46 protein-coding genes and 5 pseudogenes (2 of these 51 cut by a window edge) are annotated in these 57,671 nt (G+C 38.1%); 31 read left to right on the top strand and 20 right to left on the bottom strand.

Features of this window, described 5'->3' with window-relative positions; all coding sequences use genetic code 11:
• The 3 genes and pseudogenes from MA_RS14530 to MA_RS14520 all read right to left on the bottom strand — a co-directional run.
• A pseudogene (locus tag MA_RS14530) lies at positions 1 to 720 on the bottom strand (FecCD family ABC transporter permease) (it extends 363 nt beyond the left edge of the window).
• Positions 721 to 735: 15 nt separating this feature from the next.
• Entirely contained in the window at positions 736 to 1,776 is a 1,041-nt protein-coding gene (locus MA_RS14525; RefSeq protein WP_048065518.1) for a methyltransferase, read from the bottom strand.
• A gap of 32 nt (positions 1,777 to 1,808) precedes the next feature.
• The gene (locus MA_RS14520; RefSeq protein ID WP_226990611.1) at positions 1,809 to 2,918 is read right to left on the bottom strand and encodes an ABC transporter substrate-binding protein; all 1,110 of its coding nucleotides are present in this window, start codon (positions 2,916 to 2,918) and stop codon (positions 1,809 to 1,811) included.
• Positions 2,919 to 3,946: 1,028 nt separating this feature from the next.
• On the opposite strand from MA_RS14520, the gene MA_RS14515 reads away from it, so the two are divergent.
• Positions 3,947 to 4,294: a MarR family winged helix-turn-helix transcriptional regulator gene (locus MA_RS14515; protein ID WP_226990610.1), complete on the top strand. Its 348-nt coding sequence runs from the start codon at positions 3,947 to 3,949 to the stop codon at positions 4,292 to 4,294.
• 424 nt (positions 4,295 to 4,718) lie between these two features.
• Here the strand turns inward: MA_RS14515 and MA_RS25670 are convergent, their stop codons facing one another.
• The gene (locus MA_RS25670; RefSeq protein ID WP_011022724.1) at positions 4,719 to 4,928 is read right to left on the bottom strand and encodes a transposase; all 210 of its coding nucleotides are present in this window, start codon (positions 4,926 to 4,928) and stop codon (positions 4,719 to 4,721) included.
• A 125-nt stretch (positions 4,929 to 5,053) separates the two neighbouring features.
• Positions 5,054 to 6,649, bottom strand: coding sequence for an IS1182-like element ISMac20 family transposase (locus MA_RS25665; protein ID WP_083755940.1), 1,596 nt, complete (start codon positions 6,647 to 6,649; stop codon positions 5,054 to 5,056).
• Between the two features lie 943 nt (positions 6,650 to 7,592).
• On the opposite strand from MA_RS25665, the gene MA_RS28785 reads away from it, so the two are divergent.
• The 4 genes from MA_RS28785 to MA_RS24655 all read left to right on the top strand — a co-directional run bounded on the left by MA_RS28785 (position 7,593) and on the right by MA_RS24655 (position 11,181).
• Positions 7,593 to 7,787: a TetR/AcrR family transcriptional regulator gene (locus MA_RS28785; protein ID WP_052279178.1), complete on the top strand. Its 195-nt coding sequence runs from the start codon at positions 7,593 to 7,595 to the stop codon at positions 7,785 to 7,787.
• 591 nt (positions 7,788 to 8,378) lie between these two features.
• The gene (locus MA_RS14500) at positions 8,379 to 8,825 is read left to right on the top strand and encodes a DUF3795 domain-containing protein (protein WP_052279177.1); all 447 of its coding nucleotides are present in this window, start codon (positions 8,379 to 8,381) and stop codon (positions 8,823 to 8,825) included.
• A 621-nt stretch (positions 8,826 to 9,446) separates the two neighbouring features.
• A complete protein-coding gene (locus MA_RS14490) occupies positions 9,447 to 10,169 on the top strand; it encodes a TetR/AcrR family transcriptional regulator (protein WP_011022720.1) in 723 nt (240 codons plus the stop codon).
• Complete coding sequence (locus tag MA_RS24655) at positions 10,144 to 11,181, top strand: class I SAM-dependent methyltransferase (protein ID WP_052279176.1); 1,038 nt, start codon at positions 10,144 to 10,146, stop codon at positions 11,179 to 11,181. The genes MA_RS14490 and MA_RS24655 overlap by 26 nt, the downstream gene beginning before the upstream one ends.
• A gap of 358 nt (positions 11,182 to 11,539) precedes the next feature.
• On the opposite strand, the pseudogene MA_RS28780 reads toward MA_RS24655, so the two are convergent.
• Positions 11,540 to 11,777: pseudogene (locus tag MA_RS28780) on the bottom strand (hypothetical protein); the annotation flags it as partial.
• 143 nt (positions 11,778 to 11,920) lie between these two features.
• Between MA_RS28780 and MA_RS14480 the strand changes: the two are divergent.
• Positions 11,921 to 12,589 carry a TetR/AcrR family transcriptional regulator gene (locus MA_RS14480; protein ID WP_226990882.1) on the top strand — a complete coding sequence of 223 codons (669 nt, stop codon included), beginning with the start codon at positions 11,921 to 11,923 and terminating at the stop codon, positions 12,587 to 12,589.
• Between the two features lie 99 nt (positions 12,590 to 12,688).
• A complete protein-coding gene (locus MA_RS14475) occupies positions 12,689 to 13,588 on the top strand; it encodes a class I SAM-dependent methyltransferase (protein ID WP_011022717.1) in 900 nt (299 codons plus the stop codon).
• A gap of 55 nt (positions 13,589 to 13,643) precedes the next feature.
• Here MA_RS14475 and MA_RS27170 read toward each other — a convergent pair whose 3' ends face one another.
• Positions 13,644 to 13,802, bottom strand: a complete 159-nt coding sequence (locus MA_RS27170; RefSeq protein WP_157860253.1) for a hypothetical protein — start codon at positions 13,800 to 13,802, stop codon at positions 13,644 to 13,646.
• 231 nt (positions 13,803 to 14,033) lie between these two features.
• Positions 14,034 to 15,278: an IS110-like element ISMac14 family transposase gene (locus MA_RS14470; protein ID WP_011022716.1), complete on the bottom strand. Its 1,245-nt coding sequence runs from the start codon at positions 15,276 to 15,278 to the stop codon at positions 14,034 to 14,036.
• A 378-nt stretch (positions 15,279 to 15,656) separates the two neighbouring features.
• On the opposite strand from MA_RS14470, the gene MA_RS14465 reads away from it, so the two are divergent.
• The 10 genes from MA_RS14465 (at position 15,657) to MA_RS14415 (ending at position 25,697) form a co-directional block, all read left to right on the top strand.
• Entirely contained in the window at positions 15,657 to 16,379 is a 723-nt protein-coding gene (locus MA_RS14465) for a TetR/AcrR family transcriptional regulator (protein WP_011022715.1), read from the top strand.
• Positions 16,345 to 17,394: a class I SAM-dependent methyltransferase gene (locus MA_RS24650; RefSeq protein WP_052279175.1), complete on the top strand. Its 1,050-nt coding sequence runs from the start codon at positions 16,345 to 16,347 to the stop codon at positions 17,392 to 17,394. The genes MA_RS14465 and MA_RS24650 overlap by 35 nt, the downstream gene beginning before the upstream one ends.
• A 574-nt stretch (positions 17,395 to 17,968) precedes the next feature.
• Positions 17,969 to 18,229, top strand: a complete 261-nt coding sequence (locus MA_RS14455; protein ID WP_048065516.1) for a hypothetical protein — start codon at positions 17,969 to 17,971, stop codon at positions 18,227 to 18,229.
• A gap of 33 nt (positions 18,230 to 18,262) precedes the next feature.
• A complete protein-coding gene (locus MA_RS25655; RefSeq protein WP_011022463.1) occupies positions 18,263 to 19,453 on the top strand; it encodes a transposase in 1,191 nt (396 codons plus the stop codon).
• Positions 19,454 to 19,834: 381 nt separating this feature from the next.
• Complete coding sequence (locus MA_RS29665; protein ID WP_011022712.1) at positions 19,835 to 21,550, top strand: sensor histidine kinase; 1,716 nt, start codon at positions 19,835 to 19,837, stop codon at positions 21,548 to 21,550.
• A 193-nt stretch (positions 21,551 to 21,743) separates the two neighbouring features.
• Entirely contained in the window at positions 21,744 to 22,946 is a 1,203-nt protein-coding gene (locus MA_RS14435) for an aldo/keto reductase (protein WP_011022711.1), read from the top strand.
• Between the two features lie 664 nt (positions 22,947 to 23,610).
• Positions 23,611 to 23,778: a hypothetical protein gene (locus MA_RS28765; RefSeq protein ID WP_226990609.1), complete on the top strand. Its 168-nt coding sequence runs from the start codon at positions 23,611 to 23,613 to the stop codon at positions 23,776 to 23,778.
• A 460-nt stretch (positions 23,779 to 24,238) separates the two neighbouring features.
• A complete protein-coding gene (locus tag MA_RS14425) occupies positions 24,239 to 24,691 on the top strand; it encodes a hypothetical protein (protein ID WP_011022709.1) in 453 nt (150 codons plus the stop codon).
• 136 nt (positions 24,692 to 24,827) lie between these two features.
• Positions 24,828 to 25,265: a DUF3795 domain-containing protein gene (locus MA_RS14420; protein ID WP_011022708.1), complete on the top strand. Its 438-nt coding sequence runs from the start codon at positions 24,828 to 24,830 to the stop codon at positions 25,263 to 25,265.
• A gap of 198 nt (positions 25,266 to 25,463) precedes the next feature.
• Positions 25,464 to 25,697, top strand: a complete 234-nt coding sequence (locus tag MA_RS14415; protein ID WP_011022707.1) for a MoaD/ThiS family protein — start codon at positions 25,464 to 25,466, stop codon at positions 25,695 to 25,697.
• A 1,387-nt stretch (positions 25,698 to 27,084) separates the two neighbouring features.
• On the opposite strand, the gene MA_RS14410 is transcribed toward MA_RS14415, so the two are convergent.
• Together MA_RS14410 and MA_RS29660 are read right to left on the bottom strand one after the other, a co-directional pair.
• Complete coding sequence (locus MA_RS14410; protein ID WP_011022706.1) at positions 27,085 to 27,858, bottom strand: NAD(P)/FAD-dependent oxidoreductase; 774 nt, start codon at positions 27,856 to 27,858, stop codon at positions 27,085 to 27,087.
• 134 nt (positions 27,859 to 27,992) lie between these two features.
• Positions 27,993 to 28,213 (bottom strand): annotated as a pseudogene (locus MA_RS29660) (transposase); the annotation flags it as partial.
• Between the two features lie 268 nt (positions 28,214 to 28,481).
• On the opposite strand from MA_RS29660, the gene MA_RS28215 reads away from it, so the two are divergent.
• On the top strand, positions 28,482 to 28,907 hold the full coding sequence (locus tag MA_RS28215) for a hypothetical protein (RefSeq protein ID WP_226990608.1): 426 nt from the start codon (positions 28,482 to 28,484) through the stop codon (positions 28,905 to 28,907).
• A 26-nt stretch (positions 28,908 to 28,933) separates the two neighbouring features.
• Here the strand turns inward: MA_RS28215 and MA_RS14400 are convergent, their stop codons facing one another.
• Positions 28,934 to 29,740: a transposase gene (locus MA_RS14400; protein ID WP_011022704.1), complete on the bottom strand. Its 807-nt coding sequence runs from the start codon at positions 29,738 to 29,740 to the stop codon at positions 28,934 to 28,936.
• A 251-nt stretch (positions 29,741 to 29,991) separates the two neighbouring features.
• On the opposite strand from MA_RS14400, the pseudogene MA_RS14390 reads away from it, so the two are divergent.
• Positions 29,992 to 31,449: pseudogene (locus MA_RS14390) on the top strand (IS66-like element ISMac8 family transposase).
• Here MA_RS14390 and MA_RS27165 read toward each other — a convergent pair.
• Positions 31,424 to 31,831 (bottom strand): hypothetical protein, encoded by a 408-nt coding sequence (locus MA_RS27165; RefSeq protein ID WP_011022702.1) that lies wholly within the window; start codon positions 31,829 to 31,831, stop codon positions 31,424 to 31,426. The pseudogene MA_RS14390 and the gene MA_RS27165 overlap by 26 nt on opposite strands.
• Before the next feature lie 884 nt (positions 31,832 to 32,715).
• On the opposite strand from MA_RS27165, the gene MA_RS14385 reads away from it, so the two are divergent.
• Both MA_RS14385 and MA_RS14380 read left to right on the top strand, forming a co-directional pair.
• Positions 32,716 to 33,387, top strand: a complete 672-nt coding sequence (locus tag MA_RS14385) for a TetR/AcrR family transcriptional regulator (protein WP_048065512.1) — start codon at positions 32,716 to 32,718, stop codon at positions 33,385 to 33,387.
• Between the two features lie 247 nt (positions 33,388 to 33,634).
• Positions 33,635 to 34,552 carry an SAM-dependent methyltransferase gene (locus MA_RS14380; protein WP_011022700.1) on the top strand — a complete coding sequence of 306 codons (918 nt, stop codon included), beginning with the start codon at positions 33,635 to 33,637 and terminating at the stop codon, positions 34,550 to 34,552.
• A gap of 273 nt (positions 34,553 to 34,825) precedes the next feature.
• On the opposite strand, the pseudogene MA_RS27155 reads toward MA_RS14380, so the two are convergent.
• A pseudogene (locus MA_RS27155) lies at positions 34,826 to 35,122 on the bottom strand (IS1634 family transposase); the annotation flags it as partial.
• A gap of 216 nt (positions 35,123 to 35,338) precedes the next feature.
• Between MA_RS27155 and MA_RS14375 the strand changes: the two are divergent.
• Together MA_RS14375 and MA_RS14370 are read left to right on the top strand one after the other, a co-directional pair.
• Complete coding sequence (locus MA_RS14375) at positions 35,339 to 35,806, top strand: alpha/beta fold hydrolase (protein WP_011022698.1); 468 nt, start codon at positions 35,339 to 35,341, stop codon at positions 35,804 to 35,806.
• A 310-nt stretch (positions 35,807 to 36,116) separates the two neighbouring features.
• A complete protein-coding gene (locus MA_RS14370; protein ID WP_048065510.1) occupies positions 36,117 to 36,935 on the top strand; it encodes a nitroreductase family protein in 819 nt (272 codons plus the stop codon).
• A 26-nt stretch (positions 36,936 to 36,961) separates the two neighbouring features.
• Here MA_RS14370 and MA_RS14365 read toward each other — a convergent pair whose 3' ends face one another.
• From MA_RS14365 to istA, 5 genes are all read right to left on the bottom strand, one after another.
• Positions 36,962 to 37,192: a hypothetical protein gene (locus tag MA_RS14365; protein WP_226990607.1), complete on the bottom strand. Its 231-nt coding sequence runs from the start codon at positions 37,190 to 37,192 to the stop codon at positions 36,962 to 36,964.
• Between the two features lie 336 nt (positions 37,193 to 37,528).
• Entirely contained in the window at positions 37,529 to 39,157 is a 1,629-nt protein-coding gene (locus tag MA_RS14360; RefSeq protein ID WP_011021085.1) for an IS1634 family transposase, read from the bottom strand.
• A gap of 532 nt (positions 39,158 to 39,689) precedes the next feature.
• Positions 39,690 to 39,926 (bottom strand): hypothetical protein, encoded by a 237-nt coding sequence (locus tag MA_RS14355; protein ID WP_157860252.1) that lies wholly within the window; start codon positions 39,924 to 39,926, stop codon positions 39,690 to 39,692.
• A gap of 493 nt (positions 39,927 to 40,419) precedes the next feature.
• Positions 40,420 to 41,193 carry an IS21-like element ISMac9 family helper ATPase IstB gene (gene istB / locus MA_RS14350; protein WP_011022070.1) on the bottom strand — a complete coding sequence of 258 codons (774 nt, stop codon included), beginning with the start codon at positions 41,191 to 41,193 and terminating at the stop codon, positions 40,420 to 40,422.
• The gene (gene istA / locus MA_RS14345) at positions 41,190 to 42,434 is read right to left on the bottom strand and encodes an IS21-like element ISMac9 family transposase (protein ID WP_011022071.1); all 1,245 of its coding nucleotides are present in this window, start codon (positions 42,432 to 42,434) and stop codon (positions 41,190 to 41,192) included. Before istA ends, istB begins: the two co-directional genes overlap by 4 nt.
• Positions 42,435 to 44,073: 1,639 nt before the next feature.
• Here istA and MA_RS25650 point away from each other — a divergent pair.
• Complete coding sequence (locus tag MA_RS25650; RefSeq protein WP_083755939.1) at positions 44,074 to 44,553, top strand: CRISPR-associated endonuclease Cas1; 480 nt, start codon at positions 44,074 to 44,076, stop codon at positions 44,551 to 44,553.
• Here MA_RS25650 and MA_RS14330 read toward each other — a convergent pair.
• A complete protein-coding gene (locus tag MA_RS14330) occupies positions 44,507 to 44,929 on the bottom strand; it encodes a serine O-acetyltransferase (protein ID WP_011022695.1) in 423 nt (140 codons plus the stop codon). The two genes, MA_RS25650 and MA_RS14330, sit on opposite strands and share 47 nt — an antisense overlap.
• Before the next feature lie 407 nt (positions 44,930 to 45,336).
• On the opposite strand from MA_RS14330, the gene MA_RS25645 reads away from it, so the two are divergent.
• The 7 genes from MA_RS25645 (at position 45,337) to MA_RS14280 (ending at position 56,265) form a co-directional block, all read left to right on the top strand.
• Positions 45,337 to 46,468 (top strand): IS630-like element ISMac18 family transposase gene (locus tag MA_RS25645; RefSeq protein ID WP_226990606.1). Its coding sequence is split into 2 segments (ribosomal slippage): positions 45,337 to 45,770 and positions 45,769 to 46,468, totalling 1,134 coding nucleotides; the frame shifts between segments, so codons are not numbered across the junction.
• 962 nt (positions 46,469 to 47,430) lie between these two features.
• Positions 47,431 to 48,717: a transposase gene (locus MA_RS14310; protein WP_011022694.1), complete on the top strand. Its 1,287-nt coding sequence runs from the start codon at positions 47,431 to 47,433 to the stop codon at positions 48,715 to 48,717.
• Between the two features lie 1,144 nt (positions 48,718 to 49,861).
• Positions 49,862 to 50,544 (top strand): IS1-like element ISMac16 family transposase gene (locus tag MA_RS25640; RefSeq protein WP_085984849.1). Its coding sequence is split into 2 segments (ribosomal slippage): positions 49,862 to 50,182 and positions 50,185 to 50,544, totalling 681 coding nucleotides; the frame shifts between segments, so codons are not numbered across the junction.
• 119 nt (positions 50,545 to 50,663) lie between these two features.
• Positions 50,664 to 52,151 carry a sensor histidine kinase gene (locus MA_RS14295; RefSeq protein ID WP_048065504.1) on the top strand — a complete coding sequence of 496 codons (1,488 nt, stop codon included), beginning with the start codon at positions 50,664 to 50,666 and terminating at the stop codon, positions 52,149 to 52,151.
• A gap of 260 nt (positions 52,152 to 52,411) precedes the next feature.
• On the top strand, positions 52,412 to 53,362 hold the full coding sequence (locus MA_RS14290) for a hypothetical protein (protein WP_048065503.1): 951 nt from the start codon (positions 52,412 to 52,414) through the stop codon (positions 53,360 to 53,362).
• A 537-nt stretch (positions 53,363 to 53,899) separates the two neighbouring features.
• Entirely contained in the window at positions 53,900 to 54,697 is a 798-nt protein-coding gene (locus tag MA_RS14285; RefSeq protein WP_048065502.1) for a class I SAM-dependent methyltransferase, read from the top strand.
• Positions 54,698 to 55,020: 323 nt separating this feature from the next.
• On the top strand, positions 55,021 to 56,265 hold the full coding sequence (locus MA_RS14280; protein ID WP_011022688.1) for an IS110-like element ISMac14 family transposase: 1,245 nt from the start codon (positions 55,021 to 55,023) through the stop codon (positions 56,263 to 56,265).
• 1,330 nt (positions 56,266 to 57,595) lie between these two features.
• On the opposite strand, the gene MA_RS14275 is transcribed toward MA_RS14280, so the two are convergent.
• On the bottom strand, positions 57,596 to 57,671 hold the end of the coding sequence (locus MA_RS14275; protein WP_011022687.1) for a type III PLP-dependent enzyme. Its footprint extends 1,097 nt past the window's final position; only the last 76 of its 1,173 coding nucleotides appear in the window; the start codon falls outside the window, past its right edge — the gene reads right to left on this strand; it ends in the stop codon at positions 57,596 to 57,598.

The following is a 57,671-nucleotide window of genomic DNA, read 5'->3' as shown; positions in this document are numbered from 1 at the left end:
CTTCCAGATGAGTACGGGAACAAGTATCCCCGTGATGGGGATAACAAACCAGAAGTCTTCCCATCTGGCTTTCCCGAGGTCTCCGACCATCCAGAACATTGCACCCTTTACTGCTTCTGCTTCTGCAAAATATTCTACAAAGGTGGTGAGGGCCTGGAAAAAAAACATCACAGCGATCCCGGTAAGGACCATCGCCTCTGCTGAACCGCCTTTTTTCTCTGCAATGGCGATGATGATTGCGGCAGCGATTAGTGAGAAGAAGAAGGCATTTCCGACAACGAGATACTTGCCGGCAAAAATCCCGGTCCCGAATATGATCGCAATCGCTGCACCAAACCCTGCAGCTGACGCAATTCCGAGCATATACGGATCGGCAAGTGGATTTTTCAAAGTCCCCTGCGTTGCAGTTCCGGCTGTCCCAAGTGCAATCCCGGCAAAGAGCCCCATAAAAATACGGGGAAACCGGAGTTTCCAGAGGCAGGTATCTACTACCCAGGAACTCTCTGCTTCATTGGGGAATATTTTGCTGAGAATTGAAACATAAACATCTCCGAAAGAAACATCAGCAGAGCCGGTCGATGCGGCGATCCCTATGCTGATGACGATAAGCAGGCATAAGGCAACAATAAAGAGGATTTTTTTAGAGGTAAAGTGATAATACCTCTCCGTGATACGACTTATTTCTGTTTGACATAGGTTTTTTTGAGGGTCATAATCCATAAACCGTCAACCCGTTTAAGTTTTTGTTTCTTCGGGAGTTTTCCGGGCGATGTCCATATCGAAAGGTCCTACGTCGAGGTTAATTGTCTGTGACCAGACAGACTGAAACCCTGCATTGAGTATCGAATTTGCAATAAAACCCTTGCTAAGGCTACAATTGTATCCAGATAGGGCGCTGGGCATCATATTCAAGACATGAATAGCCGGCTTTGTACCTTCTTCATGCATTCCATCATGAAGACTTACAAAAACTCCACCCGGATTGAGTGCGTCATAAATCTTTTTTACTATTTTATCCATGCAATCCCTGGCAAAGTTGAGCGTGCAGCTTGCAAGGATCAGGTCGTAGCCACTGCCAATAGAATCTTTCAGGTAATCACCGCCCATTGTTGTCAGCCTTTCAGAAAGTTCATACTCTTCGATGAACTCCTCAGTGACATTGACCACAGCCGGCTGGTCAAACACTACACCTTTCATTGATGGATGACGGGCCAAAACCGTGATACTCATCAGACCTGGACCTCCTCCAAGGTCAAGCATTTTCCTCATCGAAGAGAATTCCGACAATGATGCGATAGTATCCGCAATCTTCTGGGCGGTTCCGGAACGTTCCCAGTTTGCCATTGATCGCGCATATCGTATCCAGAACTCTTCCGAATTCATGTTTTCTTTTTCTTTTTGAAAGGCCGGCCCGTTTCTAACTCGCTCAGCTATCTCTTTAGGACTCATGGCCATGCGCTCATACTCAAGTAAAATTAGATCTCCATAGTAGGTCGGGCTACCAGTTACCAGGTATTGCTCAGCTCCCTGGCTGTTTTGATAAAATCCGTTCTTTTTGATCACAAGACCGCAGGCAGTCAGGACATTGAGGTATTCTGCCGTAATTCTGGGATCAAATCCACATGTTTTAGCAAGTTCTCCTGCCTGGATAGGTATACTGAGCTGATCGAAGATGGTAAGCTCAACTCCCGCAACCATTGCATTTGTCTGCACGGATGCAAGAGACATTTCATATATTCGAGTTAATGGAACTCTATTTTCAGGGAATTCTTTCATAGTTGTCACTCTCCTGTCTGTTAAAAATTCAGTTAAGCCGGATAGGCAAACAGTCCGACATTAGAAAGGTTATAATCGGCCCCAATGAATCTATCCAGATATTCCTGGTGGAGTGCCTCCGGATCGAGGTCAGGAAACATGTCTGGATAGAACCACTTCGCCATGTAAGCTATGGCAATGATATTTCTCGGGGTGGAAAGCAATTCGTTATGAAGCAGGTACACTTTTTTGTTTTTTACAGCTTCAGTATGCGCAAAGATATCCTGCCCCATTATTTCTTCCTGTATCTCCTTACCACTCTTCGTAGCCAGTTCTGAATCGTTTACAGCATATCCAAATGTCTCAGGATAATGCTGATCCCAGCACATAACTACAACGGCATCGATGTCCTGTTCAAGAATCCATTCACGATCGACATCTCCATAAGCAAAAGAAAGAGTTTCTGCAATGTTTTTCCCTCCGGCCGCGTTAAATAACTCGTTTCCGCCGGGCATTTCTTTACCATAGGTTTTTATTTGCTCTGGAGTGTCGGAAAAAGCCTTATAAAATACATTCAGGCTGTCTTCTTGAGCGATCTGCGAAGTCTTAGCTACTATAGGATCATAAATTCCACTGTAAAACTCGATATATTCCTGAGCTTCGTCTTCATTTCCGACAATCGTTCCTATTATCTGAACAGTATCACAAAAGGAATCAGGATTTAGCGTATCAACGAAAACAACTGGAATATCAGGTTCAAGCCTGTTGATTATTTCGTCAGTGTCATCATACCATTCAAATTTTGGCAGGATGAGAACATCAGGCTGTACTTCTACGGTTTTTTCGTAGTTTATGTCCATGGGGTTTCTGGCCGGACATATCGCAGGGATCTCATCCAGATTCGGGTAAAAATTTTCATCAGAGATATACCCGTCCCGTGCTACAACCCGATCCCAGGCTCCGATAGCTTTCAGGACTTCAGCGACCGAGTAATGCGTATATGCAATTCTTTCGGCGGGTTTATCAAGGATTACTTCTCTGCCGAGGGCATCAATAATTATTATCTTACTGTCTGCAGCTGTTGTGTTTGTTTCCTGATCCGTTTCGGTTGGAAAGATTACAATAAGTAATACTACAAGCAAGGCCCCAATTCCAATACTCAACTTCTTTATGTGTATTATATTTCCCACCTTTAATTTTTATATTTATTTCAGCGTCCATAAGGTGACTTTGTCTCAGGTGATGTGATAATTTGGATTATTATCTCAGGTTGGGAGAATACAATATTACTTGTATTCAACTTCATTTTATCAAAAATCAAATTTAATTTTCTTAAAATAATGATCAAATAGCTATAAAAATGTTTGTATTCTAACTATTAGAATTAAGAGGAAATAAAATAAAACAAATTATATTGAGTTAATGTTCCTATGTCGTAATCAGAATATTGAATTTTAACTGGTAAAAAACAGAATTATGTTAATAATTATTTGAACAGTAGTAAATCTTGACTTTTTCAGAGCGTGCTTTAAAATTAAATTTGATTCTACAATTGGGACCGGACTTATGCATTTGAACTAAAAACGATAGCATTAAACCGTTAGATGTCTAAAATTCAAATTTTACCATGATGCCCAATATATTTGATTTTAAACATCAAGCAAGTGATTATTTTCGACCCATAGAAAACAGCGAAGAGTCCAATTTCTCTTTCCTTTCCAGCAATTTTTTCAGTACCATATTAAGGGTCCTATTTTTCTGAACCTTCTTTAAATTTTTTAAGACAGCATAAATTTGAAAATAAACGCTTCAAAAGAGAAATAAATGAATTTTCTGTTTTTCTGGAGTTTAGGTCTCAGATTCTATTTCAAATTAGATCGTGGTAAGGTTTGAATTTTTAGTTTGAAATCATATTGATTAAATATAAACAATATAATCTATAATAATTTGGATTCAAACGATAAATTGTAAACAATTTGAATTCAAAAAGTTCATCCTAATGACTTCTGATCAACAGCTATGAAATAGTTTATCTTACCTTTCAAATATATACAATAACAAATTAATGGTATGAAACCACATGAAATCGAAAAAGTTAAAAGAAGCATCTGAGTTCCAGTTCGACCTCCTTAATCTCTTTCACAAAAATTTCGCAAAAATCTTTCACGAGATTACATATGGCCCCTATAACTTGAACAAAAACCAGAAAAGAGCTATTATAGCCATAGGAAGAAACGAGGAAATCATCCCTTCTGTCCTTGGAGCATACCTGGATCTGCAGAGAGGAAGCCTGACATCAATAATTGATTCCCTAGAAAAAGAAGGACTTATTTTCAGGAAAGGGGACCCTGAAGACCGCAGAAAAACTATCCTATCCCTTACCGAAGCCGGTCAAGAATACAGAAATTGGTTAAACGCAGCAATCCAGGCTAAGGTTTCCGAGATCCTTGATAGACTGGATGAAGAGGAAATTACTAGTTATCAAGAAAGCATGGAAAACATGATAAAATATTTTAAGAAAATGGACGAAAGAGCCTGAGAATCCAGGCCATTAATTGGGCTATCGTGCGAAAATACTCATGAAGATGCTGAAATTAAAGCACATGAGATTTGCTATTATCATTAAAGGAATATGAAGTAAATCCTCTTTATCCAAAAATGTAAAGATAGGAGAAAAAGATACAGATCAAAAAGCCAGAGCAACAAATCTACTTGAAAAGATATTGGTGAAAAGATATTGGTGAAAAGATATTGGTGAAAAGATATTGGTGAAAAGATATTGGTGAAAAGATATTGGTGAAAAGATATTGGTGAAAAGATATTGGTGAAAAGATATTGGTGAAAAGATATTGGTGAAAAGATATTGGTGAAAAGATATTGGTGAAAAGATATTGGTGAAAAGATATTGGTGAAAGGATTTTGGCAGTATGCCTAATTTTTCTGTAAAATTTATTCGATATCTTTTAACTCCTTACTTTTGATTCCTGCTCCATCACTATATGCCTGTTTCCAGGAATCCGTTCTTCATTTGTATCGATCGGTATTGAGACTACATGTCTTGATACCGATTCCTGGTTTGGGAATGCTCCCACAACTTTGCTTCTTCGATTTATCTCCTTGTTAGCTCTCTCCGTTATATTTGTCGTCCTGAAGACGTTAATGACAGAATGCAAAAATTCGTATAATTTCTTAACTGTAAGTTACAATTATAACTATTAATTATCAAAATCAAAGTTGCGCTGGCGTACCCCGCTGCAAGGAGGCTGTCCGACAATTACTGGTGGTAATAAATTAGCAGTCATCGGTTGTGAAACTGGAACTTTTTAGCTCTATTAAATTTGATTCTATCCACTATTTTTTTCTTAAAGTGAAAAGTTCCATTTATTCCATTTCTCTTTCTAATGATCTCGTTTTTATTTGAGTAAATCCATATTTTCTTTAAGTTAACTGCTGTACATACCAAATTAAATTCATTTCTGACTGATTTAATTCCCCTTGTGAGAAATTCTCTAAACCTAAGATTCTCTTTATAGTTTCCAATTGCAGGTTCTACTACCTGCTGCCTTTGTCTGTATATTTCTTTTGCTTCTTCAGTTTTCATTTTTTCGGCTAATTGCTTTCTTTCTTTTGAAAACTCTGCTATTTTTAAATGCCTAATTCCATCCTTTCTTTTTGTACAATTTTTGCTGAATTTACACTTTTTACATTCAGTTCCCTTATAAAGTCTGTATTTTCTCTTCCTTTCTTTCTCATAACCCTCATACAAAAACTTCAAGCTTTGTTTTTCAGGGCATATAAACTCATCATTTTCTTCATCATATTCAAACGTACTAATATCGAACCTTAGATCTTCAAAGTTTTCTGTTATTGTTTTAGTTACTTCTTGCTCTGGAATATATGGATCCAATTTTTTATCAATCAAATAATGTACGTTGTTTCCGCTATAGTATCCAGTGTCTGCACATATTTTAGTGCCTACTTTTAATAAACCACAATTTTTTTCTACCATTTCAATTTGAGGCTTCAATTGATACGTATCGTTTCTGTCTTGACATACATCGTTTGCAACTATAATTCCTAGTTTATGATCAACTGTTATTTGAGTATTATATGCCAGTTCAATCGTTCCTTTTTTGTTAATCATAAACCGAGATTCTTGATCAGTTAAGCTCACATTATCAATACTGTCTTTTTCAAATTCATTAAGTGCCTTCTTAATCGTATTTTCAATCTTCCCATTTCTATCGCTAGATTCATCCTTATTTACTTGCTTTATGTACTTCACGGCTACAGCTCTTACTTTATGTTTTTCACTTTCATTCAACTGATCATAACCACGGCACTTTCCAAAATGCTCATCCTCAACTTTGTCTATTTCAATACCTTTTTTTAATTCATTTTTGACATATTCTTCAATTACTTCCAAGACATTTTTCATAACCGCACTTTTTCTTGACGCAGAGGCTTTTACTTTGGATCCATCAACGCTTAATTGTTCAAGACCTATTACTCCTAGATCTTTGGCTGCCTTAACTGTGTTTTTGAACATTGCAGTAATCAGTTCTTCATTCTCTTTTCTGAAATCACTGATTGTTCTAAAATCAGGTTGCAAGTTTTCAGCTAAATACATGTAAACTATATTTTCTCGAACATTGCGAGCTATCGCTCGCGATGAACGAACTCTATCAAGCATAGATTGAATCAAAATCTTACACATTATGCAAGGATGATAAGCAGGGTGTCCAGAACCGTCATACCTGGTTTCAAATTCACTAAAATCCATCTCATCCACAAAAGACTCAACCAAATAGCAGATATGATCTGAAGGAATAAGATCTCGGATATCTAGAGGTAAAGTCCAAACTTGATTCTTTAAAGATTTAATAAAAACCATAAACCAAAAAATTAGTAGAATAATATATAATAATTAATATATTAAAAACGGAAACCTCGATTACCTGAAGTAATTGTCGGACAGCCTCCAAGCAACGGGGGTATGTTCGCGCCACCGCTCAAAATTCCGTTAAAGAAAGCAGTAACCCTAAAAAATTTAGTTTAAGCAGAAGTTAAAAACCAGAAAACGGAATTGATAAACCATCTTCTCATTAACGGTTGCTGGGGAAGTTTTCCATCCCCGCAGCAAGCTAGCGGGGTATTCGACTGAAATAAAATTTCGCAGTGATATCCTTTTACGACTCTACTATTTAACACAATATAGAGAAATTTTTTCTAATGGCACACCAGGAGTCTTCAGGATTCAAAAATTCTGATTCAATTTCGGATAATATACTCATTTTCTATGGCATGTGAGAACATTCTTTTGCTCTGCAATGGATCTCAAAATCATTCAATGCGTAAAAAAGGAATTAGTTTGATGGCTTTAACTATATCCAGAATTAATAAGTGTTATGTATTTCGTTCTTCAAAGACATACATTCAGTAAACATCCCTATTTAGTTTGCAGGTTTTTAATAAAATTACTTATCAGTCTTCAATATATTAACTGTCTTTTTATTTATTAAATAGTAGGAAGATTTATCATCAAGTAACTCTTAGTTATTAAATAACTAAAAGTTATTTTACTTTTAGTCAAACCATGGATGAATTATCTAACCCAAATTTGACAGAAGCACACATTTTATAATGTTGAAATGGGCTTCATGCTTCTGTTTTCTTAATACAATTCAAAGTTTTGTCCTGCATCTTATGATTTTTGGACGTTTTTTAATTTACTAAAATGTAGTGTGTCAATACAACGTGTTTTGTGTAAGAAAATACTGTATTAATTAGCAGAATCTGTCAAATTAGGGATCTAAAGTGAAAGAAGTGATACAAAAATGACACTAGCAGAACGAAAGCAGCGAAAAAAAGCTCAAAGATGTGAAGACATCCTCAACGCTGCTGAAAAACTTTTCTTTTCACGAGGTTACGATGATGTCACAATGGACGAGATTGCAAATGAAGTAGAATTGAATAGGCAACTCTGTATCTTTACTTCAAATATCAAGAGTCGCTTTTTTTTGCTGTCGTAAATCGTGGAATCAAAATTCTCCGCGCTATGATCACAGAGGAACAAAAAAGTGCGCAGGCTAGTGATATCAAATTCGGTGAACTGAGCATGGCATCCATTGAGTTTATTCGGGAATACCCTGACTATGCTAAAGCTCATGTCCATTTCTGGTCAGAAGATTTGACCTGTAGGATGACAAAGATTTGAGTCCCGATGCAAAAGAGATAATCGAGTTCTCCTGTGAGAACTACAGGATAATACTTTCGATACTTAAAAGTAGCATCGAGGACTGAACCTTTAGATCTGATACGAATCCACTCTTAGTAGCTGTCGTAATTGGCTTGATCAGCATATGTATCCCACACATGAGCCCCTCTATAAGAGAGTTCATGGAAACTCGTGGGATTACTATGCAACAATTCAGTCTGGAAATCGCCGACCTTGCATACCGTATGATCATGCATACCTAAGTGGGGGACGAGAACATCCATGCCAGAACATTAGATTCCTACCAGACATGAAAAGAGACAGAGAGACGGCATAGTTGAAACAAGGACTGCTTCAGAACTCAGGCAATCGAATAATATGTCGAGATGTAATAGGTGGTAACTTTATGGATCTGGAAGAATTGAGAGAAATGACTGCACCATGCGGTCTGGACTGCTTTAATTGTCCTTTTTATCTAGCAAACGAGAATGAAGAACTCCGAAAACAAATACAGGCAGGGACTTTCTCAGGCGGATATACTCTTTCAGAGGAAGAAGCTGCTTGTAAAGGATGCAGAAGAGAAAAAGGTCTAATTCCTATCCGTCGTACGCACGAACTAGGACCGTGCAAAGTATACAGGTGCATCAGTTCAAAAGATATTGAGTCGTGTGCCGATTGTTCTGATTTCCCTTGCGACAACCTTCATCCCTGGGCAGACCTTGCATCGGTGGTTCCACACAACACAAAAGTGTATAATCTGGCACTTATAAGGAAGATGGGCCTGGAGAAGTGGGCTCAGGAGAAAGCAAAGTCTGTAAGAGAGACATATTTCAAGCAGAAATTTGACATTTAGATTTAATTCAGGGTTAATTCTCCTCTTCGAGAGGGGATACAACCCACATCTGTTTTCATTCATCCACTTTCATTTTAAATCGCTCACTATTCAATGATGCAAAAGCAGTTGAACTCCTTGAACAAATTGATTACGAGTTTCCATATTATGACAAGGGAATTACTGACTATTTATTTTCCGATGTGATACGGGTAATGAAATTCTAAGGAGTTGTAAAGGTGTATAATCCGGCTCATATAAGGAAGATGGGCCTGGAGATCCTGAGAAGGGCTACAATTATACTGTCCAGGCTTTTTCATCTCTCTCGGAGCTTCAATTATTTCGTATTTTATGATGTTCCTGAATTTTTCAGAATAATTTCTGCAACCTTATTTTCTACACTGCTCCTGTTTTTCTCTTTCCTGTTCTCCAAGGATATTCATTTAGAAGGCATGCAGATTTAGTTTGTAGCTTCTCAAGAAAAAAACTGCTCAGTCCTTAATATTATAATCTTATTTATATATCCAAAAATCGAAACATTTATAATTAATAAATAAATAGTCATTTAATAACTAAATAGTTATTTAACTATCTTAGCCATTCCATGGACGAATTATCCGAAGCGAGCGAAGTGATAGCAAAATGACACTGACAGAAAGAAGGCAGCGGGAAAAAGCTCAAAGACGCGAAGACATCCTCAACGCTGCTGAAAAACTTTTCTTTTCACGAAGTTACGATGACGTCTCAATGGATGAGATTGCAAGCAAAGTAGAATTGAATAAGGCTACATTGTATCTTTACTTCAAAGATAAGGAATCACTCTATTTTGCTGTCGTAAATCGTGGAATCAAAATCCTCCGCGCTATGGTTGCGGAGGAAGCAAAAAATGCGCAGGCTAGCGGTCTCAAAGCCGGTGGAATAAGCATGGCATGCAGTAAATTCATTCAAGAATACCCCGACTATCTCAGAGCCTGCAATTACATCCAGTCAGGAAAATTCGATTTTTCGAATAGCAAAGATATGAATTCCGATGCAAGAGAGATCATTGAATTCATAGAAGAACTCTACGAGAAATCACTTTCGGCAATAAAAAACTACATCGAGGATGGAACTTATAGACCTGATCTGAATCCAGTTGTAGTGTTGATCTTAAATTCTATTATTGCCGACGGTCTCCTGAACATAAGTCCCTTTCAAAGAAAGTTCATGGAAACTCATGGGATTACTGTGCAACAACTTTACCTGGGAATCAGCGATCTTGTGATCTACATGACCATGAATACCGGAGAGAAGAGTAAGGATATCCATGCTAGAACGTTAAAATGGATGGGTGATAGATATGCAACAGACCAAAATAAAAGTTAACTTTAGCAGAGTACTGGGAACTCCCTTAGTGCCGCTATGTGCTCGAGCGAAGATCAGTAAAGAATATAGCTCATTATTCAATGATGCCAAAGCGATTGAACTCATTGAACAAATTGATTACGATTTTTTAACGCTTGAGAAGTCATCGGGCGACTATTTATTGTTCGCCACTGCGGCACGAGCAATGCAATTCGACAACAAGGTAAAGGCTTACATCAAAGAACACCCTCACGCATCAGTGGTTAATCTTGGTGCCGGCTTTGACACTGGATTTTACCGTGTTGACAACGGTGCAATTCACTGGTACGATCTAGACCTTCCCGAGATCATCGAAGTCAGAAAGCATTTACTCCCAGAAATGAATAGGACAGCATGCATTGCAAATTCGTTCCTTGATCCTGGCTGGTGTCAGGCTATAAAAAATGAAAATGGCATCTTTATGATCGCAGGTGGGCTTTTCCGCTTCTTTGATGAAGCTCAGGTACGTCAATTCTTCTCGTTAATAGCAGATCGCTTACCAGGTTCCGAAATCGTGTTTGAAGCAGAATCAAAATCGAGCAATGATGTAGATGGAAGGTGTGGAGCCTATGGAGCAGGATGGAGTGATGAGGAGCCTGAGAAAAGAGACGCAATGCAAGAGGATTGCATAAGGGCGCTTAAAAACGGCTGGACGATACTTCCACAGAGTCTGAAATCTCAGATGATCGGCGCTCTGACAACATCGACCAGGCCGCAAAGTGCAGAGTGGGATGATTTCGAAACGTGGTGGGATCAGCTCAGCGCACAGGAAAAAGGCGAAGCAATGAGTGATTTCTTCTTTGGCTTCACCTGCAAATGTCCGCTGGAAGATGCAAGCGAAATGGTAGCATGGGATGACCGTATTACTGTTGTCGATCAATTTCCCCTGTTCAGAGACATTCCCCGAGATCCTTCCCTGAGCATGTCGGTTAGACAATTCATGGATTACACTGATGAGAAAGGAAGAATAAAAATCGTTCACGTTCGAGTGTGAGATTTTAGACGACTTTTTCTATCTTCCCGAGCATTTATTACTGTACAAATAAATTACTTTGTTGGTAACGAGGTTAACAAATAGCCTACACTCGGCTATTTATTTTCTTATCCTGGCAGAAGTCCCAGATATGGATTGAAACGAAATTTGGAACAGGAATTAGATTGTTTAGGCTGCTAAATAACTGATGGTAAGAAAAAGGAATAAGAAAAAGTAGCGAGGAAAAGGAGTAAGAAAAAAGTTTCGAAACTAAATTGTTTCAGGATAAAACATCTCTAAACTCGTTTCGATTATGCTATGTTCACGCTCGGTCTTCCCCAACTTTCTTCTGCGTTTCTTTTTATTTCTTGACGTGCAAATCAGAATGAGCTTGATCAATGATACTCTTGTCGTCAGATGATAGCAGTTTCTTAGGTCTTCCAAAATCATTGCCAACTTGAGAAAGCTGGCCAGTTTCAGCATATTCTTTATATATCTGCTTATATCTGCTGAACTCGACGAGTTGAAATCCCCTGAATCTCAGCTATAGTCGTGGTAGATTCACCTTTGCTTTTTAGCAATTTTCTAACAGATCTTTTTCCTATTAAGTTCCACAGTGAATCAGGGATTACAAGCATCATAGTTACCGCGAATTATTTTGGGATATCATAACAGAATGCAAACTTTTATAGCTTATTATGACTATAAGTCATAATTGTTACCATTAGTAACTAAAAGGAATAACGTTCATTTCCTGGTGATGGAATTGTCAATAAAGGAAATTAAGGAACAGGAAAAAGAGAGGAAGCGCAATTATATACTCGATGCAGCAGAGAAACTTTTCTTCTCCAGAGGGTATGATAGCGTTTCGATGGATGACATTGCTAATGAAGTTGAGCTGAGCAAAGCCGCGCTTTACCTCTACTTCAAAGACAAAGAGTCACTTTTTTTCACTATTGTCCTTCGAGGCATAAAACTCCTCAATGCCATGATCGAAGAAAGTATAAAAAGCTGCAAAACAGGAGTCGAAATACTGGATACAATTGCAAGAGTATACTTTGAATTTGTTAACAAATATCCAAATCATAACCGAGCATATCTTTATTTTCGGTCGGATAGGTTCGATATTGAAGATAGTGAAGATATGAATGAAGTTGCAAAAGAAATTCTCAAGCTTCGCCAGGATACTTTTGTCATAACGTGCAACGCGATAAAATCAGGAATCGATGAAGGATTAATTCGGCGTGATGTGGACCCTGTAGAAGTGACCGTTTTTTTGACTCTGATTCTCAAAAATCTAACTGAAATGCGTTCAGATTTTATAAAATTACTGGAAAAGAGGGGAATAGATAAATATCAGTTTTTTACAGATGTTGCCGAATTCGTGCATCGGATGCTTATGAACACGGAAAGGGGGGACGCAAAATAAAAATCAGTTAACTGTTCAGAAAACCGAAAAACGACTACTACAAATCAGATGCAATCAAAATTATTTTTAAACTGTGAATACTAAAGGGATGAATCACAAATGCAGAAATCAGCAGAAACAAACATAAATAAAAAGAAATTCAGCAAAATGGCTGAGGGAATTGCACTTCACAGAGCCTTAGAATCCCAAAAGCCTGAGGGTGAACGCATCTGCTACGACCCTTATGCTATTTACTTTATCAGCCAGGAAACGCTCGAGCCATTCAGTGACCCTCAAAAGGCAAGGGCAGCACATGAGTATTACGAGCGTCTCTTCCCAGGATTTGCCAGTTCTGTTCGGATCCGAGTCAGGTACTTTGACGATTTTGTGAAGAAATCGATTGATGACGGGCTTGAACAGCTGGTTGTTCTAGGCGCAGGATATGATACCAGAGCATACAGGATTGAAGGCTTAAAAGGGGAAATAAAGGTATTTGAAGTGGACCATCCAGATACACAGTACGTGAAAATCAAAAATATCAAAGAGATCTTTGGTTTTCTTCCGAATCATATTATATATGTGCCAGTTGACTTTGAGACCGAAAATTTTGGTGAGCGACTAATGGAAAAGGGATACGACAGGTCGTTGAAGACTCTCTTCATCATGGAAGGGCTTGTTGTGTATATTCCTCCCGAAGCGGTTGATGAAGCTCTGTCTTTCATTGCAGAAAATTCCGGAAAAGGCAGTACTATTCTTTTCGATTATTTTCCTGAATCCGTAGTTGATGGAAGTTGCGAGCTGGAAGTTGGAAAGAATATGCGGAACTATGCGGCAAAGCAGGGAGAGCCTTTTAAATTTGGCATCAAGGAAAGTGCAGTCGAAACTTTCCTTTCGGAGAGAGGATTTTCTCAAATTCACAACGTGACCGCTGAGGATTACAAAAGAATTTATTTCAGTGGGGTAAACAAAAACAGGGAAGTCTGTAGCCTTTTATCTTTTGTCCAGGCAGTGATCGAATAAAATTGCGTGACGATTCAGTTATAAATAGCGGGATATGTTCACGCTCCTTCTTCAATTAAGGAAGATGGGCCTGGAGAAGTGGGCTCAGGAGAAAGCAAAGTCTGTGAGACAGCCGTGGTACGGGAAGGACTGATAAACCTGATGAGCCGTACTCGATTGAGATGATGGCCCAGGATAAGGTCGGCCTGATGCCATAGAAATAGGGCCTGCTCATGTTCTCGGAACCTCTAATCCACGGATTTCACTCGTAATTGCCGCGAAATACCCAGACAAGAGTCAGGAGTTTGACTGTCCCTCAATATTCAAAATTAATAAGTGTTAGTCATTCTGTTCTTTAAAGGCATTCAGGGTACATCCCGATTTAGTTTACAATTTTTTTATAAAATTACTGGTCAGTCCTTAATATAGTAACTATTTAGCATGAAAGTATATGAGGAGATCTTCCTCACGTACTCTCTTTTTCTTCATTTCTCGCAATTACGTATATTTCACTCATTATTTTGATCCTTTCATCAACTGAGAACATCTCAGTCTCACCTATCTTTCTCTTTTGAATTTCTCCCTTTTTATATCCAGTTTCATCTTCATACATCTCCTCTTTTGTAATCAGATGCCAGATAATTGTTGCAATTTTTCTTGCTAGGGCAATAATCGCCTTTGAATGTCCAATCGACTTCTTTTTTCTGTTGAAAAACTCTTTTAACCTGCTATTTTTCGTTCTTGCTGCTGCCTGGGCAATCTGTGTTAGGATCCACCTTGCTTCCTTAGATCCTCTCTTAGTGATTCTACCGTTATGGTATTTATCCGCTGATTGGTACACCTTCGGAACTAGGCCAAGCCATGAAGCAAGCTTATCTCCTGAAGAAAAATCTTTGAAATCGCCTATTTCAGCAATAAGAGTTGCTGCTCCAAGTTCTCCTATTCCTGGAACAGACATTAAAATTTCCATTTCTTGCTTATGATTTTTATAAGCATAATTGAAAATTTCTTTTTCCAAAATTTTGATTTCATTGTCAAGATGCTTTATGATATCCAGACAGATTTGAAGCCTGAATGCAGTATCTTGAGAGATTTCTCTGTCCAGAATTTCCCTTATCTGATTACTTTTCTTACGAACATTTGGAGAAAGGTTTGCAATAATCTGGTCAACGCTTTTACCTGAACAAATTCCTGATAGAATTGCTCTACCACTCTTACCAAAACTATCTGTTAGCACATTCTTCAGACTAAACATCTCAGGTGCGAGTATGGCGTGAGCTTCATTTTTTATATCTGTTCTTTTTTGTACAAGGTTATGGCGAAGCCGAATACATGAACGAAATGTTCTATGGTTTTTTGGGAAAACTCTTGATGGTTGAACCATATTATTCAATGCAAGTTGTGCGATGAATTCGGAATCGATCTTATCTGTTTTTTTGTGTGTAAACGCCTTCATATCTCGGGCATTTCCAACTATAACAGGTAGATGTTTTATCAACGCATCATAAATCGGAACCCAAAAGTCACTCGTTGATTCACAGGCAACAACGTCACAGTTCTCTGAGATAACCCAGTTTTTAAAAGCTAATATTCCGTCAGGGGTTCTATAGAAATGTTGTTGCTGTTTTTCACCAGATCTACTGAGGATTGTAGCAATGAAAAAGAGTTTGTGAATGTCTAAACCACAAGCTTTGTTTATAACCTCAACCAATTTAGATCACCAAATTAGATCACCAAATTAATTTGGGCAGTAGAATTGCCTCAAAGGCCAATTTAGCATCCGTGATCAAAGTCACATTTGAGCCTTCGATGGCAATTCACTGGTTAGTTTTATCACGGCTTCGAAGAACCAAAATAAGTACAACCTTACTGCCAAAGAGAATGATGAGGTTGATCGATAAAAAGGGAAGGAAAAAAACTACTTTCATTTCTTTGTGCATGTTATTCGAAGAATTTCATATGCGTTTTATCAATTCAATAGTAGAAACATTTATCCACAAGTAACTCTTAGTTATTAAATAACTAAGAGTTAGTTTACTTTTAGTCAAACCATGAATGAATTATCTAAAGTGAAAGAAGTGATACAAAAATGACACTAGCAGAACGAAAGCAGCGGGAAAAAGCTCAAAGACGTGAAGACATCCTCAACGCTGCTGAAAAACTTTTCTTTTCACGAGGTTACGATGATGTCACAATGGACGAGATTGCAAATGAAGTAGAATTGAATAAGGCAACTCTGTATCTTTACTTTAAAGATAAGGAATCACTCTATTTTGCTGTCGTAAATCGTGGAATCAAAATTCTCCGCGCTATGATCACAGAGGAACAAAAAAGTGCGCAGGCTAGTGATATCAAGTTCGGTGAACTGAGCATGGCATCCATTAAGTTTATTCAGGAATACCCTGACTACGCCAGAGCCTGTATTTATTTCCGGTCAGGAAGGTTCGATCTATCGGATGCAAATAGTATGAGTTCCGATGCAAAAGAGATCATTGAGTTTACTGAAGAGATCTATGAGAGTATATTTCTGGCAATAAAATTCTACATCGAGGACGGGACTTATAGACCTGATGTAAATCCAGCTGTTGCGGTGGTCGTAAGCACCTTTATTACCGACGGTATCGCGAACATAAGTCCCTTTCTAAGAAAATTCATGGAAACTCATGGGGTTACTATGCAGCAACTCTACCTGGAAATTGGCGATCTTGTATACCACATGCTCATGAATACCGGAGAGAAGAGTGAGGATATGTATTCAAGGATGTCAAAATGGAGGAATGATAGATTTGCAACAGACCAAGATGAAGATTAATTTAAGCGGCATGCCGCTAACTTCCTTAGTGACATTGTATAGTCGAGCGAAGATAAGTAAAGAACATGCCTCATTATTCAATGACGCAAAAGCCGTTGAACTCGTCGAACAAATTGATTACTGTTTTTCCTTACTTGAGAAATCAGGTGCTGACTTTACATTGTTTGCCAATGCAGCACGCGCAATGCAATTGGACAAAAGGGTAAAGGCTTACATCAAAGAGCACCCTCACGTATCGGTAATTAATCTTGGTGCCGGATTCGAAACGGAATTTTACCGCGTTGACAACGGAATTATTCGCTGGTACGACCTGGACCTTCCCGAACTCATTGAAGTCAGAAAACAGTTGCTGCCGGAAACGGATAGGTCAACGTGCATTGCAAAGTCTTTTCTTGATCCTAGCTGGTGTCAGGACATTAACACTGAAAATGGCTTATTTATGATTGCTGGCGGACTCTTCCGCTACTTTGGAGAAACAGAAGTACACCAGTTCTTTTCTTTGCTGGCAGATCGTTTTCCAGGTTGCGAAATCGTTTTTGAAGCCGAATCAAAATCGAGTATTGACGTTGATGGAAGCTGCGGAGCCTATGGCGTAGGATGGAACGATGATGAGCCTGAAAAAAAGGATGCGATGCAAGCGGAGTACATGAAAGCATTTGAGAACGCGTGGAAGATGTTTTTCCCACAGGTTCAGAAAGATATGATGATCGGCGCTCTGACAACATCGACCAGGCCGCAAAGTGCAAAGTGGGACGATTTCGAAACGTGGTGGGATCAGCTCAGTGCACAGGAAAAAGGCAAAGCAATGAGTGACTTCTTCTTTGGATTCACATGCGGATGTCCATTGGAAGATGCGAGCGAAATGACAGTATGGGATAACCGTATTACTGTTGTTGATCAATTTCCTTTATTCAGAGGCATTCCACGAGATCCCTCATTGAGCAAATCTATTCGACAATTTATGGATTACACCGATGAAAAAGGGAGGATAAAAATCTTCCATGTGCGAGTCTGATATTCCAGTAGCTTATTCTATTTACCCTTTCGGGAATTAATTTACTGCGTCGCCAGACTATTTTGTTGATACTGCTTAACAAAATAACCTGGATTAGATACTTATTTTTTCATTTTGATAAGTGGTTGGAATGTATTCCCGTGTAAATTATAAACCTTGTGAAAATATTAGCCTAGTACATCGATTCCAAAATATGTCAATTATACATTCTTCGCATGTAAGCATAATTACAAAATAATATGAACTTCAATTGATATGCAGTTTTTCGGGGATAGAGAAGTAAAAGTAACACTTGACATATATCTGAATACTTATGAGTTTTATATGGAAAAAAATAGTAAAATATATTATACATTTTTATGATAAATAATTTGTTTCTTTATTTTAATGTTAATCATATATTAATTTCTAATAACTTACTTATTTTAAGACATTTAATACATTATAAAGTACAGTTTGTCTATTATTAATCAAACTTACCATAATTATTATAAATAACTAATAATTAATACCCAGACTAAATTATATATTATTCTAAATTAAAAAATCGTTTTTCCTGTGAGTGATTGCAACAATGAATAAAAATAAGGCTTTGCCTTCAAAGAAAAAGAGCCTGAAAGGAATTAAGAAAAAAGAAGTGGAACAATTTCCAGTAAATAATCCAAATCCAGTGCTCAGTCTGAGAAAGGACGGAATTGTTCTTTACTCAAACGAGGTAGGTGAACCCTTATTGCATGAATGGAGTGTGGTAGTCGGAGAAAAGCTGCCTCAAAATATGAGACTTTTTATTATTTTCTGGTTTTTCGTTTTCCCTCTATATCGTGCAAAACAATAAAATTTTAATTATATTGATATATTTTTTCTATTTATGGGAAAAGGAAACATTGCAATAGATAAATCAATGATAAAAACGATAGTTGACGGCAAAATAATAATTCCTTTGCCAAAAGTTTTGGTTGAAAATCGATACTATCCTATGTTCTCTATATTCTCCCCTACTCAGTGTGATAGTTGTGGAAGTAAATTACATGTTAACTCTCATCACACTCGTTTTATTATATCACGTTACGGCACTATATCTCTCAATGTTACATACTGGCTTTGTCCCACTTGTAAGAAACATTATCATGATCGGGTTATTGGTGTTCAGGGTTCTGCAAATTACAGTTCTGAATATTATGATACACAAATAAATGTCAGATACGATGGACGATGCAGTCTGCACAATTCTCGGCGAATTGGGGAAACATATACAGAAGGAGTAATAAATGTCTGTGGAAGAGCTCCTTGTCCCACTTCATTGTGGTTATATGAACAGAAACTAGCAAAACTTTCAAAGCAAGAACTTTTGAACCAAGGAGTTAGCTTTGAAGAAACATTGTATGTTGATGGGAATTGGATCAAGAATGGATGGAAAAAAAAGCTTGAAGAATTTATTGGAACGAAACTCACAAAGAAAGAATGGAAAAAAATGCGATATAAATCTGTTTACGTTGTTGCTACCAAAGAGAAGGTCATTTTAGATTTTGAAGTAACTGAGAGGTTACCAACAATTGAGGCTCTGATGCCTCTTTTTATACGAATAAAGAACCGATTTCCTGAAGATAAAATCAAAAAGATTGTTTCTGATGAGGATAAAGCGATCATTGGAGCCGTAAAAATGGTCTTTCCTGAAGTGACTCATTCTTTTTGTGTGTTTCATCAATTAAAAAACGTTAGTAAGAGGTATTATGAGGAATTCAGTTCTGTTGAAGAGATTCCAGATAACGATAAGATTACCTACAATGAGATATCTCAATTGATACTTTCTGATACGGTTATCAGTGCTGTTGCGCATATTCAGAAGATACGAGAATTTAACTCTGATCTTGAACTTTCTGAAGCGTCTCATAAAGCGATTTCTTATGCCGAAGAGATTTTCAGCAAGAATGTGAGCTTCTTGAAAAAAGGTTTTACACCTGAGACAGATAATACAATGGAACAAATATTTTCTTTGATATGTGATATAGTAGACAAAGTAAGGTCATTCAAAACCGATAATGGACTAACTAATTTTTGATACAATCTATTTACTTTTTTCAACAAACGGTGTTTCAGCACTGGAAAATGGAAAGGTTTCTCACCTTTAATGAGAGCAAGATTCCAATATGGATAATGCTAGAATTGGAGAATAATTAGTTCTTAAACTTGATGGCTTATAGCTGTAGCTGTCGGAAATTCCCACAAAAATAGTTCCACAATTTGGAAAATTTTGGTGAATGCTTGTGTAAATGAATCAACATTTTTAAATGAGTGAATTGATTTGCTCAAATTGGGATGAAATTTTGTGGTTGTCTTGAAATTGAAGAAAAACCAGAAAAAATTAAAAAGACTCCAAAATATGGAAAACATTGTACAGAGAGTAATTTCCTGCAATCGTCCGGAAAGAATTGAAGTTAAAATGGGAGAAAGAGTATACCTGCTCTCATTCCATTCTCTAGCCGGAGAGGAGCGCGTAAACATTTACGGATTCGACATAAGTGATCAAAAAGAGCTTGAGGGAAAACTTCGGGAAAATGAGGAAAAGTACCATAAGCTCTTCGAGTACATGCAAGAAATCTTCTTTATAGCTGACGAGCTTGTCCCCGATGAAGCAGGCAAACCAGTAGACTACCGCTTTGCTGAGGCAAATCAGACTCGTGAATCCCGGATGAGAGTTTTGCCGGAAGAAATAACTGGCAATATGGAATTCGAAATTCACCCAGGACTGGATACATTATGGATTAGGAACTATGATCGGGCAGCCCTTACTGGCAAGTATGTGCAGTCCGACCATCATGCTGACGGACAGGAGCAACATTATCAGGTGCCACTACACCGGATCAAACCAGGTAGATTTACCACCATCTTTCAAGACATCACAGACAGTAAGCAGGTTGATTCGGCGCTACGCGAGGATGAGAAGCCATTGCCCTTTGCGCCCGAACCCAGTCACATCGGTGTGTGGGACCTCGATCTGGTGGATCGTACCATCCATCGGTCGCTTGAGCATAACCGAATTTTCGGCTACAAGCAGGATGTGAAGGCACAATGGGAGAGCGAAATGATGTACTGCATGCTCTTCAAACACTGCAGGGATGCTATTGTCCTGGCCGACCCCAGAGATGGGGGAAAAATCCTATCGGCTAATCCGGCTGCCTGTAGCATGCTGAGATGGTCTGAAGAAGAGCTTATCGGCAAGGGACTCGATGTGATGTTTGACCCTCAGAACCCGGCGCTATCAACCTTGTTGGCTGAACGTGCGCACCCTGGATCGTTAAGAGCCCAGCTCATTTACAGGCGTAAGGATGGAACTACGTTTACTGGAGAGGTAAGTATCGCCTCCTTCACTGATAGTAATGGAGAGCCAAGGACAGTCGATATCATTAGAGACATTACCAAGCGCAAAAAATCCGAAGAAGCTCTGGCAAACATTGAGACTGTCCGTAAACAGGAAATTCATCACAGGATCAAGAATAACCTGCAAGTGATCTCCTCACTGCTGGATCTGCAGGCTGAACAGTTCAAAAACAGAGAATGCATTAAGAATTCGGAAGTTCTGGAAGCCTTCAGAGAAAGCCAGGCCAGAGTAATATCAATGGCCTTGATACACGAAGAGTTGTACAAAGGCGATGGGCTTGAAATGCTAAATTTTTCACCGTATATTGAAGAACTTGCTAAAAGTCTTTTCCACACTTACAGGATCGGAAACTCCGATATCCGCTTAAAGCTGGATTTGGAGCAGAATATTTCATTTGACATGGACACTGCTGTTCCTTTGGGGATAATTGTTAATGAACTTGTTTCTAATTCCCTCAAACACGCTTTTCCAGATGGAGGGACGGGAGAAATCACAATAAAACTACATAGAGAAGAAAACGGAGAACAAATTAATAACCCGAACAAGAACTGTAGTGTCAATTTCATTCTGTCCGTCTCAGATAACGGAGTGGGCATTGCCGAAAATCTCAATATTGAAGATCTCGATAGTCTGGGGCTTCAGCTTGTAACTACTCTTGTCGAGCAACTAAATGCAGAACTTGAACTGAAAAGGAACAATGGGACGGAATTCATTCTAAAGTTTATAGTAACAGAAAAAAAATCAGGTATTAACACCAGCCCGGCAATTAATGGATAATGATTAATCTGGTGACCCAGAATTACTGATTGATATAAATACGGTAGTGTATCGAAGGTTCCGTAAATTCTGATCAACCCCGTACCTTTTATCTCTACCAAAAAACAGGATTTATCATTTTTTGGTAATGGATGAAGCCATTGAAAATCGGAGGCATAAGAGCTTCTTGAATTTTCAGCAAAAGGAGAAAAAAATGTTGTACAGAAAAATACCTAAGAACGGAGATGAACTTTCAGCACTGGGATTCGGATGCATGCGCCTTCCTATTAAAGAAGACGGTACAATAGATGAAAAACGTGCAACTAGCCAGTTACACTACGCAATCGATCACGGTGTAAACTATATTGACACGGCCTGGATGTATCATAGGGGGCAGAGTGAGCCCTTTTTAGGACGTGCTCTTGCTGACGGCTATCGGGAAAAGGTTAAACTTGCCACAAAGCTTCCATCTTGGATTGTAGAGAGCCGGGAGGATATGGATAATCTCTTGAATGCCCAGCTGGAGAAGCTCCAAACTGACCATATGGATTATTATCTGTTACAGGGTCTCGTAGGAGAAACCTGGGATAAGTTGGAAGCTTTTGGTGTGGTCGATTTCCTTGACAAAGCCAAAAGCGACGGACGAATTATTAACGCAGGCTTTTCCTTCCACGGGCCAACTGACGATTTCAAGCGGATTGTAGATGCATATCCCTGGATTTTCTGCCAGATCCAGTATAATTTCATGGATGAAAAGAACCAGGCGGGAACCGAAGGGCTCGTATACGCAGCTTCGAAGGATCTGGGTATAATTGTGATGGAACCTCTCCGCGGCGGGAACCTGGCAAATCGAGTTCCCACTGAAGTTAAAGAAATCTGGAACGAGGCATCTGTAAAACACACACCTGCAGAATGGGCCCTTCGCTGGGTGTGGAACCATCCCGAGGTTACGGTTGTGCTCTCAGGCATGAATGAAGAGTCTCACATAGAGGAAAACCTGAGGACAGCAAATGAAGCTTTCCCGAATTCCTTCACCGAAGAGGAACTGCAGCTGGTAAAGAAAGTGGAACAAAAATACCGTCAGCTTGTGAAGATTGGCTGTACTGGCTGTCGGTACTGCATGCCCTGCCCTTCAGGAGTTAACATTCCCGAATGCTTTGAGATTGACAATAACCTGCATATGTTCGGGGACGCGGATGAGGCCAGATTCACGTATGCAATGAGAATGGGTGGAATAATCACAAACACCGAGCCCGAAGGACTTGCATCTCAATGCATTGAATGCGGTCAATGCATTGAGAAATGCCCACAGAATCTGGAAATACCCGATCTTCTCAAAACTGTGGCAGAAGAGCTTGAAGGGGCTGACTTTGAACAAAGGATAGCTATGTTAAGGCAGGCTTTCATGAAAAGGTAACAATAGAGCAATCCATGAGCTAAATGTACTGGGAGTTAGCTCAATAAAGGATATGTGTTCTGGAACTATGCAGATATAGTTGATAACTTTTCAGTGAAATTGCCAGTTAGTCTTTAATATATTTATTACACCATATATTTAAAAATTGAAATATCTATCGTCAAGTTTGAAAGTTACGGATGTGCCCGTGAGTTATTGAAAACCGTGCGTGATAGAATCTCTCGGTACTTGTAAAAAATCATCCCACTAAATTTGGAAGTGATTGAGTTATGACGTATAATTCGAAACAGATTAAGAATACCGCAAAAAAATGAGGGCTGATCTTTGTAGCATAGCGACTGTGGGTAGGTTCAAAGATGCTCCCAAAGGACATCACCCGGTTGACATATATAAGGATTGTAAGTAGGTAATTGTCTTTGCAAGGAAAGTTCCGAGTGGGTTACTTTTTGCAGACAATTGTGTTCATTATATACATGTAAATAACATTATTACGCAAGAAGTTGATAGCCTTGGAATAAAACTTAGCCTCACCCTTGAAGAATCCGGCATAGAAGCGGTAGCTATTCCCTCTGATGATCCACTTGAGCACTGGGAACTAGAAAAGCAATATGCAAGGGCAGTCTTATCGATGAGAAATTCGGGTTATCTTGCGGGGCTGGGTGTCTTGGGTAAAAATACACTTCTGATAAACGATAAGTATGGTAATATGATCCAGATAGGGGCTATTTTAGTCGATGTCGAACTTGAGCCTGACCCTATCGCTACCTACCAGAGCTGCCTGCCGGACTGCAGCCTTTGCCTGGACTCATTGTCCGCAGAAAGTACTGTATGAGCTTACAGTTAACCAGAAACTTTGCTGGCCCCCTGTCCAACTATGTAAATGAAAAAGGCTTCGTTTTGAAAAAATGCAATGTTTGCAGACGTATCTGCCCGTACTGCCTCGGATTGAGTTAATTATAGGTTATCCGCTGCTTTTACTACATTTTCCCTGCTACTTTTTAGATCAGTCAAAACCTGATTTTCCTTAAACGCTAACTTTTTGTAATTATTTAGCTACCTTTATCACAATACCTTTATATAACTTTTGGAGATTTGTGATTTTACATAACTTCTGGTGCACTGTCGTCATTGAAAATCGGAAACACAATAGTTTCTCGAGATTTTTTGTCGAATGAAGGGAAAATGTACTCTTTTTTGAAATTGATCAATAACTCGAGGAGGCGACCCAAAATCTCAACCAGCTACAAGGAAATTATATAAATACATATCGATAAGATTATATACTATAAATAGTGAGCTATCTGGAGTTTCACGGCCTGATAAAAACGAATAAATCAGGTAATCGAGAACTGGATCAAAATATCCCCTATTTTGTAACATGTACAGGGTGCGGGAAAGAAGTTTCCGGAAATGAATATGTCAAAGAGAACAGACGTGCAATATGCGAGGAATGTTATCTGGAAGAGCACCAAAAAATCAAGTTCCCAGACCCTCTGGCAGTACATTCTAAGAAACTCTTCAGAAATAAGCACGGTCTAAAAGGGTCAAATGGGCTGACCGAACTTCAAAAAGAAATATATGAATTTACACAGGAGGAAGGTCAGGTTACACCCGAAAAAATTTCGAAATTTTTTGGACTTATGCCTAAGGAAACAAGCAACCAGCTTGCAATATTGAGACAATGTGAACTTGTGAAGTATCAGAAAATAGTAGACGAAATTTACATGGTACCTTTTGATTTTTGAATAGGTTTTAACTTGAAACATAAGAGGAAGCTAAACGTTGACAGAAAAAAATACGAGAAAGAAAAAAATACGACGTAGTTGGGACCAATCTGTCTCTGAATTTAGGCAATCAGATACGACTATTGAAGCATAAGAGATGAAGTTTATGGATTTGAGAGAATTGAGAGAGTTAACCGCACCATGCGGTTTGGATTGTTTTAATTGTCCTTGTTATCTGGCAAATGATAATGAAGAGCTCAGAAAACAAATAATGTCATTTTCGGGTCTTCCATATGAGGAAGCTTCTTGTGAAGGATGCCAAAAAGAAAACGGGAATTGCCTGCGTTTCATCCAGAAGGAAGGACCCTGTAAGGCATATAAATGTGTCAGTTCGAAAGGCATTAAATCGTGTGCTGGTTGCTCTGATTTCCCCTGTGATAACCTTTATCCCTATGCAGACTGTGCATCGATACTTCCGCATAATATAAAGATTTATAATCTGGCCCTGATCAGAAAGATGGGCTTGGAAAAATGGGCTCAAGAAAAAGCAAAGCTTGTAAGAGAGACATACTTCACTCAAAAATTTGACGTTTAGAGTTAATTCCGGGCTAATCTTTCTCTCTTCAAAGAAAAAGACCGGATAAAGCATTCTCAGAATAGCTTACTTTGGATGAGTCTGTCTTAAATATTACTACTTAGGAATTTGAGACTTCATGCCTACTGTTTTCCTGTTGAACTGCACCAGGTCCAATAAAAGAAATTCTAGATTAAATTCCAGCAAACGGGTGATTGAGTGAGTAAAAAAGTACACGTACAAATCCAGGCTGGAGCTCTTTGTGGAGCAATGGAAGAGATTTCTGAGCAGACCGTAGAAATCGGTGAGAACTTCACCTACGAAAATCTGCTCGATATATTGGGAATAAATGAGGGAACTGTAATCGTATTAAACGAAGGTAATGCTGTTCCTCTTGACGGGATAATAAGTTCCGACAAACTTACGATCATGAGAGTTGTTTCAGGGGGTTGACCTCCCTAAAAGACAGAATCCTTTTTTCTCATAGCTTTTTTCGATTATTTACAACTTACAGCTTAACCCCTGTACGCTAACCACATACAGTAAATTAAGAATAGAAATATTTGAAGTTCGGCATCAAAGGGGGAACGTTCGAGATTTTCCTTGTTGTGAGGATTTTACAGAGTTTGTGAAATGACTGCCGAAGAGTATAAAAAATGTACTTCAATGGAATAAACAGAGACAGAGAAGTATGCTGTTTTTAACCTTTACCTACGCTGTAGTTGAATGAGTGAAGCTTAACAGGCAGGAATAAAGAGAAAAGGAAAACAACCACGTTTTTTCAAATTGGCTATCTTGCTTTTAATTTGAAAATATAAACGCGAGTAGATCCAACAATATAAATTATGCAATTATAATATTTAAAATATCTCAGAGAGTTAACAGAAGTATTATCTTTAATAAGTAATGTGTGAATTTAAATATATAGCATACCTATTTATATGCATTAAAGGACGAGATCAACAATTATAGCTTGAATTTCACACAGAATCTTACAGACAGGCAAACTGTTCTCTTATATAACCAGACTTTTGAATACAATAGCGAAACAGCATGCTGAAGTCAATATCCTGTTACTATCGCTGGCACTTATAGATACAAGCGCTGGCTTCGCAAACTACTCAACGACATCAGCAATTTTGCAGCCTTGAACAACAGGCACTTCTACAGGCAATCTCACGTCCAAACATCGTTTTTGAAATCAACCTCTAACTCTCTCCTCTTCTTACTTTAGTGAGCAAATTCCTCTATTATCCCCTAAAAAAGCGCTAACGCTCAAAACTAATTAAGGCATATAACCTATGAGTAACGAAGAGGCTATATCGTACCCTGCCACAACAGTAGAGAACATTACCGACGGCATCAGCAACTTTGATATTGCAGCCTTGGATTGAAGAACGAGGGAAGTAACAAAAGCAATTTATGTTTATTTTGTGGGTGTGTTTACAGGTGAATCTAAGAGGCTGTCTTTCAGATAGGCTCGATATTTTTGTCGTGTGTGAGGAAGGACAAACTTTTACACACCCCATTTATATTTGGTTGTTATGCTTCACTGCTCCCACCTAAATTTTGCGTTACATTATTCCAAAAATAAGGATAAAAACATTTAATAAATTTCCACTGTCTTTTCATGTACTCTATCTCATTTGATAGACTACTATTATAACTCAGTTCGATTTCTGCACAATCGGTTAACTCTAACGACTTTTGTTTTATACATGCATTTGATAAGCAAAGTCCACTTATCAATGCTATTGAAATACCTTCACCGAATGGATTTAAAAGTCCCGCAACTTCGCCTGCAAAAAAAACCCTTCTATTTCTTAAAACTATAGGAAAATCAGGGTATAACTAACGGTATATACCATGATTCATCTTTGATTTCTTTGATTATTTCAAAATTAATTTCTTTTCTTAGAAACGAAATAAATTGGTTGTGAAAATATTTTGATTTAGTCAATGTTTTCGCTATCGTACCTACAACAATATGGTTATTTTTGGTGTTTATCCATGAATCGTATTCTGAGAAATTCTTTGAAATATAAGCATAAAACTTTGATCTATCAATAGAAGCCCTTGCGTTGTAGTATTTTTGATATGTAACCAACTTATTTTGCTTTGGCGTATTTGTCATTATCCTTGAAGTTCCGCTGACTCCGTCACATGCAATTACAATTTTAGAGTTAATTTTGTAAACGCTATCGCTTTTTATTGTTAATGTAACTCCATTTTCATTCTCATCCAATTTTACAACCCTTGAATGATCTATAAGATCTGCTCCTGCCTTAATTGCATGTTGTACTAGCCAATAATCAAATTTATCTCTTAAAATGTTTAAACCTTTATCTGGAAAGTCTCGTGGCACCATATATTCATCAATAATAGTAATTCCATTAGTCTCATAGGGAGTGCATTTGACATTATCAGGGATATTATCAAAATATTTCTCAAGTATATCTACTGACTTTTTTATCAGGATTCCAGAACAGGATTTATTGCGTGGTAAACCATGTGCTTCTACAATAAGCACCTTAAAGTGCTTAGCAAGGTTATATGCACTCATACTGCCAGCAGGACCGGCACCGATGATTGTAATGTCATATTGTTTATCCAAACTCCAATTCTCCTTAAACCAGAACCTAGTGCAAATTTAATACATGGCTTAGACTTTAATTACAGTCACTTATAAACCTATCCGAAAAGTGTTGTGACCCACTGGAACTATTACAGCATGCCATTATTGGCTTTTCAGAGGGCTCTTAGAGCCTGTCTGAATATCATATTTCTTATACTCTTACAGGTTAAACGACCCAGTCGCCGAATCTTTATATGAATCATCGCAGATATATCAATACTTGACTTGATTCTGTCAATCCTTCATAATCTTTACTCAAACGTCAATATCTTCACAGCCATGCAAACGTACGCTCTACCACTCATCTGTGGGGAAGTACTTTAAAACCTCTGATTTAGAGCCTATCCGAAAAGTCTCATGACCTGTTGTAACTATCATCAGGTAATGTTAACAACCGAAAGGATATTCGAATATTATGACCTGTTACAACTTTTAAGAAATGCCATTGTTGACTTTTCGGATAGGCTCTAAGTACATTTATTCGCAGGGGAGGCAACAGCCAGCCAGATCAGCGGCTGGTTGTCCATGATCCGAAGAAAGTCAGAAGAATTGCCGGAATAACTATCGAATGGATGAAGAGCCTACTGGATACTGCCCATCCCATGAGCGGCTTAGCGCCGACCATTATTTCGGTGTGGGAACAGGGACACGATATCATCTGCCGGGCCGCTCCGCACCTGCTCTTAGCCCATATACCAAAAGAGAATCCGGTTGCACCTGTCGATGCCATAATCGTCCTCACCCATTTCGATATCGCTGCACCGGCATTTGGTATCGGTACGCGCTGGGCAGGTTTTGTTGCGATGGCGGCTGCCTCCTATGAACCTCTCCAGAAGAGTCTTTTTAATTTTTTCTGGTTTTTCTTCAATTTCAAGACAACCACAAAATTTCATCCCAATTTGAGCAAATCAATTCACTCATTTAAAAATGTTGATTCATTTACACAAGCATTCACCAAAATTTTCCAAATTGTGGAACTATTTTTGTGGGAATTTCCGACAGCTACAGCTATAAGCCATCAAGTTTAAGAACTAATTATTCTCCAATTCTAGCATTATCCATATTGGAATCTTGCTCTCATTAAAGGTGAGAAACCTTTCCATTTTCCAGTGCTGAAACACCGTTTGTTGAAAAAAGTAAATAGATTGTAACAAAAATTAGTTAGTCCATTATCGGTTTTGAATGACCTTACTTTGTCTACTATATCACATATCAAAGAAAATATTTGTTCCATTGTATTATCTGTCTCAGGTGTAAAACCTTTTTTCAAGAAGCTCACATTCTTGCTGAAAATCTCTTCGGCATAAGAAATCGCTTTATGAGACGCTTCAGAAAGTTCAAGATCAGAGTTAAATTCTCGTATCTTCTGAATATGCGCAACAGCACTGATAACCGTATCAGAAAGTATCAATTGAGATATCTCATTGTAGGTAATCTTATCGTTATCTGGAATCTCTTCAACAGAACTGAATTCCTCATAATACCTCTTACTAACGTTTTTTAATTGATGAAACACACAAAAAGAATGAGTCACTTCAGGAAAGACCATTTTTACGGCTCCAATGATCGCTTTATCCTCATCAGAAACAATCTTTTTGATTTTATCTTCAGGAAATCGGTTCTTTATTCGTATGAAAAGAGGCATCAGAGCCTCAATTGTTGGTAACCTCTCAGTTACTTCAAAATCTAAAATGACCTTCTCTTTGGTAGCAACAACGTAAACAGATTTATATCGCATTTTTTTCCATTCTTTCTTTGTGAGTTTCGTTCCAATAAATTCTTCAAGCTTTTTTTTCCATCCATTCTTGATCCAATTCCCATCAACATACAATGTTTCTTCAAAGCTAACTCCTTGGTTCAAAAGTTCTTGCTTTGAAAGTTTTGCTAGTTTCTGTTCATATAACCACAATGAAGTGGGACAAGGAGCTCTTCCACAGACATTTATTACTCCTTCTGTATATGTTTCCCCAATTCGCCGAGAATTGTGCAGACTGCATCGTCCATCGTATCTGACATTTATTGTAACTATTCATCTATACCTTCGTAAAAGCAATTTTTCCTCGTTTCGAGGAAAAATTGGATATAAATTGAATACTATTTCATTTCGTTATCATGCTTACACGTGAAGAGATCCTTGAAATTTATGAAGCTGGTCCTGAAGCAGTTATTGCTGTAATCCAGAGACTTGAGTATATCATAGAGAAACAAGCTTCTCAGATTGCTGAACTTGAAGAACGTGTAAGAATTTTAGAGGCTCGTTTGAATCAAAACAGCCAAAATAGCAGTAAACCTCCTTCTACTGATGTTTTTTGTAACGAAAAACCAAAACCTAAGAGTCTCCGTAAGAGTAGCGGCAAAAAAGCCGGTGGTCAAAAAGGTCATCCTGGAAAAACTCTTAAACTGGTTGAAAACCCTGATTAGATAAAATACCATTCGCCGGAATACTGCGATCATTGTGGTCATCATCTTGAAGATACTGAAGTTCAGGACTATGAACGTAGGCAAGAAGCTGAAATTCCTCCTGCCCAAATCATATTTACTGAACATCGTTGTGAAATCAAGAAGTGTCCTCACTGCGGGAAAGTTAACAAAGGTTCTTTTCCAGAGTCTATAAAATTCCCTATTCAATATGGTCCTCGTCTTTTAGCCTCAATTCTGTATTTGAGGAACTATCAATTTATTCCATATGAAAGGATTTGTGATTTGGTAGAGGACTTCTACGGCGTACGTATCAGCCCTGCTACCATAAAAAGGGCGGAAATAGAATGTTTTCAGAACCTGCAACCTTTTGAAGAAGCTGCTATGAAACATCTATTAGCGTCTCATACTGCTCATTGTGATGAGACAGGGATGAGAGTTTTAGGGACGAAATGGTGGCTTCATGTTGTCTCAAACAATTTATGGACCTACTATTTCCCACATCCAAAAAGAGGGACAGAAGCAATGGATGCTCTGGGATTTCTTCTGCAATACAATGGGGTAGCAGTTCATGATGGATTTGCTTCATATAACAAGTATGAATGTGAACATGCTCTGTGCAACGCTCATCTTAAACGGGAACTTACCGGGATTGAAGAGAATTTTGAGCAGCAATGGGCTAAAGAGATAAATGAACTACTCAGTGAGATGAAAAAGTATACTGATGAATGTAGGGAGATGGAAATTCCAATAGATCCAGAAAAAGTAAGGGAACTCGAGGGAATATACGATGCAATAATGCAGGGAGGAATTGAAGAAAATCCACCGCCTGATCCCTTAAAAGAACAGGTGAAAAAGAGAGGAAGAAAAGCACAAACAAAAGCAAAGAATCTCCTTGATAGGTTCATACTACACAAGGAACAGATTCTGCGATTCCTCAATAACCTGAGAGTTTCGTTTGACAACAATCAAGCGGAAAGAGATATCAGGATGATGAAGCTACAACAGAAAATATCAGGAACTTTCAGAAGTATAGAAGGAGCGGTAGCTTTCTGCAGAATTAGGGCTTACATATCATCAATTAAAAAGAATGAACTCAATGTCATGGATGCTATTCTAGCGGCGCTCAATGGAGCGCCGCTATTAGCCTGAGAATTACGGCATTGCTCAAAAAACATACTTTTTTATCGGTGGCTGAATAGTTACCATTTATTTGTGTATCATAATATTCAGAACTGTAATTTGCAGAACCCTGAACACCAATAACCCGATCATGATAATGTTTCTTACAAGTGGGACAAAGCCAGTATGTAACATTGAGAGATATAGTGCCGTAACGTGATATAATAAAACGAGTGTGATGAGAGTTAACATGTAATTTACTTCCACAACTATCACACTGAGTAGGGGAGAATATAGAGAACATAGGATAGTATCGATTTCCAACCAAAACTTTTGGCAAAGGAATTATTATTTTGCCGTCAACTATCGTTTTTATCATTGATTTATCTATTGCAATGTTTCCTTTTCCCATAAATAGAAAAAATATATCAATATAATTAAAATTTTATTGTTTTGCACGATATAGAGGGAAAACGAAAAACCAGAAAATAATAAAAAGTCTCCTCCAGAAAGAACTTGATCTGCCTGCTGGACGGAAATGTAGCTACACGATGATGTTTGGCTACCCTCAGTACAAGGCCTATGGGATTCCCCGCAGGAAACCCTTTGAGGTGACATGGCAGTAAGATTTTAAGATGAAGCAAATCACCATGACAAAAGTTACCCCTCTCATCGGAAGCTAACGGAAGAACGCAGCACTGTTATCCCAACGGAAGAAAACTTTTTGTAAAGGATGTTGAAGAGAAAACGGTTGTGCCCCTTACCCGTCCGCGTAAGTCAGGATCATGTAAAGTGATTAAATGCATCGGTTCAAAAGATATCGAATCGTGCGCCGACGGTTTTGATTTTCCTTGCGACAACCCTCACCCATGAACAGACCTTTCACAGGTGGCTCCTTATAATACAAAGGGGTTCAATCTGACATTGATATGGAAGACGGGACTGGAAAAATGAGCTCAAGAGAAAGCAAAGTCTGTAAGAGAAACATACTTCAATCAAAAGTTTTACATTTAGAGTCATGAAGTTAACTCAGGGTAAATCCTTCCCTTTTTAGAAAAGGGATATGATCAACACCTATTTTTATTCATTAGAAAATACCAAACTGAAGATCTCAACAGACACAATGCGTTTTCTATAACAGTCCGCCCTCCTGAGAAGGACTACAATTATACTGTCCAGGCTTTTTCAGCTTCAGCATGACTGATTGGGATAAAACAGAAACCTTATATTGTTTGACTCTCATTCATACAATGACCAATAGTCATATTATAGTTATAGGTCATAACGGTGAAGATAATGGCAACCGCTGACAGAAAAGAAAGAGAAAAGGAACAGAGAAAGAATGCTATCATCGATGCCGCTGAGAAGCTGTTTTTCTCCAGGAGCTTCGACAGCGTCCCCATGGAAGAGATAGCAAAAGAGGTAGAACTTGGCAAAGGTACGCTTTACCTTTACTTTAAAAACAAAGACGCTCTGTTTTTTGCCATCACTCTACGCAAGATGCGTAAAATGCATGAAATTTTGGTAGAGTGCATAGAGCTGGAAATATCTGGCCGGGAAAAACATAGGTTGATAGGAAAAAAATACTTCGAATTCGTCCAGGAAAATCAGGAATATTATCGGATGATCTGTGCCATTGGACCGAAGCTGTTCAGGAAAAAAGAAAACGAAGATATGAAGGCGGTCATGGAGCAGATAAAAGAAGACCTTTTACTGAACCGCGATGTGCTTAAGGAAGGAATGGAAGACGGGACAATAAGAAACGATATTGATCCGTTTGAAATGGCTTTTATCATGAACCTTATGTGCAACAGCATCATCTGTCTGGACCCTAATTGGAAAAAAATTCTGGAAATCGGAGGGATCAGCTATGATCAGTTTGTAAAGGATTTCCTCCTCTTTATCGGCAACGCTCTCGATAATCGTCCAGTTTCCGATGAAATGGGCTTAGGCAACAGCGCTCGATAAATACTGATTCTATTCTTTCTAAAGCTAGAAAAGAGCAAAAGAATGTGCCTGTATCTGGATAGCGGATGCTATTGGAAATATCATCAAAAAGTGATCATAAATGAAAAATGATTGGGAATGAAAGAGTGATCGAGGCGAGAAGACATGCCAACTGTAAAAGTAAAAGATATCAATATGTACTACGAGATCCACGGCGAAGATTAATCGATGACTGTTCCTTGCGATCAGATAGTAAGGAGGGCTGGATATGCAGCAAACAAACAATAGAAAAGAGACACGCGAAAACGATAGCAGAGGCAGGGACCCGAGTAAAACTGCGGAGACCCTTGCCATCATCAGGGCGATGGAATCCCGGAAGCCTGAGGAGGAGCGCATCTATTACGATCCTTACGCCTTCTACTTCATCAGTCGGGAAACCATGGAGTACTATAGCAGCCATACAGCCGAGGCGCGGGCGATGTTGGAGCAGTCCGAGCGCCTAGTCCCGGGTGTCGGTGTCTCCTGCCTAGTCCGGGCGAGGTACTTCGACGACGTCGTGAAAGCATCGATCACCGATGGCCTGGAGCAGCTCGTGGTGCTGGGCGCCGGGTACGATTCCCGCGCTTACCGGATCGAAGGGCTAGAGCGCGTCCGTGTCTTCGAGGTCGATGTCCCGACCACCCAAAAGCTAAAGACAGACAAGGTCCGGGAGATCTTCGGCGTGCTGCCGGGTCACGTCACCTACGTCCCTGCAGACCTCGCCGTCGATGATCTGGGTCAGAGGCTCGCTGAGAGCGGATATGACACTTCCCGGAAGACGCTGTTCCTCCTGGAAGGGCTTGTCTATTACCTCCCTCCAACAGCAGTAGACAAGGTGCTTGCCTTCATCGCGCATAGCTCAGGCAGGGGCAGTGCAATGGTCTTCGATTACATCCCTGCATCGTTGGTTGACGGCACCTGCGAGCAGGAAGCCGGCCGGAACTGGCAAAAAGCCGTGACGGACGCAGGTGAGCCCTTCCTGTTCGGCGTCGATGAGGTGGCTCTCGAAGCGTTCCTCAGCGAGAGAGGCTTCACCTTGCGGCAAAAGATGACCGGCGGGGATTACCGGACGGCTTACCTGCGCGGGAAAAACGAGGGCAAGCCGGTCAACAGCCTGCTTTCCTTTGCATATGCGGCCGTCAGGTAATGGAAAAAATCGGACTCAGAAGGATGAGCATGGAGCGTGGTATGTCGGAAAACAGCGAAAAGTTCGGGGGCGCAATAGCGTACCAGCACGACGAGGCAATGATAACCTGATGTGTACAACCCTGCGACAGTCAGCCCGTGACAGGCTCAGCCAGAAGCGAGGCCTGGGAAGGGCCGTCGAGCTGGGCTGCAGCACGGGATATTTCACTGAGGAAAGCATGAGAATTGTCTTCGATGATTATTTGGGAAAAGGAAATTATAACCTAAGATTTATAAGAACCCTGTAAAGGGCTCTTTCATGAAAGCGCTTAAGATTTAAGATATTGAGAATTTCTTTTTGGTTTAACCATTTGCCAGCTTCTTTAATACTGAAATTCTCAGTCAGTTTGTAACTTAACAAACCAATCAGTAAACTATTGAGATCAAGACCTTTACTTTTATGCTTGTTAAAAATATCACAGAAATGAAGCTTTTCGTAGTAGAATCAGACGGCAAGCAGTGTTCCAATAGAAATACATATATTTTTGTTAGGAATTGTAGGGAATGTTCTCTGTTTTGTATTAATTTTCATTTGATCGAATGAATCAAAACAAAGAGCACTTATTTTTATTTCACTGTCAAAGTTAGGTAATAACTCAGGGGGAGGGAAAAACCAGTTACCTAGACAGATATGCCCAAAAATATAAGGTAATTGCCTTCGACAACCGGGGTGTCGGAAGGACTGACAAGCCGGATATCCCTTACTCTATTGAAATGATGGCAGTAAGACTTAATCGGGCTTTTAGATTTGCTGGAAATAAAACGAGCTCATTCCAGTGGCTTTCCCATGGGTTCCTGCATAGCCCTGTTGCTTGCTACAAAATATCCTGAGCATGTCAAAAGTCTGGTGCTTCATTCAGCATTCCACTGGGTTCCTTTCCCGAGGAATTTAATCTGGGGTCTCATGTGGAAACTGCCTGGAGGCAAAAAGCAGATGAAGAAGGGCGCTGAGTTCCTTTTCCAGCAGCAATATCCGCCAACACTTGAATCCTTCACCCGGCAAAGTTTGGCAGCCCTTAATTTTGATGGCAGGAAGTTGCTGAGCCAGGTCAAAGCACCCACTCTTATAATAAATGGCACAAAGTATCAGGTTGTATCCATGAAGATCACCCGAGAGCTGGCGCAAGGGATTCCCGGTGCAAAGCTGGTCCTGATTGAAGGAGACCATCTGTTCCATATCGCAAGACATAAATTTGCTTCTCAAGCCCGCTCTTGAATTCCTGGCAGAAGTAGATGCTCTGGAATCTTAACGCAAGAATAATGTGATAATCAAAGAGGGGACGGTATAAAAACTTGGAATCAGTGAAAAAATTTGGGGATAAAAAGCGCAGGAAGCCAGGATTTAAGATCCTTTTTCTTTATGACAGGCAAATATGTAACCTTTATTTCTTTACCCATCAGGTAATTGAATGAAGAATAGAGCTTCACAGGTAGAGAAATAAAGACAAGTAACTAAATACTACCGATTACATATCTGCCTTAAAAGGGGCTGATTACGTATCTGCCCTTAACAGGTTTTGATACTTATGACTCACATTGTTGTTAATCAAGATCTTTGCACACGGTGCGGTATTTGTGTAAAGGTATGCCCTTCAGGTATCATCGATCCAGTTGATGAGACTCATCTTCCACAAGTGCAGGACGAAAACATTTTACACTGCCTCTATTGCGGGCACTGTGAGGCTTTCTGCCCTTCTGAGGCTCTCGTTCTTAACCTCCGCCCCGATGAGAAAGTTCCCCTGCCAACTGGTGCAGGTACTATCTCTCCAGAGGACATAGCATTTTACCTCAAGAAACGCAGATCAGTTCGGCATTTTACCGGAGAGCCTGTGCCAAAGGAGAAAATCCTTGAAGTCCTTGATATTGCCCGCTACGCTGCGTCCGGAACCAATGCCCAGCCGGTGCAGTGGCTCGTTGTCCATAACCCTGAAAAAGTGAGGAAAATTGCCGAACTCACTATTGAATGGATGAGAACCCTCCTGAACACCCCCCACCCGATGAGCGGTTACGTACCTGCGCTTATTTCTGCATGGGAGCAGGGATACGACGTCATCTGTCGGGGTGCTCCGCACCTGCTCTTCGCCCACATTCCAGAGGAAAGTCCCATTGCACCTGTAGATGCCATCATTGCCTTCACCCATTTTGATCTCGCTGCACCGGCTTTCGGGATAGGGACATGCTGGGCTGGCTTTGTTACAGCGGCTTCCATGTTCTATGAACCTCTCCAGAAAGAACTCGACCTGCCAGCAGGAAGGAAGTTTGCCTATGCAATGATGTTTGGCAACCCGAAATACAAAGTATACGGAATCCCTCGCAGGAAGCCTCTTGAAGTAACATGGAAGTAAGGTTTTTGAAAAATTTTGAGGGACATTCAGTCCCTTTTCTTCAAATATTCAGGAGCCTGCGGGATCTGGTGCATCATACCGTATGACCTGCCGGACGGATAGTATTCGGCACCGAGCTGAATTTTGCCCGCCGTTTTTTCGTCAGTCATGTATTCAACAAATGCGAGCACCATATCAATGCCAGCAGAAATGCCTGCCGAGGTCCAGATATTTCCATCCCTTACGATTCTTTCCTCCACGACTTCCACATCACCCAATTCCCGCAGCTCTTGGAGTGAAGTCCAGTGGTAGTAGCTCGTTTGTATGAAAGCGGGATAGACCAATGAAGTTAAATGTGCCGGTACAGACAGAAAGCACTTCTCCTACGTGCGAAGTGACCTTTAATACATTATCTAGCGATGTTCATAATCTTCTTTCGTTTTATGAGAATGTAACAACCATTTTATCAGGGTCAAATAATGTTATACATTTCTCCCAAATTTCAGCAATTATAGGCAGTGGACAATTCTATATTTTGAAACCTTATATTTTCCTATCGATAACCGCATGGGTAAATGCAAAACATATAACCTAGATTCGGCAGGTTAACGTAATTAGAGATAGATATTTTCATATTTCTCTCCCATTAGACCCAGTATCTTCCAGTGAATCTCCTCCATATTCAATATTTCTGACTTCATTTGTCCTTTGTTCTGAGAAATAAGTTCTGTAATTCCCTGAAAATTGAAAAATATCCATCTCATTGTAGGTCTTTTTGTTGGTTTCCCTTTTTGATCTGGAATCGTTTCATTTTCTTCTTCTAATTTTGTCCTTAATTTCCATTCTGCAATTGAATAAATCATTAAGCAGAGAACCATTATCATAGTCATCGCTTCAATTCTCTTTTTGTTCTTGAGGTAAACTTTCGATATGCTAAAGGTGTTACTTTTCAAGAATCTGAATCCTTTTTCCACGTTATCCTGCCCTTTGTAATACTTCAGCATATCCTCAGGAGAAAGATTGATATCATTACTTGCAAGAATAAAAAGTCCCATTTTATCCATTTCATTTAAAACAAAAGCATCATTAACCTTTATGATTCCATTAATCCTGCAATAAGTCTTTAATTGCTCATCTTTTGAAGGTCTGCCTCTTTTCCCCAACTCACGTTTTTTAATGGATTTCACATCTACTTTTTCAAATGAGACAGAAGGGAAATCTTGAATCCATTTTTCTGCAGCTTTTAATGCATCCTCTTCGCAAAAAAAGTCCTCTCCTTTCAGTTTTTTAAAAGACTTCTCTGCTTTTTCAACCTCTTTTTCAAGCTTCGTCCTGAGAGTTTGCTCTTTCTTCTCTTTCATCTTGTGAGAAAGCAGCAAAACCCACTTTTGTTTGACTCCACCATATTCCACAAAGGTTTGATAAAATGAGTATCTTTCGTCGCTTTTTAGCGTTTTCAGGTTCAGATTTGCAGTTAGCAGTTCCTTTGCCTCGGTAATTGTTGCGGGAACACGACTGATCCAGAATGACTTTCCCATGTTCTTGATATTATTGTCTGTGTAAAAGGAACTATCAGCGACGTAGTAAACTTCGCTTTCAGGTCTTAAAACTGATTTGAGAGACTGGATCGCTTCCAGAATTGTGTTTTTGTCGGAAGAATTTCCTGAATGTGTGTTCATGAAAAGAGGTATCCCATGCTGATTAACAATCAAGCTAAGTACAAATTGTTTGAGGTCCCATCTTCCGTTTTTGGGAATTCCAAAAGTAATGTCAATAGACTCAGTTTCTTCGTCATCATAATCCCCATAAACGCTGACACTTGTAGTGTCAGCGTGTAAACAATGAACAGGAATAGGTAGATGAGTCATGATGTGAAGAGCAATTTCCGTAAACAGTTTTGTAGGGCCATATTTTACGATTCTGTCAAGAGTCTCTCCGATAACGTATTGATTCAGATCCTCTCTTGTTATACCGTCTCCGAAAAGCCTTTCCGTAGAAATGTTTTTAAAAAAATCAGGAAACAGGTACAGACGTTGCCCTACGAAACCAAGACCATTGAGCAACATGGCAAGGATGCAGACTGAGTGAGGGACAGTATGATCCCTTTCTTTGGGAAGTTTTTCATCGATCAGATTGTCAACCTCAAGTTCTCGGAACACTCCAACTATCAGACCAAGGTGACCTAAGAACCTTGTACGTTTTAGGGAGGATTCAACTCTTCTACTGCTGTCTTTTTCTGCCATGGGAAAACCAGGAAAAAGATATAAAATTAATAATATTAAGATATTTGTTTACCTGCCGAATCTAGGATATAAGATTGTTTACGGGTTTTCAAAAAGATAAATAATTTTTCATTGGTCATCGGTTAAGGAATTTTTTGCCTGAAAGCTATCGGTTTTGCACCAAAAGGCTGCCTTAAATTTTGGCCTTATTACATGAAATCGATACCCAGTTCCAGTCCACAACACATTAAAAGTATTGGCAACTGTTGTGAGAATGGAGGCAATTTATCACGATTCCTCACTTAACCGAAGACGCATGAATAATTTTTTATTTTTAGTTAAGACAACTTTTGAAAAGAAGTGGGTGTGCGTATACTCTGCAAAAGCGTACAAAAAATTTGATTTTTTTATTAACCCGACTTATAAAAAAGAACTAATTTTTGCCAGGGCAACTTTATAGAAAATGTTGCTGTTAATATATTTCAGTAGCGTACACTTTTTTGAGATACCTATTACCCTGGTAATATAGTGCGTGGAAGCTGTTTTGTAATTTTTAGCTAAAGAAAAGCCATTTAATTTCTATATATACGTTGGCAAGCACAAGAATGAGCAGAACTATCAAATGCCAGCCTTGATAGTATTTCATGTCTGGCTTAAGTTCCTGATTCCAATCATCTTCATTTCGTTTTATATATATTCCTCCTTTGTTTTTTATTGTTTCAATCCTTGTTTTGCTAGAAGCTATTTTGCAATAGGGTTTCAAAAAACTCGATTCTGCTTTTGTTTTCAAAATAGAGCAATTTATCGGCAGATATTTTATGACATTTTCCGACGATCTCACTATTACAGCAGGATATATAAATATCAGCGGCATATAAATTTTTCGAAAATGAACTGACTGACATTGATATTATATTTCTTTACTGTATGTAGTGTACATTGAAGTTAATTTCTTTAAGAACTCAGGGTAGATCAGCAGAAATAACTGATTGTTTTTATTTATATTCAAGCCGACTGATAAGGAGATCGGAATTATAGGCTAAACGCCACCTAAACCTTCTTTCCTTTTAAATTATTCTAATTTCAATTTAAGTTATCTTTATAGATGTGACGCAATTTGAAAAAAGATAAAAGGTAATCTCAATTATCCCGGTATACACGAATCTCTTGGACGGTACCTTTGCCCATGTCAACAGCGGTTTAATTTTCCCCACATTGGTCGGTTTAAATTTCCCCATCTTTTGATATAAATTTTACTCAATTTTTCATAAACTTGTTAGAAATTACTGGTAGATATTTCCTGATTTTATACCATGTTTCTTCCTTTCTTTCAGCCTGTAACTTTCTCCTCTGATGTTAATTGTAGTACAGTGATGGAGAATTCTATCAAGTACAGCAGCCGCTATTACCTGGTCTTTGAATATCTCTCCCCATTCTCCATATGATTTATTTGACGTAAAGATGGTCGAACTCTTTTCATAACGTCTGGAAATCAACTGAAATAAACAGTGAGCTCCTTCCTCATCAAATGGGAGATAACCCATTTCATCAATGATCAGAACTTTAAATTTCATAAAGCCTTTGAGTTTCTTTTCAAGCATTCCTTCTCGATTTGCTATTTTCAACTTCTCGATAAGGTTTCCTGTATTGGTAAAGTAAACCGAAATCCCTGCTTTTGCTACTTCAATCCCAAGAGCGATTGCAAGATGAGACTTTCCAACTCCGGGAGGACCAAGGAAAACAACGTTTTCTACGTTATGAACAAATCTCAAGGTTGCAAGGTCTTCTATGACTTTTTTATCAATAGATGACTGAAACTCAAAATCGAATTCATCAAGCGTCTTTTTCACAGGAAATGCTGCACTTTTCATCCTTCTCTCAATTGCAGCAGCTTCTCTGTGCTTCTTTTCCTGTTCAAACAGATAATCAAGTACTTCCATTGTTGTCTTGCTATCTCTTGCAGCAATTTCAAGATAGTTGTCCAGAACCTCTTCAATAGTATTCAGTTTGAGGTATTGCAGGTTACTGTGAAGTCTCTCATAGCTGAAATTGTTCATTCAAAATCACCGTCACTGAATGTTTCATAGATGTCAAGAGACCTCTTTTCAACTTCAGGACCTGAGAACTTCAACGGAATCTGTAATTCTTTCTTGCATTTTGAATTCTCTTTAAGAATCTCACTCAGGAGGCCCTGAAAATGTTCCTTTTTTCTGGAAACCCTACAATTACCTGAAAGAATTTCATGTTCACAAACCTTCTCATAATCAACATAGACCTCGAATATTCCTTCAAAAATCTGAAGCTCTGCAGTTCTTCCTGCAAACCTGTAAGGAACAGAATACTTATTTCCAAGGAACGAAATATAACAGTCTCTGGAGACCTTTCTGGTCTCCTTATGGACAACTTTGTAAGGAGGAACCTGATCCAGAGGGATCAGTTTCTCCTCCTTAAAACGTTCAAGGGGGATTTGATAGGTTGTTCCGTGGACAGTTGAATTTACCCTTTCCAACCACCTGTGAACTTGGGCGTTCAGGTCTTCGAGAGAGGTAAATCGTCTTCCAAGGAAGAAATCCCTCTTGACATAGCCTACCGTATTTTCAATTTTACCTTTTGTCTGAGGCCTGTAAGGCCTGCATAACCGTGGAATAAAACCAAAGCATTTGAAGAAATCCTCAAACTGTGAGTTCCATTCAGAATCTGATGATTTTAAGGCTCTTTTGATAACAACCTGTTTCATGTTATCATAGAGAATCTCCTGTGTAAATCCTCCAAAGTACTCAAAGGCGTTCAGATGACACTGGATAAGAGTGGAAGTGTCTATGCCCAGTGTAAATTCAACATATTTCATCCTGGAATATCCAAGAATCATGTTGAAGCAAAAGAGTTTCTTTATCTTTCCATCAACCTCAACTGTTCCCATCTCTGCCCAGTCAACCTGAGCCTGTACACCTGGTTTTGTTTCATAGCGGAATACAGCAGGGACTCCCTGCTGAGGTCGGACTTCTCTTACAAAGTCCTTGACGATGGTCATTCCTCCATCAAAACCCATTTCTTTGATTTCCCGATAGAGCCGAGCAGTAGTGTAGGAGCCTTCTTCAAGCTTTTTGAGTATATAAGGTTTATATGGATCAAGCTTGCTCTTTCTTCCGGGACGTTTCTGGGGTTCAGGTAAGGTTTTCAGCTGGAGATATTTCCTCACAGTTTTCCTGTCAAAACCGGTTTGTCTGGCGATTTCACTAATGCTCAAGTTTTGTGAACTTAAATCTCGAATCAAGAATAAATCCTCCTTTTTCAGCATGATTCACAATCCTCGAACTTTTCTCAAGGATTGAGAATTGGGGAATTTTAATCCGCCGAAAATGGGGAATTCTTAACCGCCGTTGACACCCATAGCAGCTGATATTCCTATTCCCATGTAGTCAGGGATGCAGAAGTTTGTCATGAAGCCGCCATAAAAAGAGAGGAAATTTCTGTTAGGGCAACTTTCGAAAAAATGGTTGTGCATTATCTCTGTACTAGCATACAAAAAATTTGAGTCACCTATATCCCAAAAGTTTTGTGTGAGAAGTGGGATTCGAACCTGTGAATATCTTTGTAAACGGATAAAATCCCTCGCCTATGGCTAAGAGTATATTATACAATCAGATAGGACATAAGGCTGCGTGCATATAAGCAAACTTTTGAAGGCAGGGACTTTCCATTAGAAAATGTCCAATTATATGGGAACTGGACAATTCAAGTCTTTTTGGAACAAAAATTTATAGGAGGACGGAGATATATTTGAACATGTCGAACTATCAAAAATAAGATTTTCTTATTTTTTGAAAATGTTTGAAAATTTTCCAACAAGAACTTTAATTTCGAAATAGGTTGGTTCGAGGTCTAGTTTAGCTAAATACAGGAAAGTTTGTCCTATTCGAGATTATCTAATTAATATTATTAAGTTTGTTAAGTCATTGGGGGGTGAAAAGGTGACAAAAAAACAATTCGCAATCGCTGGTATCTTCTTACTTATAATAGCCCATATATTCAGGCGATGGAAACATATGCAAAAATCTCTTATCTGGAAGGGATTTTTAAGCGAATCCATGCGGGTAGAGGGTTATAGAGAGCTATCGCGTTTCAAGAAATTGGTTTTTTGGGCGAATTATCCATTCTCTTATGCTAGATTTTTATATGATGTTGTATGGTATCGTATTGACAGATTGTATTTCATATATTCGAGAGCAAGATTAATTAAATAAGTATTGAAGGCCATAAGATTTGAACTTCTCAAAGTATAATTTATTTAGGGGGTAAAATCCCCTCTTTTTTTGCTGTGGTTGGCATGAGCAAAATCGATAAGAAACATCTACGGTAATTATAGTCTTATAAGTTTTCTCTCCAGATCATCAAACTTTGTTATCGTTTAAAATAATGTAGTTTGTCTACACCTTTTTTCCCTGTCCATGTGCTCTTCCTTCTGGGAATAATTTATAGCATCCATGAGTTTACCAATAAAACCAATTTGTCCTTTTCTAATTTTTTTTCTTAGCCAGCTCAATATCGAACCATCCTGCTTTGCCGACCTCTGAATACTCGTGTATTTTCCCGGAGTTTTTTGGCCACTCAGGCGTAAATGTATTACTTACAATTATGTTATCCAGGTCTTTTTCAAGAGCCCATAAATGCACTATTTTTCTATTAGGTTGATTTAACTCTCCCAGATCGGCCCACCCGGATGAACCAGCATTACTTCGATTCTCTCGTTCCTGAACCTGAATGAAAGAATGCCATTGTTATACGTACTCACATTTCTCCCCCTTTCCAAACTGCTTTGACCTTCCCTGCTTGATCTTCTGGTTTTATAACAAACTCATAGATACTACCTTTTCTATAGATACTACCTTTTCTATAGATACTACCTTTTAAGTGAAGCAGAATAGCCGTTTAATTGGATCATAAACAACCTTATTTTTACCTGTGTCTCACAATCAGAACTGCTCCAAGCACCCAGAAAGAGTTTCCAAGAGGAACTCTTTTCAATTCCATTTAAGAGCCGAATCAGGCATAATGTCCAAGTTTCTATCTTAGATTGGAACAGCAAGCTCTTAACAACTGTGCTTCCTCCTAAAAGTACTAATGTAAAAACAAAGTTTGTTCGGTATCATGCTTTTGAAGATCAGGAAAAAAGGCTTGAAATGGCAAAGGAGTTCATCGAAGTTAAATTTAGCAAGTCCCAGGCTGTTATTGACGACCTTAAATTAAAGTATTCTGAAATTAAATTTGACGTATTGTATGAACGCACAAAACTAAGAGATGTAAAGAGCATCAGGAAAATTTTGAAAATAAAGAGGCATGATGGAAGTTCTGGTAATACCCGATTATTCGTCAGGTTTTTTCGAAAAGTTCAGGATAATCTTTTTTTAGTTCTATGAGCAACTTTTTGGGGACCAGTCCCTCAGAACCTCTACCGTTTATTTTCTTAGCTGGAATCCCTGCAATCCCAATATTTGGTTCTGTAAATGACTTATTCACGACTGAATTAGCTCCTATAGCTATTCCATCCGCAATTTCTATATCTCTAAATATTTTTGCTCCTGGCCCAATGTAAACATTATTTCCTATTTTTGGTGTTTTTCCACTTGTTCCTGCTTTAGTTCCGATGACCGTACATACGTGTATCCTGCAATTCTCACCTATTCTTGCGTTTCCGTTGACAATAATCGTACCTACATGACTTATGGCTAATCCTGGACCGAAAACATTTAGTCCAACATGAAAACCAAGAAATATTTTTAGTAGGTAAAACATTAAATATAAATAACAATAGTAGGGACGGTAAAAAATAGAATTTTTGCAATTTTTATAATACTCAACTTTCCTTAATAATCTCTGAAATATCCATATTTCATTAAAAAATCTCAGGTTCGTTCTTTTTATGTCTAGAGCAATTCTATCTGTTTCTAGATAGTATTTATATTCTTGTTTTGACTTTATTATGGATTATACATACAGTTGTAGAATTTCAATTTTCCTTTATAGAATTTTTTTCCCTTTAATAGTCGTATTTCACAAACGATAGAAACTTAAACATAAAATTAACTTCAATTTCGAACTGTAGGAAGAAATACAAAGTAAAGTTCAAATTATCTACTAGTGTCGCGTCAACGATGAAAGGTCTTAAGAGATACATAGAATGATCTTCATAAGTATCATTTATGATTAGATATACTGTGACACTTACCGAAGATGAACGTAGATCTCTTTGTGAACTTGCTTCAAAGGGAAAACATAACTCTCAACAAATTCTCAATGCTCTGATCTTGCTTAATTGCGATAAAAGTGAATTGAATGTTACCCATTCAACCAATGAAGAAATCTCACGTGTCCTGAATATTAGTATGAAAAAAATTGACCGTGTTAAGAAGCGATTTGTTGAAGAAGGACTTGAAGTTGCCCTCAACGGGAAAGAAAGCGATCGCATTTATACTAAAAAAGTTGATGGTGACGCTGAAGCCCATTTAGTCGCCCTTAGTTGCAGTCAACCCCCTGAAGGTTTTGCAAGATGGTCTTTGAGATTATTAGCCGATAAGGCTGTAGAACTTGGCTATTTCGAGGATATTTCTCACGAAACAGTACGGCGTACTTTAAAAAAACGAAATTAAACCCTGGCAAAAGAAACAATGGGTAATTCCTCCAGAACAAAACAGTAGCTTTGTTGCGAATATGGAAATGGTTCTGGATGTTTATAAACGTCCGTTTGATCCACGAAATCCTGTTGTATGTATGGACGAATCCCCAAAACAACTGATTGCAGAAACCAGGATTCCTATTCCCTGCTCACCAGGAAAGCCATCCAGGTACGATTATGAATATGAGCGAAATGGGGTGTGCAATGTATTCCTTGCTTGTGAACCATTGACAGGGAAAAGAATGGTAAAGATTACTGAAAGAAAAACAAAGCGAGAATGGGCTTATTTCCTGGAAGAAATAGAAGGTCAACATGAAAATGCAGATAAAATTACGTTAGTTATGGACAATCTAAACACGCATATACCTGGATCTCTCTACGAAACATTTCCACCACCCAAAGCAAAGGCGCTGTGGGACAAATTTGAGTTCGTGTACACACCAAAACATGGAAGCTGGTTGAACATGGCAGAGATTGAACTGAACGTACTTACAGGTCAATGTTTAAAAAGAAGAATGGATAACATCGAACTTGTTAGGAAAGAAGTATGCACATGGCAAAATTACAGAAACAACAAAAATTCAAAGGTTAATTGGCAATTCACAACAGATGATGCAAGGATAAAATTGTCACGTCTTTATCCGACAATTGAGGATTGACTCGACACTAGTAGGAGAAGTGGCTAACTAATAAAGATTCTGTAATTTCACTTGCCTAACTATAAAAAGGTCTTAACCCAAGATTGTAAGATTATTTTGTATTTGATGTTATAAAATGGGTTTACTTAGCAAAAAGCAATCGATCCTATTATTTTATGATGCCACCATATATTATTTATTACTGTTTGACAAGTACAGGAGCCAGGGAAATGTTTATGAGTTTTCAAATATACTGAATGAGCCGATCCAAAACTCAAAATTTACTTCTTTAGATCTCCGTATTTAAGTGACAAATAGAGCTTCTGATCATGAAAGCAATCCTTAATAATTCTTAGAATTGAGATTAAAAATGGGTTTTGGGATAGGCTCAATAAAAAAGGCAGTTTCCAAGGAAAAGAAAGTACCTGAGGCTATGTTATATTTCTGAAGGTGAGAGAATTAGCCCATAATCTTACAAGCAAAAAGGAAAAACTGGATTTTGTTAAGCCTGATTATGAAATTGAGAAAATTGATTCTTGTGACATAAGACAAAAGATTCTAAATAAACGACATCAAGAGCAATTGAAAAAGGGAGTGGATAATGTAAATAACTATGTAAGCAGGAGGTTTTTTTAGATACATCAATTAATAATAAAAATGTTAGTTCTTACACGGGTTAGTGCTTTCACTGTTGCTAATGTGTTCTTACTGAAGTCAATTTTATTAAACAAGTTATTCGGAATATCTGTTTAAATCTAGCTATTTTCTCAGGAATATTCCGCTTTTGTATATTCATTGCACCGCAACTAATTTTTACTTTTATATTTATGATTATTGCAACAGAACCGTTTTTTGCAGTAGGGATAAGACAGAGACCATTAGAATAAGGTACGAGACTTTTTATTATTTTCTGGTTTTTCGTTTTCCCTCTATATCGTGCAAAACAATAAAATTTTAATTATATTGATATATTTTTTCTATTTATGGGAAAAGGAAACATTGCAATAGATAAATCAATGATAAAAACGATAGTTGACGGCAAAATAATAATTCCTTTGCCAAAAGTTTTGGTTGAAAATCGATACTATCCTATGTTCTCTATATTCTCCCCTACTCAGTGTGATAGTTGTGGAAGTAAATTACATGTTAACTCTCATCACACTCGTTTTATTATATCACGTTACGGCACTATATCTCTCAATGTTACATACTGGCTTTGTCCCACTTGTAAGAAACATTATCATGATCGGGTTATTGGTGTTCAGGGTTCTGCAAATTACAGTTCTGAATATTATGATACACAAATAAATGTCAGATACGATGGACGATGCAGTCTGCACAATTCTCGGCGAATTGGGGAAACATATACAGAAGGAGTAATAAATGTCTGTGGAAGAGCTCCTTGTCCCACTTCATTGTGGTTATATGAACAGAAACTAGCAAAACTTTCAAAGCAAGAACTTTTGAACCAAGGAGTTAGCTTTGAAGAAACATTGTATGTTGATGGGAATTGGATCAAGAATGGATGGAAAAAAAAGCTTGAAGAATTTATTGGAACGAAACTCACAAAGAAAGAATGGAAAAAAATGCGATATAAATCTGTTTACGTTGTTGCTACCAAAGAGAAGGTCATTTTAGATTTTGAAGTAACTGAGAGGTTACCAACAATTGAGGCTCTGATGCCTCTTTTTATACGAATAAAGAACCGATTTCCTGAAGATAAAATCAAAAAGATTGTTTCTGATGAGGATAAAGCGATCATTGGAGCCGTAAAAATGGTCTTTCCTGAAGTGACTCATTCTTTTTGTGTGTTTCATCAATTAAAAAACGTTAGTAAGAGGTATTATGAGGAATTCAGTTCTATTGAAGAGATTCCAGATAACGATAAGATTACCTACAATGAGATATCTCAATTGATACTTTCTGATACGGTTATCAGTGCTGTTGCGCATATTCAGAAGATACGAGAATTTAACTCTGATCTTGAACTTTCTGAAGCGTCTCATAAAGCGATTTCTTATGCCGAAGAGATTTTCAGCAAGAATGTGAGCTTCTTGAAAAAAGGTTTTACACCTGAGACAGATAATACAATGGAACAAATATTTTCTTTGATATGTGATATCGTAGACAAAGCAAGGTCATTCAAAACCGATAATGGACTAACTAATTTTTGTTACAATCTATTTACTTTTTTCAACAAACGGTGTTTCAGCACTGGAAAATGGAAAGGTTTCTCACCTTTAATGAGAGCAAGATTCCAATATGGATAATGCTAGAATTGGAGAATAATTAGTTCTTAAACTTGATGGCTTATAGCTGTAGCTGTCGGAAATTCCCACAAAAATAGTTCCACAATTTGGAAAATTTTGGTGAATGCTTGTGTAAATGAATCAACATTTTTAAATGAGTGAATTGATTTGCTCAAATTGGGATGAAATTTTGTGGTTGTCTTGAAATTGAAGAAAAACCAGAAAAAATTAAAAAGACTCTAAGGTACAGAGACCATTAGAATGAACAAAATTTTCGGCACACAAGCTTTTGGAAACATTGGAGAGACGAAATATTAATAGTTTAAATTAATAATTAATATGAAAGGCTTTTATATTTTTGACATAATATGCTTATATTGTGGAGAAGGGTATATGGGACTGCTGAGTGATTTTTTCAACTTTCTTGAGGTTCTATCAAGTCTATGGAAGCTAAGGAATTTTTTCAGCTACAGTTGAACCTATAAAATGACCAGCCCTCATAGACTTGAAAGTACAGTAAATTGTATGAAGAGGTGAAATCTTAATGAGTCACCAATTTCCTCCAAAAAGGAAAGGTCAGAAACCAAAATACGATCATGAAAAAATCGAAGAACTCCTCAAAGCAGGTGAGAAACCCTTTAAGATTATGCTTCTGTTGGGTTGTTCTTATGGGGTTTTACGGTATGTGCGAAAGAAAATGGGAAGAAAGAAAGTATAATTTTGAAGAGATATTCATTTGTATTCAGTTAAGATAGGATCTGTAAGAAATGTATTGCTTTAATGCATTTTCCTGTTAACCTGTTATTATTAACTTTATTGAGTCGTTGGGGGTGAAAAATGACAAAAAAACAATTCGCAATCGTTTGTACCTTTTTTCTCATAATAGCCCATATATTCAGGCGATGGGAACATATGAAAAAATCTTTTATTTGGGAAGGATTTTTAAGCGAATCCATGCGGATAGAAGGTTATAGAGATCTATCGCGTCTCAAGAAAGTGGTTTTTTGGGTGAATTATCCTTTCTCTTATGCTAGATTTTCATATGATGTTGTATGGTATCGTATTGACAGATTGTATATTATATACTCGAGAGCAAGATCAACTAAATAAGGATCGGTATTGGTATTTAATTATAGTTATATATTATGAAAACCTATATTTCTGCATGAACTGCCCAAGATGCAAAAGTTCCAATCACACAAAAAACGGTATAGTTTGTGGACGTCAACGCTACAAATGCCACGATTGTGGATATAACTATTCAGTCGAGCTAAAATCAACTGCTAGTTCTCCTTTAGTTAAGAGACAGGCTTTGCAACTTTATCTTGAGGGATTAGGATTTCGTTCAATAGGACGATTTTTAGGGGTAAGTCATGTTTCTGTCCAAAAATGGATAAAGAAATTTGGTCAGGAGATAGAGGAGCTAAAAAGCGAAAATGAGATATCTATTGTTGAACTGGATGAGATGCACACTTACATCGGCAACAAAAAAAATATTGCTGGATCTGGATTGCTGTTGATAGAGTTGGGAAAAAATTCATCAACTGCTCTTTTGGTAGCAGAGGAACGAAAACTGGACAACTACTCTGGGAAAAATTAAAGAAGAAAGAGATTGGAGAAGTGATGACTGATCACTGGAGGGCATATGCAGAGTTTATTCCTGAAACCATTCATACTCAATCCAAAGCAGAAACGTATACAGTTGAAGGATATAACGGCATACTAAGGCACTTTCTGGCAAGGTTGAGACGAAAGACAAAGTGTTATACGAAGAGTCTTGAAATGCTAAAGTACTCTGTTCTTCTATTGATGAAAAACAGAAATAAAGAGTTATCTATATTTAATTAACAATACCAATAAATCAAATAATGTACATATTATAACCAGTAGTATCTTATGTCCACAAATAGTTGAGTTCATTTGAAAATAGGTATGGAAAAAAGTTAGAATTGAACAGAGAAATAATCATGGAAAAGGATTATCATAAAGAAAATTTAGAGAAAATTGCGGAAAGGTTTTTCTCTATAGCTGAGCAAACAGGACAACTAATTTTCGATGGTGATCCAAAGACTGGCAAAATTGAATGGTATGGAGCTATTGAGGAATTTACTGGTTATACGCCAGAGAAATTTGGTAAAGTCGATCTGGAAGCCAGTAAGAGTTTAATTCATCCCGAAGAACAAGAAATGTTCTGGAACACTCTTATGAATTCTCTGAAGACTGGAGAGAAGTTTGAGCAGAAATTCAGACTCGAAAGAAAGAATAGAACTTATATTTATGTGGAATGCAGCTGTGTTTTCCTAAAAAATGAAAATAATCATGTATATAGAGCCATCGGTTTGCTTAAAAATATCACAGAAAGAGAGCATAACCAGGAAAAACTCAAGATAAGCGAAGAAAATCTCCTCAGATATTTGCAGAATTTCAGAGGGATTGGATTCCAGCTGGATGACAACTTTGATTTTGTGCTGCTGCACGGGGCCGTAAAGGAAATTACTGGCTACGAAGATAAAGATTTTTTTTCCGGAAAAATCCAGTTGGCTCAACTTGTGGATCCTGAAGATCGGAGCAATTTTTTTGAAAATCGAAGAAAATTGAGTACTGCATCAAACTATCTAGTTGAGCAAGAATACAGAATGCGAAACCGGAACGGGAATAGAGTATGGGTTTTTGAATCTATTCAAGTTATACACAGTATAGATCAGACAAGTAGACTTTATCAGGGCTTTATCCAGGATATTACCGAAAGAAAAATTGCAACGGAATCGCTTGACAGAGCTGAAAAACTCCGCAAAAAAGAAATCCACCACAGAATAAAAAACAACCTGCAGGTAATCTCCAGCCTCCTGGACTTAGAATGCGACAGCCTGCTTTCCGGGACTCCCGATCACAAAAAAATTGCTGAAGCATTTCGAGAAAGCCACAATAGAATCATATCGATGTCTGTCATTCACGAGGAATTGTATAACTCCAGAGACATGGAAACAATTAACTTCGCATCTTATCTTAAAAAATTAACAGATGATCTCTTCAAGTCATACAAAGTAGGAAATTCCGATATCAAACTTTACTTGGATGTGGAGGATTTCTTTTTTGAAATGGACAACGCAATCCCTTTGGGTATCATTGTCAATGAACTGGTTTCAAACTCCTTAAAATATGCATTTCCAGATGGAAGAAACGGGGAAATTCACATTGAACTTCAAGCTCTTGACGATAAAAAATCAAGCAATACTACTGCTGACTTTAGTATGCAAAATAACGTCGGACCCAGCAGTTATTTTAGGTTGACTGTTGGAGATAACGGAATTGGTTTTCCGGGATCCTTTGACTTTAAAAATATCAGTTCGCTAGGCTTACAACTTGTAAACACTCTTGTGGATCAAATCGGTGGTAGTATCGAAATTGGAAATGGGCCGGGGACGAAATATAATATACTGTTCAAAGATTCATAGAACTAAGGAAAATCTAAGATCATTTCACTGAAATCAGGCATCGAGAATCAAATCTCTACCGAGATTTATGATCGTTTAATCTGTGTGCACAATGAATAATATTTAAAATGTAATCACTATCGGGGTCGCGGGGATCAGTAATTGAAAGCAGGAAGCAGAGGGATAGCTTTTAAAAATTTGCGCAAACTGAGCAGATATACCCGCTTTGCCAGGTTGATCAATAACTCAGAACACGATCCCGGTCAAAGTAGGTGATAACTGTGATAATAAACGAATATAAAACTTTGTGGGAAAAATACTTTTTAAACTTCAGAAATGTTGCAAGCCCTCTCAGAAAGCCAGCTCTCTTCGACTGGTTATATAACAGTTATAGATGTCTGTACCTTTCTTGTGTGGATCCATCTCTAGTTTCCAGACTAACCGACCTCAAGACATGTCTGGCCATGATCGGTGTAGCTGTTGACGATTCATGCGATTATGCGCTTCTAAGAGAAAAAAACGGTGGAGATAAATTCAGCTATGAGATTCTAAGCATGCTGTACAATACGGATAAAATTGAATCTGGAGATTATATATTATTAGATGCCCATTTAACTAATAACATGTATATAAAAACTACTGTTGAGATTTATTCAGACTTAATTAAAAATCAAATAGCGTCGCTTCCGAGATACTGTGACTTTAGAGGTGAATTTCTCCTAGCAATGCGTAACGTTGCTGAATCAATGGAGTTTTCCTATCTTTTGAACAAGAATAAAATTGTATACCCATTCTCTCATGTTGTACGTAGCAGGGCTGCCTCCACAATGATCGAGACCCATTCCCTGCTCGACCTGATGTCTTCCAAAAATTTTGACACCTCTGAGCTTGGAAAAGCGATAGTCCTTTTCAAACAGGCGGATATCGTAGCAATGCTGAGTAATACGATTAATACATGGACAAGAGAAATAACCGAGAGAGATTATAGCTGTCCAGTAATTTCATTAGCTCTTGAAAAGAAGCTTATCAAGTTCAGCGATTTCGAGAGGGCAAGCGCAGAAAATCTGAAAGAGAAACTATCACCCGTATCAGAAATGATAGAAAATGAACTAGACAAGGCCATATTGTCAATGAAGGAATTCGCGGAGAATTCCGAGATAAAGAGTTTTGATACTTCTAAGTTTGTCAACAACTATGTGAACCTATATTGGCAGACCGATGCCATGAACTAACGTATCGATTTCAAAATTAATTTCACCAGATTAATTCATTTATTCAGGTGATACTTTCATTTTTTGTGCCAGCTCTCAACTGATTTTTTCAGTTTTCTTAAGTCCTCTTCCCTGGCTCTTTCTCACAATCATCATATGAACTACTCGCTTTAAAGGGCTTCCTGTTTCATCCCTCGAACATTGACTTGTTACCCCACTTTCCGCAGTAAATTTTCGCATATTCACATTTTTTCCTGCTATCGATTTTCAATAAAAAGTGGATTTATTGGACTTTTATGCAGGAGGTAAAGCAGCTATATGGTGTATCATAGAGACAAAAAAACGATATCATTCAATTTTCACCAAGTTCCATTAAAAGTCCAAATTAATTTGATTTGTTTCAAAAACGCTATCAGGGGAAATATTGATTTTTGAAAAAATACTGCGGAATGTGGGTTGTTACAGCTGTATTTCCACTAAATTTTTGTACGCACAGGTACATTAAGGAACATATTTAGCACCAGCAAAGCAATGATCTAATGGCAATTGGTGGATAAAATGGATTACGTACACGGATATTCGGATAGGGAAAATTCTCGGCTCTGTGATCAGGCGAGTACTTTGACTATGCTCCTGCATCATGATACTATATATCCTTCTGGAAGCAGAGTGCTTGAAGCCGGCTGTGGTGTGGGCGCACAGACGGTCATACTGGCAAGGAATAGCCCCAAAGCCAGCATCACATCCATCGATATTTCCGGAGAATCGGTCGAAAAAGCCAGATTGCTGACTGAAAAAGAAGGAGTGACGAATGTCAGCTTTCAGGTGGCGGATATCTTCGATTTGCCCTTTGAAGAAGAGACTTTTGACCATGTTTTCATATGTTTTGTACTCGAACACCTTAAAAACCCTCTGGATGCTTTATTGTCGGTGAAAAAAGTACTCAAAAAAGAGGGCACGATAACTGTCATAGAGGGAGATCACGGCTCAAGCTATTTTTACCCCAGGAGCGATGAAGCCATGCAAACAATAAAGTGCCTGATCAACATCCAGGAACTTTTGGGGGGTAATTCCCTCATAGGTCGGGAACTCTATCCGCTATTGAATCGAGCCGGTTTTAAAAGCGTGAGTATATCCCCAAGAATGGTGTACGTCGACTCGAGCAAGCCCGACCTGGTGGAAGGATTCACGAAAAACACTTTCAATGCAATGGTCGAAGGTGTCAGGGAACAGGCACTGGAACTAAAGATGATCGACGAAAAAACGTGGACTAAAGGTATTAATGACCTTTACCGGGCAGCTGGACAGGAAGGTACGTTTTGTTACACCTTCTTTAAAGGCACAGCTACCAAATAGCCCTGTCGTACGGTTTATACGGGCTTCGGCAAGCCCTGATAATTAATTTTTATATGGATGTCGGATAAAACGCATATGAAATTCTTCGAATAACATGCACAAAGAAATGAAAGTAGTTTTTTTCCTTCCCTTTTTATCGATCAACCTCATCATTCTCTTTGGCAGTAAGGTTGTACTTATTTTGGTTCTTCGAAGCCGTGATAAAACTAACCAGTGAATTGCCATCGAAGGCTCAAATGTGACTTTGATCACGGATGCTAAATTGGCCTTTGAGGCAATTCTACTGCCCAAATTAATTTGGTGATCTAATTTGGTGATCTAAATTGGTTGAGGTTATAAACAAAGCTTGTGGTTTAGACATTCACAAACTCTTTTTCATTGCTACAATCCTCAGTAGATCTGGTGAAAAACAGCAACAACATTTCTATAGAACCCCTGACGAAATATTAGCTTTTAAAAACTGGGTTATCTCAGAGAACTGTGACGTTGTTGCCTGTGAATCAACGAGTGACTTTTGGGTTCCGATTTATGATGCGTTGATAAAACATCTACCTGTTATAGTTGGAAATGCCCGAGATATGAAGGCGTTTACACACAAAAAAACAGATAAGATCGATTCCGAATTCATCGCACAACTTGCATTGAATAATATGGTTCAACCATCAAGAGTTTTCCCAAAAAACCATAGAACATTTCGTTCATGTATTCGGCTTCGCCATAACCTTGTACAAAAAAGAACAGATATAAAAAATGAAGCTCACGCCATACTCGCACCTGAGATGTTTAGTCTGAAGAATGTGCTAACAGATAGTTTTGGTAAGAGTGGTAGAGCAATTCTATCAGGAATTTGTTCAGGTAAAAGCGTTGACCAGATTATTGCAAACCTTTCTCCAAATGTTCGTAAGAAAAGTAATCAGATAAGGGAAATTCTGGACAGAGAAATCTCTCAAGATACTGCATTCAGGCTTCAAATCTGTCTGGATATCATAAAGCATCTTGACAATGAAATCAAAATTTTGGAAAAAGAAATTTTCAATTATGCTTATAAAAATCATAAGCAAGAAATGGAAATTTTAATGTCTGTTCCAGGAATAGGAGAACTTGGAGCAGCAACTCTTATTGCTGAAATAGGCGATTTCAAAGATTTTTCTTCAGGAGATAAGCTTGCTTCATGGCTTGGCCTAGTTCCGAAGGTGTACCAATCAGCGGATAAATACCATAACGGTAGAATCACTAAGAGAGGATCTAAGGAAGCAAGGTGGATCCTAACACAGATTGCCCAGGCAGCAGCAAGAACGAAAAATAGCAGGTTAAAAGAGTTTTTCAACAGAAAAAAGAAGTCGATTGGACATTCAAAGGCGATTATTGCCCTAGCAAGAAAAATTGCAACAATTATCTGGCATCTGATTACAAAAGAGGAGATGTATGAAGATGAAACTGGATATAAAAAGGGAGAAATTCAAAAGAGAAAGATAGGTGAGACTGAGATGTTCTCAGTTGATGAAAGGATCAAAATAATGAGTGAAATATACGTAATTGCGAGAAATGAAGAAAAAGAGAGTACGTGAGGAAGATCTCCTCATATACTTTCATGCTAAATAAGAACAATCATAAGGCTTATTTATGCTAACAACATTATGAAAAAGAGGGAAATTCTAGAAAAAATAATTTGGAAGTAATTCTATTTTCTTGAACGATTCCCAGTTAAAATAAGTTGCAGTTTAAAGACAATTAAAAAACGGCTATTAGCTTAGAAGTAGTTGGTAGGGGGCCGAGTCCCTATTCTCGGGGTCCCTACCTGCGATCCAACCCTAGATTGAGAGGAAACCCTTTAACCCTCAATCTACATCTATTTTATAATCATGTGGACATATATATCATAACCGCTCAAAAAAACCAATGAGTCTCTTTTTTTTTGAGGCTATTGAAAATTATTGTAGCAAACAAATTTTCAATGCCATTAAATAAAGGTAAAGGTCTCATGCTCAAGATATGATATTCTATCTTACCGATACCTATTCTATCAAATTGATTCATTCCCATTCTAACAATAACTACAATATTTGAATGTAGAAACTTATCTTGTTAGTCTCACAGCCTGTAAGAGTCAGCTGATTATTCAATTCTAATGGATAAAAGTAGATATTGCAGACATCAAAGAAGTGATTTTTAAAAACTTCAAAACGATTATTTATGTTGCTCTTGCCTTTGTCAGCTAAATTAAAGATATAATAAATTTAGAAATTTAGGAATTTAAGAACGGTCATAAGGTTTATTAAAAATAAATACATTATAAAAAAGAGTAAGTTAGTCTGAAAGTTAATTTGGAAGTATATTTCTTCTGGGTATTTTGCCTAAAAAAATCTAGTTTAATTACAATTGCCTAAAAAAATCTAGTTTAATTACAATTGCCTAAAAAAATCTAGTTTAATTACAATTGCCTAAAAAAATCTTAGTTTAATTACAATTGCCTAAAAAAATCTTAGTTTAATTACAATTGCCTAAAAAAATCTTAGTTCTAATTAATCCTTAGTTTAGGCAGGTAGGGTTCGAGTCCCTATTCTCGAGGTCCCTACCTGCGATCCAACCCTGGATTGAGAGGAAACCCTATTACTCTCAATCTACGATCTTTTATAACACTCAGCAATATATTATAACCTACTTAATAAACCTTTTGCAACCTTTTGGATAAGAGGATTATTTAGAAGATGCGGGAATTTTTTAAGGATATTTTTTAAGGGTATATCAAAATATATTTTCGAAGTACTCCATCATTTCCCGTTTAGGGTAGCAGTCATCGGTCTATCCCGCAGGATTAAGAGCTCCTGACTTGCAATTTTCCTCTGCTTGATCAGGAGCACATCAGGCTGCTTAAAAAAGAATAAGGGCAGCTGCCCTTCAGATTAGATAGGCTTTGAGAGGGGGAAAGCCGTTAAAATTCACAGAACAGTAACTCTGGGTGTAGGCTCCTGTT

It is taken from the genome of Methanosarcina acetivorans C2A (assembly GCF_000007345.1).
Lineage (GTDB): Archaea > Halobacteriota > Methanosarcinia > Methanosarcinales > Methanosarcinaceae > Methanosarcina > Methanosarcina acetivorans.
Note: the sequence above shows the minus strand (reverse complement) of the source record. Positions and strands in the feature narration are given on the sequence as shown.

What these genes read in the sequence shown, in the direction of transcription:
- MA_RS14385 (WP_048065512.1), top strand. Translation starts at nt 32,716, where the DNA reads ATGGCAACCGCTGACAGAAAAGAAAGAGAAAAGGAACAGAGAAAGAAT.
- MA_RS24655 (WP_052279176.1), top strand. Translation starts at nt 10,144, where the DNA reads ATGCAACAGACCAAAATAAAAGTTAACTTTAGCAGAGTACTGGGAACT.
- MA_RS25655 (WP_011022463.1), top strand. Translation starts at nt 18,263, where the DNA reads ATGGGAAAAGGAAACATTGCAATAGATAAATCAATGATAAAAACGATA.
- MA_RS14420 (WP_011022708.1), top strand. Translation starts at nt 24,828, where the DNA reads ATGAAGTTTATGGATTTGAGAGAATTGAGAGAGTTAACCGCACCATGC.
- MA_RS14435 (WP_011022711.1), top strand. Translation starts at nt 21,744, where the DNA reads ATGTTGTACAGAAAAATACCTAAGAACGGAGATGAACTTTCAGCACTG.
- MA_RS14455 (WP_048065516.1), top strand. Translation starts at nt 17,969, where the DNA reads ATGAATAAAAATAAGGCTTTGCCTTCAAAGAAAAAGAGCCTGAAAGGA.
- MA_RS14330 (WP_011022695.1), bottom strand. Translation starts at nt 44,929, where the DNA reads ATGTTTTACCTACTAAAAATATTTCTTGGTTTTCATGTTGGACTAAAT.
- MA_RS14465 (WP_011022715.1), top strand. Translation starts at nt 15,657, where the DNA reads ATGACACTAGCAGAACGAAAGCAGCGGGAAAAAGCTCAAAGACGTGAA.
- MA_RS14310 (WP_011022694.1), top strand. Translation starts at nt 47,431, where the DNA reads ATGGGAAAAGGAAACATTGCAATAGATAAATCAATGATAAAAACGATA.
- istB (WP_011022070.1), bottom strand. Translation starts at nt 41,193, where the DNA reads ATGAACAATTTCAGCTATGAGAGACTTCACAGTAACCTGCAATACCTC.
- MA_RS14380 (WP_011022700.1), top strand. Translation starts at nt 33,635, where the DNA reads ATGCAGCAAACAAACAATAGAAAAGAGACACGCGAAAACGATAGCAGA.
- istA (WP_011022071.1), bottom strand. Translation starts at nt 42,434, where the DNA reads ATGCTGAAAAAGGAGGATTTATTCTTGATTCGAGATTTAAGTTCACAA.
- MA_RS14490 (WP_011022720.1), top strand. Translation starts at nt 9,447, where the DNA reads ATGACACTGACAGAAAGAAGGCAGCGGGAAAAAGCTCAAAGACGCGAA.
- MA_RS14285 (WP_048065502.1), top strand. Translation starts at nt 53,900, where the DNA reads ATGGATTACGTACACGGATATTCGGATAGGGAAAATTCTCGGCTCTGT.
- MA_RS14295 (WP_048065504.1), top strand. Translation starts at nt 50,664, where the DNA reads ATGGAAAAGGATTATCATAAAGAAAATTTAGAGAAAATTGCGGAAAGG.
- MA_RS28785 (WP_052279178.1), top strand. Translation starts at nt 7,593, where the DNA reads ATGACACTAGCAGAACGAAAGCAGCGAAAAAAAGCTCAAAGATGTGAA.
- MA_RS14480 (WP_226990882.1), top strand. Translation starts at nt 11,921, where the DNA reads ATGGAATTGTCAATAAAGGAAATTAAGGAACAGGAAAAAGAGAGGAAG.
- MA_RS24650 (WP_052279175.1), top strand. Translation starts at nt 16,345, where the DNA reads ATGATAGATTTGCAACAGACCAAGATGAAGATTAATTTAAGCGGCATG.
- MA_RS14360 (WP_011021085.1), bottom strand. Translation starts at nt 39,157, where the DNA reads ATGGCAGAAAAAGACAGCAGTAGAAGAGTTGAATCCTCCCTAAAACGT.
- MA_RS27165 (WP_011022702.1), bottom strand. Translation starts at nt 31,831, where the DNA reads ATGGGAAAAGGAAACATTGCAATAGATAAATCAATGATAAAAACGATA.
- MA_RS27170 (WP_157860253.1), bottom strand. Translation starts at nt 13,802, where the DNA reads ATGAGCAGGCCCTATTTCTATGGCATCAGGCCGACCTTATCCTGGGCC.
- MA_RS25665 (WP_083755940.1), bottom strand. Translation starts at nt 6,649, where the DNA reads ATGGTTTTTATTAAATCTTTAAAGAATCAAGTTTGGACTTTACCTCTA.
- MA_RS14525 (WP_048065518.1), bottom strand. Translation starts at nt 1,776, where the DNA reads ATGAAAGAATTCCCTGAAAATAGAGTTCCATTAACTCGAATATATGAA.
- MA_RS14475 (WP_011022717.1), top strand. Translation starts at nt 12,689, where the DNA reads ATGCAGAAATCAGCAGAAACAAACATAAATAAAAAGAAATTCAGCAAA.
- MA_RS29665 (WP_011022712.1), top strand. Translation starts at nt 19,835, where the DNA reads ATGGGAGAAAGAGTATACCTGCTCTCATTCCATTCTCTAGCCGGAGAG.
- MA_RS14500 (WP_052279177.1), top strand. Translation starts at nt 8,379, where the DNA reads ATGGATCTGGAAGAATTGAGAGAAATGACTGCACCATGCGGTCTGGAC.
- MA_RS14370 (WP_048065510.1), top strand. Translation starts at nt 36,117, where the DNA reads ATGACTCACATTGTTGTTAATCAAGATCTTTGCACACGGTGCGGTATT.
- MA_RS28215 (WP_226990608.1), top strand. Translation starts at nt 28,482, where the DNA reads ATGAGCGGCTTAGCGCCGACCATTATTTCGGTGTGGGAACAGGGACAC.